The sequence below is a fragment of the Fulvivirga imtechensis AK7 genome (assembly GCF_000331535.1).
GTDB classification, from domain to species: Bacteria; Bacteroidota; Bacteroidia; order Cytophagales; family Cyclobacteriaceae; genus Fulvivirga; species Fulvivirga imtechensis.
In genome coordinates this window covers 57,672-115,342 of record NZ_AMZN01000004.1, presented here as the reverse complement: position 1 = coordinate 115,342, position 57,671 = coordinate 57,672, and the positions used below count along the sequence as shown (strand labels likewise).

Below are 57,671 nucleotides of genomic sequence, written 5' to 3'. Positions count from 1 at the left end.
TGAATGTCAAAATTGAAACCATAGACATGCAGGGAACACAAATGGGACTACTTCCAAGTGAAGATCAAACTATTTCCGGCGTCATTACAAAGGGGGAAGGCTATGAACCCTCTGCCAATGGCGTGATGATATACCTGAATGGAGGTGATAACCTTCAACACATGCTGGATAAAGTTGAAAAAAGCGGAGGCAGCGTTATAGTTCCTAAAACACTCATAGACGAAGAAACCGGATATTTTGCCCTTTTTCTTGATACCGAGGGCAATAGAATAGGTCTGCATTCCCGGAACTGAACCAATGCAAAGAGGGGGCACAAAAGCTCTACCTTCTCTATTTCACTTATCTTAACGTGAATTCGATATAAAATCCTTAAAAAAGAGCAGTCATCCTGCCTGTCCCGAACTTGCCTCGGGGAGGCAACCAACAACTTCAATTGATTTTGTGGATAATGACAAGTTAACTGAACGGCCTTGAGAAAATGGCGTTAAGAATTTCAATGCCACACGTACATGTTATAAATCACACTGTTTGAGCCCCGTTTTTTCACGGGGTGAGTTTGTGATTTGTCATCGCAGGCATTGAAATTTAGCCATTTACTCATAGTCTTGACTTTTTTTGTTAATTTTTGTGTCAAGACAAAAAAGTAAGACATATGAAGGTCATGGGCAAATCTTTACATAGCAGGTCAAAAATTGAAATATCGGATGGAAATATTCTATACACATTACACTTCAGTACTTTGCTTTGTTAACCGATTCTTTTCAGCAACAAGCCCAAGGGCTTCGAATAGTCTCCTTACTACTAACCAATTTGGTAACCTTACTTACTCTCGGCCACTGCTGCCTTCCTTCGCCACTCCGCAGCAAGTTTTTTATCCTTCTTAACTCCCACACCCTTATCATAACATGATGCCAATTCCTTCATGGCCTTTATATGGCCCGCCTCCGCAGCTTTATGATACCATTCAAATTGCTTCTTATCATCTCTTGAGATTCCTTTGTACTGATAACTAAAATAACCATGCATATAGCCAATCTGATACATAGCCCCACTATAGCCCTGTTCAGCGGACTTTAGGTACCACTCCAACGCAGCCTGACCATCAGCCCTCCCTCCATTCACTCCATATCTGTTATGAGAATATAGATAGCCTATATTGTACATAGCATATTTGTTTCCCTTTTCTGCAGCTTTCAGATACCATTCCATTGCCTTTTCCTGATCAACCATAGTTCCGAGTCCATGATTGTAGATAATTCCCAGATTGTTCATGGAATTATGATATCCAGCGTCAGCCGCTTTCAGAAACCATTCCCTGGCTTTTTGATAATCTTTATTTACACCGTATTCACCGTTATAATAAACTCTTCCTATATTCTCAAAACAATATGCATCCCCCTTTTCCGCCCCTTTCATGTACCATTCCAAGGCCTTTCTATTATCAATATTTGAGCCATTCTTAAACCTGTAATAATAGGTATCACCCACACCTACAATCGCATTTAGGTAGCCCTTTTCTGCCGCTTTTATAAAATATTCACGTGCCTGGAACACATCTTTTTCTACAGCACGACCATGATAGTACATTGTTCCCAGGTTATAAATGCCCTGCGCCAAATCCTTTTCAGCAGCCTTTTTGAACTGCTGCAGGGCCTCTGCATCATTCTGTTCCACTCCATATCCCCACCGGTACATTATCCCGATAACATTGAATGCCGGACCATATCCCTGCCTGGCAGCTATTTCCAAGTGGCTCATGGCTTCACTATATTTTTTCTCATCGAAAAGCTGCTTCCCAACGATATAATGCTGATTATCCTCATATTGAATAAGATCCTCAGATACCCGGAACACCTCTCTGTATTTATCGATCAGGTTTGTATTACCGTCATAGTTTTCCAAGTAAAATGCGCAGTCTCTTTTTAGTGGTTCCAAACGAGATCTGTCCTTATCAACCAACTTGTATTGCGCCATAATGCGCAGGTAGAGGATCCTGGGGTTTACAGTACCCAAAATCTCCTCTACCTCCTTCAATTTAGCAATTGTAGTATAGAAGTCATTGCTTATATATGCCTCCTCCGCTTGTTCATATTTCAAGATGGCCATGGTACTTTGGCCATTAACAACGTATACTTGCATCAAAAAGAAAAAGAAAATAACAACTCGCTTCATCTAAATATTTAATTAGTATTTGCACGAAAATTCAAAGTGATGTTAAGAAAACAAATAAATTCCAAAAGCAGATCCTGTAAAGTTGTCGGTATGTGCATTTTTAGAACGGATACTAACGCAGACATAGGTGTTTTCTTTGAGGCACTGATTAATTATTGATCCCAGAAACTCCCATTTTGTTGCTGACTGGTTTCTGACTTCTGTTTTTTACCGGTTTCCCAAAAATCATTGGTGACTGAAGTACTCGCTTTACCATTATACTCAAGTAAATTGATCTTCATATTACATTTACCTGAAAGACTTGTTAACGAAGTATGCATTTCATCTGCCATTTCCTTGGCTGTATAAAATCCCATTAACGTAACCTTGTCTAATGAAAGCTTTTGTAGTTCATCCACCAAAGTGTTCTTAAAGGGCCATGTTCCATCAGAATATTGATCTACGGGAAAAACATTAGTAATAGAAATTACAGGAGCATCTTTCTCAAGAGTAGATCCATCAATGAAGTAGGCAAAGCAATACACCCGGTCTTTCACCTGATGAGAGGACAGTGGTAGCCCTCCATCCGGAAATTGTGCTAACATTCCCTGTCGCATATTCAGCATCATTGTTTTTTTCCTGGCCTCTATCTGCTTCAACATTTGCTCTCGCTGCTCCCTAAGAGCTGCTTCAGCTTCTATTCTTTCCTTTTCGGATTTGTTATTATTGATCATTGTTCCCACTCCTTTTATGAATTCCCCGGTAGCCTGCCCAGTGGCATCACTACCATAAAAGGTGGTAGCAACATTCGCACTCAAAGCTTCATTACGAGCGCGGTTAAGATTTTCCACCTCCTGTGCTATAGCATAATATTTAGCGTTAAATTCCGCTTCCAGTTCCTCCACCGACTCATAATTGCCGCTCAGGCGGGAAAGGTTATCCAGGTTTTGCTTTGACGCTCCTACGGCCTGGGCTGCATAGAAACTTTGTGCATACAAACCCGATATCTGTTCTACTTGAAGTTTGTCTCTCTGCCTCTCCGCCAGAAAGTCGTCCGATCTTTTCTGCAAATCCTGTATCACCTGATTCGCCCGTTTTTCATCTTCAATTTGTTGCGCATTTGCTATGCGCTGTTGCTTCTGATATTCCGCAGTTGCATATTCGTCATAGCTGATTTGTTTATACGTTCCTGAAGCATCCTTTCTGTAGTAATTCCCGTATTCATCTCTTCCAAATTCAGGTTGTTTCCCGGTACCTGTCAGGTTTGTGTAGGTAGCCTCTTCGCTCATTAAATTATTTCCTGAAGATTTAACTTGATTTGATGTAGTCTGTTTTTCCGCCAGTGCTTCTTTTTCCTTCCTTTCCTGCTCAACTTTTTCCATTACTGCTATTTGCTCTGCTTCGTTTCGCTCCTTACAATGCTCCCTGGCATAGTTGAGAAATGCGTTGGGAAGGTATTGCTTGAATCTCGTTACCTGAATATTTCTTAACCCGATTCTTTTCAATATCTCAAGGTCCTTTTCTTTGCCACCGGTAATCCCGGTGACGGCATTTCCATGCGCTTTATTGTTAACCCGGACCACAGCATTTCCTGATTTACCCTCTTTTAGCCTGGAGCTGAATTGATAGGTTACCTGGCCCAGGAAATTACCGTCCAGATACATATCCGCAGTTACTGTAGCCCAAAACGAAGCATCCGGGTCGAAACCTGTCCAGCTTCCAATATACCCCCTGTTATCTGACTCACTATAGATCAGATAATTTCCCTTAGGACCACCTGCTTTCATAAAGTCCATCTTCAAATGGGTATTTATTTCATAGTGATTTTCATACATATCCAAAAATGAGTATCCTCCGGCCATTAAATAATATTGCCCCGTCAAATTCTCATGTCCATACGTGTAATAATCGCAGGAGCCATTGACCTGAATCTTTTCGCTTCTTATCAATGTAGATGGCACTATGAAATTGCTAAGGTAAACCCCATCGTTCTGAGCTAAACCTGGGGCTGCCAGTGAAGCGAAAAAGACAAACAGATTATAGATTTTAGAAGAATACATCTAACCCTAAATTGAATTCCTAAAGAAGCTAAAGAGCTATAACTTCCATATTATTAGTAATGGAAATTAGTTGTCCATCATACTAATTTAAACAAACCGATCATATATAAAAACTACCCGGAAAAAAATTATTATATGTTCTTGATTTCAATGATAAAATCCTGACTAGTGGCTCTAAGAAAATGTCAATGTCTGCGTTACGCTTGTGCTCTTCTCGATAACTGTAACAACTGTACGGGACTACCGCTTTTTAGGACTTCGCAAGCCTTGACCTTGACGTTTTCTTACAGACACTAACTATAACTTACCTGAGAGTCAATTTATGTGGTTTTCTCAATTTCGAACTTCACTCAACCTCATCACCCCAAATGTCCCCTTAAAATGATGCTTCTGAGCTTGAGCATACACCCTATCTATATCCCACATGCTCATCCAACGGTATCTGGCTTTTTACAAAATTACCGCTACCCCTGGCTATCTCCTGGTCCCTTTCATTGTAAAGTACCGCCTCGGCTACAAATGATTTCCGGGCATTATGTACCACCTCTCCCACTGCCTTTAATTCTCCGTAGACCACCGGCCTCAACAAATAAATATTAAATGAAGATGTGAGTACAAACGCATCGTCCACCAGTGAATTGACAGCAAAAAAAGCAGCATCATCAAGCATTTTGAAGTAAACAGAGCCGTGCATGGCATTTGCAGCATGAAAAAATTTGGTGTTGCATTTCATCATTACCTCAGCCCGGCCTTGCGAGATCTTAACTTGAGGCTTGAAAAATTTATTGATGGGCGCTTCGTGGATATACATCCGCTCCAGTTTCTGAAAATGTTCTTCCTGTGTCATAAGGCTTTATGCTGGTAACGGCATGAAGTTAAAAGTTATGATGAACTCTATGCAATTTTCCTTTCTCTTTTATCAATATTAATTATAAATTTGGGCACGCTTTAACGGGAACCTCTGAAATAAAAATACTATGGAAAAATATATTGCGGACGGTGCAGACTTGTTTATCACCATCGTAGCATGCCTGGTTGGATTTGGTGCTGCAATAGGTTTACTTGACTTTATGAAGACTAAAAAACAAGATCCTAAGGAACATTAATTTTCCGGGGGGCTGCATATCATAAAAAATAAAAGAGGCATGAAATGATCATGCCTCTTTTATTTTTTATGATATCTCACCCGATTACGAGATCTCTACCAATTCTATATCGAATACAAGATCTTTCCCGGCCAAAGGATGATTTGCATCGATCTCTATAGTTTCAGTTTCTACTTTCGTAACCACAACAGGAATTGACTGTCCGTTAGGCTGCTGCATAGCCAGTTGCTGGCCGACAGCAGGATTCAGATCTGCCGGAAGCTGGGCTTTGGGCACCTCAACCACCATCTCGTCATTTCTCTGACCATAAGCCTCTGCAGCCGGAATGTTAGCGGTTTTTGTGTCGCCCACTTTCATTCCTGTTACTGCTTTATCAAATCCGGCAATCATCATACCGGCACCTAATTCAAATTCAAGAGGTTCTCTATTTTCAGATGAATCAAAAACTGACCCATCGGTAAGTTTACCCGTATAATGTACTTTTACTCTGTCGCCTTTTTTTGCTTCAGACATAACTTGATGTTTAATAAATAATGTAATTAAATCCTCGACTTTCAAGGAAATACAAAGGTACGGAAACCAACCTCCAATAAAAAATTTTGACCATAACTGTACCTTTTCACAATTCGTGCATTATGATGGTAATTCATTTCCGATACAATGTTTGTGTGGCCCGCCATTAGGCGGTGAACGTTGTAAAAGGCGGGAATATCCGGCCGCTGAGCCGAAGACAGCGGCCCGGATATTTTTATTAGTTGCTTAATGGTCGTAAATTAATAACATGGTGCCTCACCCGATAACAACAATATACTACCCACGACTGTGGTGGATGCTGTCCAACCTGGTGAACAGCATCCTTAAAATTTCCACACCACCAACCTATCACAAAACCAAGGATGAAATTGTGGCTGAATACGAGATCATTAAGCGCAGCCAGAAAAACCCGGAACATTTTGCCCCACTCTACCGAAAATATTACGATAGTATATTTCTGTTTATTTATAAGCGTGTAGACCACCAGGAGGTCACGGCAGATATTACATCCAGAGTATTTTTGAAATGCCTTAAACACATCGGCAAGTATAAATATCAGGGTGTCCCCTTCTCTGCCTGGCTTTATAAAATTGCTGTCAATGAAATTAATTTATTCTTCCGTCAGCAGACTAAATTTGAAAGGGTGGTGAGTCTCGACAGCCATCATTTACAGCATCTTTTCGAAGAGATTGATTACAGCGAATTGCAGATTGATACAGAAGTGCTTGTTTCAGTACTTCTTGAGCAACTGGATGCCACTGAGATCCAGTTTATTGAATTGAGATTCTTTGAAAACAGGTCTTTTAAAGAAATTGGTTACCTGCTTGGCACAACAGAGGTAAATGCCAAGATCAAAACTTACAGGATATTGAAGAAGCTTAAAGAACTTTCGAAGCAGATCAAATATAACGACTAGTCATGACCAGGATTAAAGTAAAGATCAATGCACCTATGCCGGGGGCCGAAACTATCGACAAATACAGAGACTTTGACCGGTTTATGGACAACTACCGGAAATATTACTCTACAGAAGGTATCAGAGATATGCTGTATAAAGACCGGAAAAAACTGGTGTTTATAGTAATTATTATTCTCTTTTTAATGTTGCTCTTATTCGTAGACGATATTTCAAAAAAAGAGGAAGACAAGAATGAAACCCCTGTGGAACAGTTGGATTAAATGGTGCTTTACAGTTCTATTTATGTGTTTGTTCCATATTGTTAAAGCGCAAATTTCTACATCCGGCATCTATAAAATAAAAAATGGAGACTCTACCCTGGCCCCGACATTTATAAAAGCGCTTTGCAAAGCCGCCAGAGAAAAAACCGGAGCAGACAACCCCGGCACTCCTTCCACCCTTGAAAGCCTGGTCATAATGGCGGCCGGCACCGGCTATTTGGACGAGGACCAACCCGAAAAAAGCATGCGATGGCATAGCAAATTTGGCTCCCAGTGTCAATGTGAGGCTACCGAAGAGTTTCCTGCCGGTGATTTTCTGAGGCAGGTAGTACATAGCAACTATCGCGACTTCGCCAACCTGGTAGGACCCAACAACAGGTTATCGCTCGACCTGTCTCTGAAAGGTCCCAATGATGACCTCACCATCTTTGATTATATCAACCAGATACGCATCGATATAGAAGCCAGCCATGACAACAGACGCTTTGAATTTCAGCAGGACGAGGCCTGGAGAAATATCATGTTCTTTTATTTTTTATTTTCAGAATATCGGGTTAATTAGCGGCCTCGGGAAACTAATCATTTAACGTCATTGCGAACGGAGTGAAGCAATCCCCTAAAAAAGCTGTTACACAAATGGGGATTTTCCTAAGAATTATCAGGATGCGCTGACGGGAAGTGTTCCCTTAAGAATAGTCACTATTTATAACTCCTTAACATGACCCTGATTTACGCCTTAGAGATCATAGGTACATTCGTATTTGCCATCAGCGGCCTCCGGCTGGCAGCTAAAAAGCATATGGATCTTTTTGGCGCTACCGTCATTGCTTTTGTAACAGCCGTGGGTGGCGGCACCACGCGTGATGTTTTGCTGGGCGCCTATCCGGTTGCCTGGGTGCAGGATACCGTTTATCCCGTTGTTATTCTCCTGGCGGTTCCCTTTACTTTTATCTTCCGAAAATACATCGTTAACCTGAAAAGAACCTTTTTCATCTTCGATACCATCGGTATTGCCCTATTCACGATCAGTGGCATGCAAAAAGCACTTTCTTTAGGCATCCACCCTGGTTTAGCTATTGTAATGGGCATGGTATCCGCTGTGGTAGGCGGAGTCATCCGGGATATTTTATGCAATGAGATCCCACTGATCTTCAGAAAGGAGATCTATGCTACCGCCTGCCTGGCCGGTGCTTTCGCATTTTTCCTGCTGGACTACTATACCACACTCAGCGAAAATATCATCTACCTGATCACCACCGCGATCATTATTATTATCCGTGTGGTATCCATTAAGTATGATCTTTCAATGCCTAAAATGAAAGGGTGAGAGCGGGGAGCTGAGAGCTGAGAGCGGAGCGCTAAGCGTCTAGTGTGACTACAGGGTTACCATTCCCGTTGCCATAGCTGTTAGCGAACAGGAAAATAAGCCCGAAGAGAGCTCGATCATTGTAGCCGGTGGCTCCTGCGTTAAAGCTACGGAGGCGACAAGCGCAACGCTAAGCGCAACGCTCTACGCCCCCAAATGCAGTTTCATGCCTTCATGAGAGGCTACAAAACCTAAAGCTTTGTAAAACTCCAGGGCATCGGGTCTCTTTTTATCAGTGGTAAGCTGTACCAGGTGAGCCCCTTTTTCTTTAGCTCGATCTATAGCATACTCAAAGATCTTGTGGCCGTAGCCTTTGCCTCGATGGCTCGACTTTACCCTTACAGCCTCTATTTGAGCCCGGATACCTCCCTGATAGGTCAGGTATTGGATAAATGAAAGCTGAAAAGTGCCTACGATCTCCCCATTTTCCTCGGCAACAGTTAGCTCCTGATGAGGGTCCTTACTGATGACCTCAAAAGCGCGGGTGTAACACTCCGGAAGTGGCTCTTCGAACCGTTCGCGTTGCGAACCAAGCTTATCATCAGAAAGCATTTTTATGATTTCAATAATGTCGTTTTCAGTGGCCACTCGAAAGGTCAGTTCCATAAGTAGTTTTTCCATTTTCTGATGCTCAATACCACACTCCATAAAACGCTCACCGGCAGGGCGGAAACCAAACTTAACGTATAGCGGAAGTGCGTTAAGCTGAGCATTCAGATATAACTTTTTATTTGTTGCACCAGGATGTCGTTGGATATGGTCAAGTACACTTTGTACCAGCAGGCTACCTATCCCCTTTCCCCGGTAAGCTTTTCTAACCGCAAATCTCTCCAGCTTAACCCCTTCATCGGTAGCTCTCCATCGTGCTACACCACAGGGTTCCTCGCCATCGAGCGCTATAAAATGATGTGACTCTTCTTCGAACTCATACTCTTCCTCCCGAGCCACACGCTGTTCATCGATGAAAACCTCCTCACGAATGGCATATGACTTCTTGAGTAGCTCATCATTATCAATGTATTGAACCTTGAGGCGCTTCTCCGTCTTTGTGTCTGGCATCTTCTCTTTTTTCATAGGTATCGTAGGCAGCTATGATGTCTTTCACTATTTTATGACGCACCACATCCTTACCGGTTAGCTCCACAAAGCCGATACCTTTCACATCTTTCAGAATTTTAATCGATTCTATCAAACCTGATTTTTGCTTTTTAGGCAAATCGATCTGTGAAGTATCACCGGTGATGATCACTTTAGAGTTAGGACCCATCCGCGTCAGGAACATTTTTATCTGCATAGGGGTAGTATTCTGCGCTTCGTCCAGCAAAATAAAAGCATTGTTGAGTGTACGTCCACGCATATATGCCAATGGAGCGATCTCTATTATATTGTTCTCCATATAGTACCTGAGCTTTTCAGAAGGTACCATATCGAAGAGCGAGTCATAGATCGGCCGTAGATAGGGATCAAGCTTCTCTTTAAGGTCACCTGGTAAGAAGCCAAGCGTCTCCCCTGCTTCCACAGCCGGCCTGGTTATGATTATCTTCTTAACATGCTTGTTCTTTAAGGCTTTTACCGCAAGGGCTACGGAAATATACGTTTTCCCCGTACCGGCAGGACCCAATGCAAAAACCAGGTCATTTTCCATTACAGAGTACACCAGTTTCTGCTGGTTGAGAGTTTTCGGCTTAATGATAAAACCCTTTGTACCATAGATCAGCACATCCTCCTCGTCAGGAAGTTTTTCTTCTGATTCCTTCGCCAGGTACGTTTGTACATTATCCTCGGTCACTTTTCCATATTTATGGTAGTGTTCTATCAGTGAATTTAAGATGTCATTGATCTTTAAAATTTCCGTGGTGCTGCCCTTGATCCGGATCTCATTTCCTCGGGACACAATCTTACTTTTTGGGAAAGCGGAAGCTACTTCAGTGATGTTTTTGTTTTCAACCCCCAGGAAGTCGATGAGGGAGATGTTTTCCAGCGTAATGACTTTCTCTACCAAATGCTAATTAATTTTAAATGGAATTTTTAATGGTCAAATTTTAGTTAATTTTGCCTATACAAAAATACACAATAACAATGGCCGTTCAAAACAGGATGTTCATGTATTAGTAGATATAGAACTATTACTAACGTCTAATGTTATAAAAAAAATTCAAGAACCGGCACAAAATCTCGCATTGCTTATATGGCTATAATCACCTTTTTATCTGACTTTGGAGAAAGTGATCATTACGTGGCAGCCGTTAAAGCAAAAATTCTTTCCATAAACCCCGGCATTCAGATCGTAGACCTCAGCCACCAGGTCACCTCCTGTGATATTGCCCATGCCGCATACGTGCTAAAAGCTATCTTTCGTGATTTTCCGGAGCGCACGGTACATTTGATAGCCGTTAACTCTGCCGGCCAGCCGGATGATAAGTATATTGCCATCGAACTGGAAGGCCATTACTTTATAGGTACGGATAATGGCCTTTTTGGGTTGATCAGTGATCAGGAAGCAAGTTTTAAAGTGGACATCAATAGTATTAATCCTATTTCCACCACTTTTCCTGAAAAGCAGATCTTTGCCCCGGCGGCTGCGAAGCTGGCCAGTGGCGCGGCATTACAGGATCTGGGCACAGCACTAGATGACTATAAGCGCATGCTGGGCCGGCACCTAAAGGCTAATAAAAAACAGATCGTGGGGAACGTGATTCGGGTGGACAGCTATGGAAACCTGATCACCAACATCGATAAAACAACCTTTGATATCCTCAGCAAAAATAAAGGCTATACCATCATCTTTGGCAGGGAAAACAGCCGGAGAGTGTACAGTAATGTTAACCAGGTGGATGCCGGAGATATTTTTATAATATTTAACGACCAGGGGCTGATGGAAATTGGCATTAACCAGGGGTTGGCTTCCGAGCTGCTCGGACTGGACTATGACAGCCCTGTAACTATTAATTTTGACGAATAATGCTCATCAGAATCGTACGCATGACCTTCAAAAAGGAGGAAACAGATAATTTCTTGAAAGTTTTTAACTATAGCAAGCAACAGATCCGGGCCTTCCCCGGGTGCCGGCACCTGGAGCTACATCAGGATTACAATAAAGATCACATTTACGTCACCTACAGCATCTGGGATAACGAAGACGCTTTGAACGCCTACCGCCAATCCGAACTCTTTGAAAGTGTGTGGGCAAAAACCAAAGCGCTGTTTGCAGACAAACCTGTCGCTTTTTCACATAAGCAAGTGTTGACTGTTAATGGTTAATTGTGTTTGGTGTTCCAGTGACCAGTTTCCAGTTTCCAGTGACCAGTTTCCAGTTTCCAGTGACCAGTTTCCAGTTTCCAGTTTCCAGTTTCCAGTTTCCAGTTTCCAGTTTCCAGTTTGTCAAGATGCAATCAGAAACCAGATGCCAGATGCCAAAAACCAGATGCCAGAAATTAAAGCGTACCAAATATTGTGAATTTTGAAATCTTTAAACATCTTTGCATCCCGTTTAACGAACGGTCTGGCGATGAGCCACTTTCTTGCTCTGCAGGTAGGTTGGTAAAATCTCTTGATTAAAAAGCCCAGGTGGCGGAATTGGTAGACGCGTTGGTCTCAAACACCAATGGTAGCAATACCGTGCCGGTTCGACTCCGGCCCTGGGTACTAGTATAGCGAGTACACAGCAAAAGGTCAGCATCAACTGGCCTTTTTTTGTTGGAGCAAAGCGGAAACAAAAGCAGGAGGAGAAGTTTATCCCGCGAAGCGGAGTTACTCAGTTATGAAGGAGTTCTTTTATTTTCTCTTTGCTTTAAATCGGCAAATACGGCTGATTAGCTTTTAGCAAATTCAATCAAGGGCACTATATTTCCATTGTCAGCTTCTCTTAACGCTTGAATATAGCTTTTCCTCACTTCGTTCGCTTTTACCATATTTGATTCATGCCATGTGAAAACTTCCTTCCCAAAAACAGATTCAATAATTATGTCGGCCATCACTCTTGAATGTCTTCCGTTTCCATTTGGAAAGCAGTGAATCGCTACAATTCTGTGTTTAAATCTAATTGCAATTTCCTCGGGCGAGTATGTTTTGTTTTCTAACCAATATTTGGTATCATCAATAAGATTTTTTACTTCTACCGCTATTTGAGTCCAGTCTATTCCTATATTTTTATTTGTCTTTCTAAATTCACCTGCCCATTTCCAAACATCACCGTACATCTTTTTATGTAAACCTTTTATGAATTTTTCAGTCAATATTTTTTCCGGTTTCAAATTTGCATGAATGGTCCACTCAATTGCTTTTTCAATATTTAATTGCTCGAATTCATCCAGTTCCTTCTGTGTTGTTATTGATTTAATCTTTAGACCTTCTTTTTCATCCTCATCTAACGGTGTTTGCCCGTTTTGATATTTAAGATCTAATCCCATAATGACTTTCTCATTTCTCTTTTTATTTCATCAGCCAGGTCAGATATTGATTTATTTATTTTTTCATCACTGATTCCTTGATCCTCTAACTTCATGTTTTGATTGGTCCTTTGTACAATTTTTCGGGCCAGATCTTCTGCCTTTACGTTGATAAGATTATTAATTGTGCCATTTTTTGGAACAAACCCGTATACAAATTTTAATTCCATAGCCTCACCTACTTCTTTTAAGGATTTAATTGATATCGTGCCTTTAGCCTCACTTTCTTCAATCCTTTTTACCCCTTGTCTGGTAATATTAAGTTTGGCGCCCAGTTGGGCCATGGTCATATTAAGAGCAGTACGAACAGTATTTATCCATCCTTTGTTTGGTACCCGTACTATTGTAGTACGTTGAAATGGTTCTAATTTTTGATCTAGCTGCTCTATTAAAAGCATCTTCTTATTTCTCATAATTGATTTCTGTAAATCTATGTATTTACAAATATAGCAAATAGTAAACTTTTATGTTTACAAAAAATATAAAAAGTAAATCTATATGTTTACTTAAAATCGTTCCATCAGGGTCAGCGAGAGAGGATTCTGGACTCTTTGAAGATTTTAGGCACTTTCTGATCAATCTTTGTTATGTTTATTCTTATAAACTAACCGATGGAGCGCAAATTCAAACAATGTTTATGGGCAAACTTTGCAGCAGCAATTGACATGCTTAGCAACGCAATCAATATGTGTACTGATGAGCTGTGGCAAAAAGAGAAAAAATTCTTCTACATGACATACCACACCACCATATTTCTTGACTACTATCTTAGCAATCCGGTAAAAACCTTTGCTCCAGCATTACCATATACCCTCGTTGATGAAAGCCAGATGCCTGCTGAAGCTGTAGACGATGTAATCCCTGACAGGCTTTACAGCAAAGAAGAAGTGCTTTCCTACCTGGCTTCTATCAGAAAAAAGTGTAAAGACCTTATTTTGAACTCATCAAGCGACAAATTACTGGAGAGATGGATAGACAACAGCGAAACAGATCTACATGGACTTTGTCCATCAATTGTGAAGAACTATACGTTGCTGGAGATCATTCTTTACAACCTCAGACACGTACAACACCATGGAGCACAATTGAACTTGATCTTGAAAGAAAAAATCGGCATAGCTCCAGGTTGGGTGTCACATGCGGACTAACATCAGCTTAGATACCTCAAAATAGAAGAGACTATTTCAAAGGAGGATTCAACCTAAACCCATCTCACCCTCCATATCAGATCAATTGAGAAATGCCTCTGAAAAGCCTCTTCCAAATTATAAATGCTAAACTTACTAGTTATGATTTGTGCCATCAGTACGGAGTAAGTTTGGAAAAGGCTGCCTCCCCTCCAGTAAAAACCCTCACCAGTATTTTTATTCTTATCCCTCTTTTCATATAAATATTCCAATACATATAATAAAAGTAAATTTATTTGGGTTACTTTAATCATCCTTACCGAATAATATTTTTTAAGAAAATTTTAAAATCCACCTGTTGCATAATTATTTTTGTATTTTTTGTTTACCATTTTTGAATTGGCACACTATTAAGTTTAATACAATATACATTTTATGAAATCTTTCTACATTGGAACGCTATTCCTTACCATTTTCAGTTATTCTGCATTCTGTCAGGTTTATGAATGGGATCAACTGGCTGATTTTACGGGAAATGCCCGGCACGGAGCAGTAAGTTTTGTAATTGAAAATGAGGCATATGTTGGTACCGGCAAATCACAGGACGGCACATATTATCAGGACTTTTACAAATACAATGCTACCTCAGACCAATGGACTCCAATAGCTGATTTTCCTGGTGCAGCCCGCTACGAAGCCGTAGCCTTTAGTATCAATGGCAAAGGTTACGTAGGAACTGGAAGTAATGGCTCCGGATCTTTAGTAGATTTTTATGAATATGATCCCTCTACAAATAACTGGTCCCCCGTTGCTGATTTCATTGGCACAGCCCGATTTTCTGCAACCGCTTTTGCTATCAATGGCAAAGGGTACGTTGGCACTGGAAATGATGGCACTGGAGGCACTGTGGATTTTTTCGAATATGACCCTGTCACTGATAACTGGGCAAGCATTACCGGATTGGAAAATGGAAATACAAGAACTAATGCAGTCGCTTTTACTATCAATGGAAAAGGTTATTTGACTTCCGGATCTTATTTTGATGGCTCCTCCACTACCGTATATTCGGATATAATAGAGTACGATCCTGTTGCGGATAACTGGACTGAAAAGATATTTGCAGATATCAAATTAAGCAACAAGCAGGGTGCAGCATGCTTTGTAGTGGACAATAAAGCATATCTGGTGGCAGGCAGTGGCAATGCCACCACAACAGTATACGACCCGTCCGACAATACCTTATCAACATCAACAGACTTCGGCCCTTCTACTACAGAGGACAACCGCAATAGTCTTGTTGCTTTTGCTTTGAACGATCAGGGATATGCAGCGCTGGGATATTATAATGAAGACTTCTTTACCTCCATTGACAGAAATGACTTATGGACAATGAAAGAAGTAGTTCCTCCGGCAGCGCCCAGCAATATCTATTTTTCAAACACTACGGAGACCACAACTACGATATATTGGACAGATAATGCAAGCGATGAAGAAAGCTATGAAGTTTATATTTCAACGGGCGACAATCTAAATTATACATTGGAAGCTTCCGTAGCTGCTAATACCACATCTTATGGTCTGACAGGACTGACGGCAGGCACCATATACTACGTAAAAATAGCTGCCGTAAAACAGGGACTGAGTGCCTCAGCAGAAAGTTACTTCACTACAGATCAGCCAGATCTGGCAGCACCATCGAACCTTACAGTAGTTCCCGACAGCTATTATAAACAGTTTAACCTTTCATGGAATGACAACTCGGGCAACGAAGATGGCTTTATAATAGAAAGATCGATTGGGGATAACTCCAATTTTATAGCTTTGGATACTGTAATATGGTCAACGACTTTTTCAGACGACAATCTTCCCAAAACAGATACTCTGGTTACATATAGAATCACAGCTTATGTTGGTAACACAACCATGTCATCAGAAGAGGTAGCCATACAAACAACGGCTCTTATGCCACAGGCGGTAGATATCATTATTGACGACATCAGATATTATTACGGTTCTGCTACTATCCGCTTTTTTCCTACTCGCAATAGAGCAGATGGCTTTGTCATACAGACAGCAACGAATGCTGAATTTATTACTATTGACACAACCTTTAATAGCTGGATTTCAATATCACTCGAAGAAATGCAACCTCTGAATTTTCGTCTGATCTATTTTAATGAATACGGTGTTGATACCACCAGCATAGTTAATGTGAGCCCGGTCTTATTTCCTCCCTATGAATTAAAGGTTGATTATGTGTCCAATGAAATAATAGGATTAAAATTTCAGCCGATAAGCACCAACTATGAAGGCACTATCATAGAACGAAAAACGGGAGCAGGAAGCTTCACGGTTATAGACACCCTGGGCGCGCTAGACAATTATTATAATTATTACTATTACTACGATTCTTCGGTGGTTCAAAACGAAACATATACATATAGGGTAAGAAATTTTTTAAAGGATATAACCTCCATCTATAAAAATTCAGATGTAGTGGAAACGAGACTATTCGGATCATGGAAAAAGTATAACAAGAAGGGCTTTGATGAAACACTAGACTCCCTTTCAAGTCTCAGCCTCGCTAAAAAAATTCATCTCAACGGAAAAATCTATCTGCTTTCCCCTCAAACTCTAAGCTTCCTGAGTTTAGATATGAGCAATGGAACTGTTGAAACTCTGCCAGATTTTCCAGGGCTGCAAACGATGAGGTTCGGATCATCGTTTATCCATAATAATTCCATCTATATATTTAATGGTTTAGACGCCAATTATTCTTATTACAAAACTCTATTCCAATTTAATACAGAAACGAATGAATGGACTCAAAAAGCATCTGTCCCCGATGGGTTGAATCTCGATGGAAGTTTATATGCTGTTACTGATTTGGGCGAAGGCAAAGTTTATCTAAGTGGAGCAGATGAAAATTACAATTTCGCTTACGCTATATACGATATTGTATCAGACGACTGGCTGCTAACAACAACTGACGAAGAACGGGCATTTGCACATTTTGGCTTTGTCAATGAGGATTCGGTGACATTTATTAATAATGATAATAAAAATTTTGTATCCGTGAATAAGACAAGTGCCCTTGTAAAACACGGTGATTTTTCTCAAAATTATTTTTCCGATATGACGAAAGAGTTGCTTTGCCAATACAATGGCCAAAACCTGGCCTTCATCAGCAATAAAGTGTATAGCTACGATGATCTGGGTAACTTCAACTATCAATTTGAAGGACTTCTACCGGAGGTGCCCCAAAATAGTCATGCCATCGCCTTCACAAAAGGAGACACCTTATTCTATGGACTTGGACAGAAATATAGTGTTTCTGTAACATCACTGTATTATCATGATGTTAATACACCTGTACACCCGACAGCTATTCACGCAGACTCCATAACTGGTACCACTGCTCTGCTGAAATGGTACAACGATGATCCTAAAACTGAAGGTTTTATTGTTCAGCAATATGTCGGTGATGAATACGTAACCATTGACAGTACTACTCATAAACAACTGAAACTTGAGAGCCTGGAGCAAAACACCTATTACAAGTTTAGAATATATGCATATAATGGCGAACATCTTTCTTCTCCGGGAGAGGGTGGTTTTACCACCGAAAGAACCGTTCCATACCCTGTGAAAAATGTAACCGACACTGTATTATCAGCGACCAGTATCCGACTCTCCTGGCAAATTGACGAGCGAATCCCGGTTGACAAGCAGGAAATCAGATATTGGATTGACGGTGAGATAATATTCCCTCTTTCAAACAGTGACACAACAGTTGTAATAACCGGCCTACCGGAACATATGCGACCATATTTCAGTATCTATACCTCAAACGAGTATGGGGAAGCGTTTTATAATCATCAGGCATCTTTAACCTACTTGCATGCCCCTGTTTTGAAGTTTGTGGTTAAAGAAGATAGTGGCTATACGCTGTTATGGACTGACCGTTCGAAAGCTGAAACAAACTACATAGTTCAACGAAAAGCTGAAGATGAAGAAAACTTCGTAACACTGGATTCTCTTGAAGCTGATGTCACAAGATACACCGACATCAATATTGCATCCGGTGTTAACTACATTTATAGGCTCTATGCCACCTCTTTGATCACCAATGATAAGAATGAACTGGAAACCTTAAATACTTCACTTTATTCCAACGAGCTCTCATCCGAAAACGCAGTATTAGCCACAGATAATGTTACCAAGGCAGCGAAAACAAATGTTTGGCCTAACCCATTCAGCTCAGCTTTTACGATAACAGTAACTGGTGCTTTAAGAAATACCAGGGCCACGCTTCACAATCTGCGAGGCGAACGTGTAGGTATACTATCCAGGCAAGAAAGAGATAATCATACTGATACTTTTATATTTTCAGGTCCGGACCTTCCTGCGGGTATATATTTTTACCGGGTTATGACTGAGCATGGAGAAGTAAGGGGTAAAGTGCTAAAAACGGAATAAATAAACGAAGGCTGCACTATGAAAATGCAGCCCTCATTTTTCCGGCCCCATCCGGATATAAAAAAAGGCCGTCTCAACTGACTTTTGAGATGGCCTCTTTATAATTAGGACACTGAAAATTAATCGATCAACTCAACATTAACCGCATTCATTCCTTTTTTTCCTCTTTCAACGTCAAATTTTACCCTGTCGTTTTCACGAATCTCATCTATCAGGCCACTTTCATGCACGAAAATATCTTCACTTGAATCTGAGGGCTTAATAAAGCCAAATCCTTTGGTATTATTAAAAAACTTTACTGTTCCTTCTCTCATTACTTTATTGTTGTACTGTTATTATATTAATCGATCAACTCAACGTTAACCGCATTCATTCCTTTTTTTCCTCTTTCAACGTCAAATTTTACTCTGTCGTTTTCACGGATCTCATCGATCAGACCACTCTCGTGTACGAAAATGTCTTCACTTGAATCTGAGGGCTTAATAAATCCAAATCCTTTGGTATTATTAAAAAACTTTACTGTTCCTTCTTTCATTACTTTATTGTTGTATTATACTATAATATTGTTAGTCGATTAACTCAACATTAACCGCATTCATTCCTTTTCTTCCTCTTTCAACGTCAAATTTTACGTTGTCGTTTTCCCGGATCTCATCGATCAGGCCACTTTCGTGTACAAAAATGTCTTCACTTGAATCTGAGGGTTTAATAAATCCAAATCCTTTGGTGTTATTAAAAAATTTTACTGTTCCTTCTTGCATTATGTTATTTATTGTAATTGTAATTGTATTCGTTATTAATAAGACGCATTCAAGCATCTGTCATTTTACAGTTTGTTTTATAGGTGCCAATTCCATTCTCCCAAGCTGATAAAGCATCTTTATATGATCCCATATCGCAGCCACAAAAGTCTTTTTGATATGGTAAGGGATGCCATATTCCCTTGCTGTTTCTGCAACGATATGAGACAACTTTCTGTAATGCACATGACATATATTGGGCAAAAGGTGGTGTTCTACCTGGTAATTTAATCCCCCTATTAACCATGAAAACAGGCGGCTGCGAGGCGAAAAATTACTTGTTGTAGCCAGTTGATGTATCGCCCAATCATTGGCAATGAGCCCATCTTCATCGGGAAGTGGGAAATCTGCGCTTGGCATCACATGTGCAGTTTGAAAAACAACACTAATTGCCAGACCTGTAATAAAATGCATGGCAATAAATGCCAGTATCACCATCCAGGGTGCCTGGGGCGCCATAATTAATGGTAAAACGAGTGCGTACGAGTAGTACAGCAACTTCCAGCCCGTCAACTTCATTATCTCCTTTGAATATTCTTCCTTTTTTACGAACCCCATTTTTTTATAACGGTTGATCCGCACAAAATCCTTGGTAGTTATCCATGATATTGTGGACAACCCATAGAAAAACCAGATGTAGAGATACTGAAACCTGTGCAGCCAGTATTTTTTTGCATGAGGTGAAAATCGCAGAAAAAAAGGAGCGTTAATATCATCATCAGCTTCATCAATATTCGTGTATGTATGATGAAGCACATTATGCTGAATTTTCCAGACGGTGGCATTTGCCCCAATAAGATTCATGGTATAGCCCATATATTTATTCACCTTCCTGTTTTTGGAGTAGGAGCCATGAATAGCATCATGCATCACTCCCATGCCTATTCCCGCCATACCTAATCCGCTTAGGATATATGAAGAGAACAACAACCATGGGCTCGTAACGACCCCCAGGTTCACAATGATCAATGGAACAAAGAACAGCGAAAGCATAAATATTGTTTTAACAACCATGTTGCCGTTCCCATACTTACTGAGATTATTAGTCTTGAAGTAATCGTTGACCCTGTTCTTTAATGTCTTTGAAAAATCAGAGCCGGTACTGCTTAAAAATTTTGGATTCTTGATATTGGTATTATTGTGTTTGAAAATTACTAGCTTTTACAAGCCCTTGGTGATTACGAGGATGGGAATTAGAACTTCTTATCAACTAATCTTTAACTTTTTCAGTGTTATTTAAAGTGCCTGATATTATTGTGGTACTGTTATGTAGGGGAAATGAGAATTCTTTGAGAGGTCTTATGTCCTTACATTAGGAACTACACTATGCAAACATAGCACTTATTCTTTAAGTTCAAAGATATTTTTTTTATTGTACTGGAAATAATCGGATTCCGCAACCTAACTTCACACCCAAAAATAGAAATTTAAACATCTACTACTGCACTTACTCATTAAAAACAGAAAACAGCTTTGTCATTTAATCCATTTGAGTCAGACCTTCCAATAACATACATCATTCCCGAAGTACAAAAAAAACTGTATCAGGACAATACCCTGATTGTAAATGCCCCTCCTGGCGCAGGAAAAAGCACGATATTGCCGCTCTCTTTAATAGATGAGCCCTGGCTGAAAGGACAAAAGATACTGATGCTGGAACCCAGGAGACTGGCGGCAAGATCAATAGCTGTCCGCATGTCGGAGTTATTGGGTGACGAGGTGGGAAAAACAGTTGGATATCGCATCAGGTTTGAAAACCGCACCAGCAACGGCACACGTATTGAAGTCTTAACAGAAGGCATCCTCACGCGGATGATCCATACTGACAACTCTCTGGATGGAGTCGGTTTGGTTATTTTTGACGAATTTCACGAGCGAAGTATCCATGCGGATGTGGCGTTAGCATTATGCCGGGAAGCGCAGCAAATATTAAGGCCGGACCTGCGCATCATGGTCATGTCGGCAACACTTGACATGCCCCAGCTCACCGAGCTGTTGAAAGCACCTGTTGCCGAGAGTAAGGGCAGGCAGTATCCGGTAGAGATCGTCTATACCGGTGAGCAGGATCAGATGATGCTACCGGAAATGACAGCACGAACAGTATTACGGGCTGTTAGAGAAAACGAAGGTGACACACTTGTCTTCCTGCCTGGTGAAGGAGAGATCAAAAAGTGCGAAGAAGCGCTGCGCAGGGAGTTGCCACAATTTGCCATCCATCCTCTCTACGGAAAACTACCGCAAAACAAGCAGTATGCAGCCATTATGCCCAATAAAAATGGCCAAAGAAAGGTCGTATTGGCTACTTCAATAGCCGAGACCAGTTTGACTATTGAGGGAATAAAAATAGTAGTAGACACCGGCTACGGACGTACCTCCAGGTTCGATCCCAAATCCGGATTGTCCCGGCTGGAAACCATACAGATCTCCCAAGACTCTGCCGACCAACGGGCAGGAAGGGCCGGGCGGTTAAGTGCAGGGGTGTGCTACCGTATGTGGTCAAAGGCTACCCATGAGCGACTTGCAGGCCATCGCACCCCTGAGATAATGGAAGCAGATCTGGCTGACCTGGTGTTGGATCTGGCGCAGTGGGGTATTGTTGATGCACGACAACTTACCTGGCTTACACCGCCACCAAAAGCGGCTCTCTCACAAGCCTCTGACACATTACATCAACTGGATGCGCTGGAAAACGGCCGCATTACTCCTCACGGCAAAAAAATACACCAACTGCCATGCCACCCCCGGATCGCACACATGCTGATGATGGCTGAGGAAGATGACATGCTGGCGCTGGCCACGGATATAGCTGCTCTGTTGGAAGAACGAGACCCATTGCCTCGCGAATCGGGAATAGATCTGAACCTGAGAATTGAAGCATTGAGAAGGTATCGCCAACGCGGCAGCCAGGGAAAACCTTTCGCCAGGATTGAAAAAATAGCCTCCTCCTATCGAAAGATGTTCAATATCAAAGAAGATAACAGCCCTGTAGATCCTTATGCCACGGGAGTGCTGCTGGCACATGCTCATCCCGAACGGATAGCCTACGCCAGGCCGGGTAATAATGCACAGTTTCAGTTGGCCAACGGAAAATATGCCATGGCCGGCCACAAAGATGACCTGGCACATGAGCCCTGGCTGGCCATAGCTAATGTGGATGCCAGAGATGGTATGGGCAAAATATTTATGGCCTCACCCCTGAATCCAAAGGATCTGGCTCCATTGGTGAAAGAACAGGAAGTCATCACCTGGGATACTCGTAAGGGTGGGCTCATCGCCACCAAAGATCTACGAATTGGATGCATAGTACTCCAATCCAGGCCACTGCCCTCCCCTGATGAAAAGCACCTGATCAAAGCAATCTCTGAGGCTGTTAAAGATGAAGGAGAAAACCTGCTTTCTTTTGACGAGGCAGTTACCCAATGGCAAAACCGTGTATTGAGCCTGCGCAGGTGGAATCCGCAGGAGGGCTGGCCGGATGTGAGCACCTCCACCTTATTAATAACCAATGAAGAATGGCTTACACCTTACCTTGCCAATATCAAGAAACCGGAGGACCTCAAGAAGATTGATCTGGTAAATGTTCTCCATCATTCACTGGATTGGGAAAAGCAACAGGCTTTGACTGAACTGGCCCCGGAAAGGATCGAAGTCCCGAGTGGGTCTAGCATTAGATTGCAGTATATGGCAGACGGAGCTCCACCTGTTTTGGCAGTTCGACTACAGGAGGTATTCGGGCTGGCCGATACACCAAGGATCAATAATGGCAAGAATGCCGTGATCATACACTTACTCTCACCTGGCTTCAAGCCGGTGCAGATCACCTCTGACTTGCGCAGTTTTTGGAATAATGCCTATTTCGAAGTAAAAAAGGAGCTACAGAGAAGGTACCCCAAACACTCATGGCCTGACGACCCCTGGACCGCTGAGGCCCTGCGAGGAGTAAAGAAGAAATAGCGCTGTGGGCGGGTGACTTGACTAAGAACTGAGAAACTGTGAACTGAGAACCGAGAACTGAGAACTGAGAACTGAGAACTGAGAAACTGTGAACTGAGAACTGAAAACTGTGAACTGAAAACTGTGAACTGTGAACCGAGAACTGAGAACTGTGAACTGAGAACTAACCGAGAAACCTATCATTGCCAGACGCGTTTCATTTTAATATGATAGCTCTTAGTAAAGCCCCTACAATACCTCCCGAAGATGCTCCGGATAAAAAAACAGCTAAAATAAAGCTGAAAAAGCTACACAGAAGGCTGTTTGAATTGCAAAATAAGTTCTACGCAGATGGCCGGTATGCGCTATTGGTCATCCTTCAGGGAATGGATACCTCTGGCAAGGATGGAATTATCAGACATGTGATCCGGAGTATGAACCCTATGGGTATCAACATCAAGGCTTTTGGAGTACCCACTGAAAGCGAGCAAAAACATGATTTTTTATGGCGGATCTATTCACATTTGCCTGCGCAGGGCATTGTTGGTGTTTTTAACCGCTCTTATTATGAAGACATACTCGTACCTACCGTGAAAGGTACTCATTCACAGGAACTTCTTGAGCACCGCCTTGATATGATCAACAAGCTGGAAACACATTTGCAGGTAAGTAAAACTTTTGTACTCAAATTTTTCCTTCACATATCAAAAGAAGAGCAGGAGAAGCGCGTATCGGCACGAAAAAAGAAAAAACACAAAAAATGGAAGTATAACAAAAGTGATGAAAGCAGTCAGGAGGCATGGGATACAACACAAAAGGTTTATGAATCTTTGATCAACCGCTGCGAAGAGGCTCCATGGCATGTTGTTCCTTCCGATAAAAAGTGGTACCGCAATTATTATGTCGCCAAAGTATTAAAAAACTTTTTGAAAAAGCTCGATCTTAAATATCCCGGGCTTGATGAAGATTAGCTCCCTCGCTGTTCTGCCGTCAGCCGAAAGCAAAGGTTAAGCCTCAAACATGCACATGGAGATTTTCCCTGCTATACCAGAGTACTATCAGGGCAAGGCCTGCAGAAGCCAGGTCGAGCATAACAAACGCGATTTCATCATGGAGGAAATAAACATACCCCTGGAAACACATAGATAGCATTAAGATAAGTGTAGCAATGATGCGTACCCTTCCTATTAGCAATCCTACAGCTATCATTATATCCAGCCATCCGATATAGAATATAAACGTACAGGACCAGCCCCAAATAGCAAAGTCAATATTTTCACCTGCCAATCGCATAAAGCCGGAAAAAAGGAACTGCAGGCAAAGCAGTAAAATAAGCATCCATAAAAAAATGTATTGACCCTTCTTTGTCATATCCTATGCTCTTCAACATCTTATTTTACGCAGCCCCTGAACATCCGTTGACGATTTTATACGAATGGGTTTTAAAGCATGCTGAAGTGCAGGTTGCACTGACCATATCACCCGGTCCGGGGTATCGCGGGTCAAACGAAAAAGGGAATGGTGAGAAAATCGGAAGCACTGCAGTTAATAATCAAGCTACCCGCCCTACAGGGTGAAGCTTAAAGCTGGTGGCTGTTACTCGCCTTCTGTTTGCCAATTGCCAATATTAAATTTTAATCCTCAGGCTGCTTAATCCTGTATCACCCGGATCTAACAACATGAACAACCTACATTTGTATACTGAACTTGCCGCCAGCCCAAACCAGTTTATAAAGCTCCTGGCGATCCTCTGAGAAATCATCTACTACCATAATAGTAGTTCCATGCTCGGGAAGGATAAATAAAGGCCACACCTCCTGCCCTGATGCTTCTTCCAGCTTCTTACCTACACTTTCAAATTCCTCATCCGATGGCATTACATCAGAAGCATCCACCCATAATTCCCGCATGGTATCAAACTGCAGATAAGTATTTACAAAACACTGGCAGCCGGCACCACATTTAGTGATAGCAATGATATCCCGGTTCTTCTGCCTGTCCTTAAACATTACCACCGTGAATTCACCTTCATTGGTTTGCGCTTTTATATAACCGTTCTTAATGCTTTTATAGCTTATTGCATTCAGCCGGGCAGCTTCGGAATGTTCAAATGGTATTTCACATTCAAAAATATAATCAGGTAGCAGAAGGTAGTAATCCAAAATGCTTTTTCCCTGCTTTGCCGTGAGCGGATGCTGCCAATCATGATTAACAGGAGCATTTTCATGAACACCAGGGTACTGCGCAAGGAGTCCTCCCACCAGGACCGAACACAAGCTAGTCAGCAATATTTTTTTCATACGTATTGCAATAGATTGAAAATTGGTTGATAAATTAAAGCCCCATCAATATACAAAAAAATCACGCCCGGCAGCTAAAATTAAAGTCTCAAAAAGAGCTCTTCAACAAAAATATAACAAGCCATCAATAATACGAACCAGCCAAATCCTGCTTTTAATTTTGATGCAGGCACAAACCTTGATGTATATGATCCTATAAAGATACCAACAATAGCCACTCCGGTAAAAGAGAGTAGAAATGTCCAGTTTATTGGCTGCTCTCCTATGTCCCCTATAAATCCTATAAGAGACTTTGCCGCGATGATCAATAAAGAGGTCCCTACAGCAAGTTTAATAGGCAACTTAGCCAAGAGTACCAAAGCAGGTATGATCAAAAAGCCTCCCCCGGCCCCTACCAGACCGGTAAGCACACCAACAAAAGTCCCTTCAAGAAGTATCATCGGGTAATTAAAAACAGGCTTTTTGTCAGCCTCTACCTTCATAGCCTTTCTCCCTGACCATATCATTGATATCGAAGCCAAAAGCATGATAAAGGCAAAAAAGATCATAATCGCCAGGTCTTTGGTTAGCTGAAAGTTGTTGACAGTAAAAATCACCTCGGGAATAGCAGGAACCACAAATTTCCGGGTGATAAAAACGGAGATAAATGAAGGAACAGCAAATACCAGGGCTGTTTTATAGCTTAACAAGCCTTTTTTCATATAACTAAAGGAGCCCACCAGTGCCGCTGTACCTACTACAAATAAAGAGTAGGCTGTAGATAATACCGGATTTATTCCTACAAGATACACCAGTGCCGGTACGGTAAGTATTGAGCCCCCTCCACCAATAAGCCCTAATGTGAAACCAATAACCAGTGCGGATAAGTATCCTAACAATTCATTCATTATTTCGACTGTACAATAGCTGAATGCAGCGGTCTTGATACCGTGTGCAAAACTGCAATGTTTAACTTATTTTATTCAAACGTTTGCAAAAAAATAATATTAACAAAACTTTCCTTCCTTAAAAGCCTCATTATCTTTGCCGCATGACTTCAAAGTACTATTTTTTGTTGACAATTATTATAGGTAGCGCCTGCCACAACATACAGCGTTCGGAAGTGGAAAGCACGGCTCCCATAATAAATACCATTGCTTTTGGCTCATGCAGCCATCAGGATAATCCCGAGCAATTGTGGACTGAAATAACCAAAGCGCAGCCTGACCTGCTCATTTTGGGTGGTGACAATATTTACGGTGACACACATGACATGACACTGATGAAGGCCAGGTACGACAAACAAAAATCCAGGCCTGAATATCAAAACCTGCTCAACACAGTGCCCGTCATAGGCATTTGGGATGATCATGACTATGGTATGAATGATGGTGGCAAACATTTTAGCAAGAAAGATTCCAGCAAATGGCTGATGCTCGATTTTCTGGATGTACCTGCTGACAACCCTGTATGGAGGCGTGAAGGAGCCTATAATGCTTATTCTTACGGACCTAAAAACAAGAAAATAAAGGTAATTCTTCTTGATACCCGTTACTTCAGAGATACCCTCTCTGCCGACACGCTGACCTCAGCCCGGTATTTGCCCAATAAAGATGGTGATCTGCTTGGAGAGAAGCAGTGGCAATGGCTTGAATATGAATTAACGGATAGTGATGCTGATATGCATATTCTCGTTTCCGGGATACAGGTAATTGCTGCCCAACATGATTTTGAGAAATGGTCCAACTTTCCTCAGTCAAGGGAGCGGCTTTTTAAGCTACTTGTAAAAACTCACCCTGCCAATACCCTGATCCTTAGCGGTGACCGCCATATTGCAGAAATATCCAAAATAGATCTTGAAGGTTTGCCATATCCCCTGTACGACCTCACTTCCAGTGGCCTCACACACACCTGGAGCGAAGTATGGCCGGAAGAAAACAAATACCGGGTCGGAGAGATGGTCATTAAAAGAAATTACGGGCTTGTGCAAATAAATTGGCAGCAAAGCTCCCCCGGCATCGTGTTTCAGGTAAAAGGTCATAACGACAGCACATTTCTGGAGCACCACATATCCTTTGACAAGGCTCATGCTGAAGCAAATTAACCGCCTGTTCTGTTAGGTAAAGAAACACGAAATGTAGTACCCACGTTTCTTTTTGACTCTACCTCTATGGAGCCACCGAGTTTATTAATTGTCTCTTTGGTAATATAGAGGCCTAAACCAGAATTCATACTATTGTGCTCAGACGCAAAAAACATCTCAAAAATGCGCTTTTGGTCGTCATCACTAATACCAATCCCGTTATCCTCTACTTCGATTATGCAGTTATCGCCTTCACTGTCAGTTATCACGTTCACATACTGATCACTTTTTCTCTTATCACTATACTTAATCGCATTTGAGATCAGGTTATTCAGGATGATCTCTACACGAAGCGTATCATTATATAATTTTTCGGTTCTTATATCCGTACCAAAAGTGATCCGGTCCGCCCCTTCCATATATCGATGCTGCTGGATGGTAGACTCTACAATTTTCCGCAGATCAATTTCCTGGATCTTTAGCAAGCTCCTCTTATTCCTGGAAAAATCGATGATCTCTCTGATAAAATGATCCTGCCTGTTGAGAGTATCCATCATCAGGTTAAGGTATTGTTGTTTTTTCTCATCGTCCCCCTCTAATTTTGAGATTTCTATAAGTCCTTTCATTGAGGTGATAGGTGCGCGAAGATCATGGGAAGCACTGTACACGAACTTATCAAGCTCGTCATTAGTGCTGATAAGATCTCTGTTTTTTTCATCGAGGCTGGAGATCATAGACATGGTTAAGAAACTACCACTGCCCACGATCAATAGGATCATAAGAATATTAAAATAGAAGAGATAACCATTGAGCGTTCTTGACGCATCTCCAAAGATGGCTGAAAATTCATTTTCCTTCTCATTTATTGCTTTGGTATATTCATTTATCCGCTCAACAAGCGCTTGCTTTTGATCCTGACCCAGTTTTCTTCGATATACTTTCTCTCGAATCTCCAACGCATAGGCATACTTTTCCGCCACTAGCTGATCTGCCTCTTTCCAGGCCCTGATCGCCCTTTTCATAAATGGAACATGCTGGAAATTTTCAAAGAGCCATATCATATTATCCACATCATCAGCGTGGTTTCTTGCCGCTAGTAAATTTCGCCTGATAATATCGGCATCTCCTCCATCCGCCATACTCGTGCGGGCCGAACGGCCACCCTCAATCACGTTCAACTCCTTTCGAAATTCTTCCCAATGGCCAGGGTTTTCAGAGTAGGCATACATGATCAGGTACCGGGTAGCATTTTTTTGTGCCTTGGAGTAGTGAGACTCTCCATTAGTATAAGCACGCAATGCAGATAAGGTTTTAATTGTAAAGTAATTGATAAAAATCAGCAAAACCGAGGTTAGCACCATTACTATAAGCAATAGCAAAATATTACCTCTACGCAAGTATTCGTTTTTGATGATCAAATTCAATAGTTGGAATATAAAGCAGGCTTAGGTACTTCTAAAATATACTTTTAAAGTTCATAATAAAACTATATCTGATTTTTCTGCGTTTTACGCCTGTCATTAAAGTCCTTTCACATCGATTTTAAACGAGATTTGTCCCGGTCGCACAACTTTAAAGTGGTTTTTGTGTTTCTCCCCGGTTACTTTATTCTATTGTTCAAGATAAAAAATTTAGATAAAGCCCTATTTTTTTCAGTTCTTTGCAAAACCAAATACAAGACTTTTCCGTGTAGAATAATTCCGATGAGGAAAGAAAGAACAACAGCAATACGTTTACTGACCCTAATTGTAGCCTTACAGGTATTCAACATCAGTCTCAACCTGAATGATGCTGCAATAGGTAAGACGGGCTTTATCTATGTCAATGAGATAGAAACTGTTGTTGAATTCATAATGGAAACCTGCCTTGGAAAAAAAGACTTTATTCCGGAGACACAAATTCCGGTAGGGAGCCTTGGGTTTGAGGAAGAAGAAAAACATATCTCAGAACATACAATGAACTTTGAGAAGATGTACTTCATCCCTGATCTGCTCTATAAAAAGAACTGCACCGGGAGATCCATGGCTTTAAAAGATCACATTTCGGACGTCCTCACTCCGCCACCAGAGGCATAAGGTCTATTCTTTTTAACAACCCTGGTATGGGTTGCTTTTCTTTGAGCATCATGCTGATGCTCCTGTTTTCATTTTTTTTTTAGGTGTTACATGCACCCATAGATCAATGGGTTGCAATATTTTATTTGAATATATTTTATAATGAATAGAAAATTAATTTCTAATCTGAAGAGCGACATTCCATCAGGACTGGTTGTTTTTCTAGTAGCGCTTCCGCTATGTCTGGGTATAGCATTAGCCTCAGGGGCTCCATTGTTTTCAGGAATTATTACCGGTATTATTGGTGGTATTGTGGTAGGATACCTCAGCGGCTCATCAGTGAGTGTAAGCGGGCCGGCTGCAGGACTTACCGTAATAGTGTTGTCTGCCATTGATTCCCTGGGATCTTATCAGACATTCCTTCTGGCCGTTCTTTTTGCCGGTATAATACAACTTCTGCTCGGCTTTGTGAGAGCAGGTATTATAAGCCACTACTTTCCCTCATCCGTTATCAAAGGAATGCTCGCAGCCATCGGGTTAATTTTGATACTCAAACAAATACCTCATGCATTAGGTTGGGACTCTGATTTTGAAGGCGACTATTATTTCATGCAGCAGGATGGCGAAAATACTTTTAGTGAACTGATAAATGCTATTAATTTCTTCCAGCCTGGCGCCATCATCATTACTGTTGTTGCTCTGGGAATTATGCTACTTTGGGAGCGTCCCGCATTAAAGAAAAAAACTTTATTTAAAATTATTCCAGGCGGATTAGTGGCGGTAATAGCAGGTATATTATTGAACTTGTTTTACGAAAGTTTTTTACCACATATGTTCCTGTCTGAAACACATCTGGTAACTTTACCTGTAGCCTCCAGTGCAACTGAATTTATTGGTCAGTTCTCTTTGCCTGATTTTTCAGCCTTTATGAACCCACAGGTGTATGTAGTGGCAGTAACCATAGCCATAATAGCCAGCATTGAAACATTATTATGTATTGAAGCCACTGATAAGTTGGACCCATATAAAAGGATTACACCAACTAACCGTGAGTTACAGGCTCAGGGAGTTGGCAACGTTATCTGCGGCCTGATTGGTGGGCTTCCTATGACCTCAGTTATTGTCAGAAGTTCTGCGAACATTGACGCAGGGGCCAAGTCAAAAATGTCGGCTATTGTACATGGCATACTGTTGCTAACCACAGTTGTAATTTTGCCACATGTGCTCAATTTAATACCACTTGCCGCACTGGCAGCTATACTGCTAGTAGTAGGTTATAAACTTGCCAAAGTGTCACTTTTCAAAGAAATGTACCTATTAGGTAGCCGACAATTTATACCCTTTGTAGTTACTGTTGTCGCTATTTTATTTACAGACTTACTCACAGGTATTGGTATCGGTATGGCAGTTTCTATTTTCTATATATTGAGAAATAATTACAAATCGCCTTATCATTTTGAGAGTGAAACCAATGGAAGGGGTAAAAAAATAAAGATTAAATTAGCAGAGGAAGTGACATTTATCAATAAAGGCAGTGTACTCCTCACTTTGAGGAGTATCCCGGAAAATTCCGATGTGGTAATTGACGGCTCCGGATCAAAAAATATCGACTACGATGTGAAAGAGTTGCTATACAACTTCAGGGATACTGCAAAACATAAGAATATCAAACTTGAACTAAAGGAAATTCATTGAAATGGAAAAAATATATAACAAACTCATAGAAGGGAATGCAAAATGGGTAGAAGAAAAAATGAAGCTTAACCCGGATTATTTTGTAAACCTGGCCAAAGGGCAAAGCCCTGAGTTTTTATGGATCGGCTGCTCAGATAGCCGGGTGCCCGCTAATGAAATCACGGGAACTAAGTCGGGTGAGATATTTGTGCATCGCAATGTGGCCAATATGGTTGTGCATACCGATCTTAATTTTTTGAGCGTATTGCAGTATGCCGTACAAGTGTTAAAGGTAAAGCATATTATTGTTTGCGGTCACTATGGATGTGGCGGGGTGCTTACTGCCATGTCTGACACCAATGCCGGGCTGGTAAACAACTGGTTGCGAAATATCAAGGATGTATACGATAAGTATGCTGATGAACTGAATAAGATCGAAGATAAAACAGACAGGGCCAATAAGCTTGTAGAATACAATACCTTCGAACAGGCTGCTAACCTTGCAAAAACTTCTATTGTGCAGGAAGCCTGGGCTGAACGAGACCTGCATATACATGCATGGGTATATGGTATGGGCACTGGAAAGATAAAGGAGCTGGGAATCACATTTAAAGGCCCCGAAGATATCAAAAGTATCTATCATTATAATTTCCCGGTAAAAGTGTAGTATTTCAAAGTACCGGAGGCGTCCTGCTTTGACATTTCTTAGGCGGAAGAATACATTGTTGTCATTAAAGGGCATTTCGGGATTTAACAGGGATCCGGGATTTAACATTTCGGATCCCTTCTTTTTCCAATGCAGCCGCGAAGTCGGAAGGCTCAAGCCAGAGGCCAGAAGAGACATGCTAATCAGTTGTCGGTAACCTGGTTCACATACATTTTCAGGGCTCTATTCTTTTACTCTATTGCCGAAAACAACAATAATTCCTTCAGTTTCGTTAATATCTGAAACATTTATTATAGGTAAAGCTGTTACCTTAACAGGGAAAATCTAATTCATTTACATGAGCTTTTCTAGTAAGAAAATTAAGATCTGGGGATTATCCTCGCTGCTACTGGTTGTAGTTTTTGCTTTTACCAGCCCGGCTGACCGCTATTTCGAAATTGCCAAGAACCTGGATATTTTCGCCACCTTATTCAAAGAGGTCAATGCGCTCTATGTAGATGAAGTAAATCCGAATAAGGTGATCAAAACGGGTATTGATGCTATGCTCGCATCTCTCGACCCTTACACCAATTATATTCCCGAGGATGATATAGAAGATTTCAGAACGCAAAGCACGGGTCAGTATGGTGGCATAGGTGCTGTTACAAGCCGGGTGGACGGAAAAATAAGGGTAGTGATGCTAATGGAAGGCTACTCTGCAGAAAAAAACGGGCTCAAAATAGGCGATGAGGTAATAAAAATTGATAACATCGATGTCCGGGGAATGTCAAGAGAAGCGACAAGCGACCTGATGAAGGGCCAGGCAAATTCACCGGTGTCACTCACAGTGATACGCTATGGTAGTGCCAGTCCTATCACATTAAACTTTAAAAGAGAAAAGGTAAAAATAAGCAATGTTCCCTACTATGGCATGGTTACGAATAACATCGGCTACATTAAACTTTCGGATTTCACTATGCAGGCCGGAAAAGAGGTGAAGAATGCCGTAATCGCCTTGAAAGATAAGGGTGCTGAGAAAGTGATCCTTGACCTCAGAGGCAATCCGGGAGGTCTGCTGTTGGAAGCTGTAAATATTACTAATGTATTCCTTCCGAAGGGTTTGGATGTAGTATCTACTAAAGGAAAGCTGGCTGAAAATAATGCTACTTACAAAACCCTGAACAGTCCTGTGGATATAGGCATACCATTGGCAGTATTGGTCAACAGTGGAAGCGCCTCCGCTTCGGAAATAGTAGCGGGTACTGTGCAAGATTATGACAGAGGCGTGATCATAGGGGAAAAATCCTTTGGAAAAGGGCTGGTTCAGATCACCCGCCCACTTTCATATAATGCCCAATTAAAAGTGACAACCGCAAAATATTACACTCCCAGCGGCAGGTGCATACAGGCCCTGGACTACACTTTTAGAAGAGGAGACGGAAGCGTTGGTAAAATTCCGGATTCATTGAAGAGTGAGTTCAAAACCAGCAATGGCCGTAAAGTATTAGATGGCGGAGGTATAGACCCTGATGTTAATACTAAGCAGGAAGCCTTGTCACCAATAGCATATTCACTGCTCTCCAAGGGGCTCATATTTGACTATGCCACAAAGTATCACTATGAACACCCTTCCATTCCCGAAGCAAAAGTCTTCGGGCTGTCGAATGCCGAGTATGAAGAGTTTAAAAAGTGGCTGAAAGATAAAGATTATTCTTATGATACAGAGGTAGAAGCCACCCTGAAGAAATTAAAAGAAACCGCCAAGAAGGAAAAGTATTTCAAAGATATTGAAGCGCATATCAAAGGAGTGGAAGAGACACTGATCAGCAGCAAAGAAAATGATCTGAATGCATTTAAGGATCAGGTTTTAACACTGCTGGAAGACGAAATTGCTTCCAGGTATTATCTGGAAAGAGGTTCGATAGAGTCTACTTTTGATAGCGACAAAACCATACTGGAAGCTATTGAGGTCTTGAATAACAAAGACAGGTACAACCAGATACTTAGCGCTGCCCGATGATCAACAACCCATTTACCTTATAAGTATTGTCAATATTTTCACTATCTCATTTTAGCGCTTCATCTTTGCGGATGGTATGCTTCCAGACTTAAAAAGCGACTTATATGCTTATTTTAACGTGAGTTCGATATAAAATGCCTGGTCACCCTATCCCGAAAACGGCAAAAGCAGTTGACAAAAAAATCATGAGTATTGATGCTGGTGGCGCCTGCCATAGACCCCGACCCGGAGCCTTCCGAAGATTGGTTCAGGCTTCCTTTGAGCGCTTTTTAAGATGGCTTTTACCGCCTCCATGGCAGACAACCAATGTTGAGTTATATTTAAGGTACCTGTCATGGTTATCTATGGAAAGCAGGATGTGCATGTACCTAATGGAAATACGGGATTTGCAAAGGGAATGCTCGTTAGCACACGTGATATTGAAGCCATTAGTGTTTGTAAGAAATTCTAAGTGGCTTTAAGAAAACGTTCCCGCTAAAGAGCGCGATGAAGTCCCAAAAGCAGGGTCCGTACGGTTGTTACAGTTATCGGTAAGAGCATTTTTAGAACGAACGCAACGCAGACATTGGCATTTTCTACTAATTATAAAAGAAGAACTTGATCACTTCATCCTTTGGCAGCCCCCAACCTGATAAACTTGCGATAAAAAAACATATGCTGCAGTTACAAAGTGGTAGTAATGAGGCTAAACCCGATTCTGGTATCCTGTTTGTACAATAACACCCCATAACCTAAAATTTTACAATGACGACAGTGAAAGTAAAACAACTAATTAGTGCCTGTAAGACAACTCTAAGGGATTTTAAGAAAACCTTCCCGTCAGTTAGCGGGATGAAGTCCCAAAAAGCAGAGCATACTGAGGTACGTGAGCATTTTTGGGGCAAGCATAACGTAGACATTGGCGTTTTCTTAAAGCCACTAATTATATATCTTCTAATACTGAATACCCCCTTTATATCATGCTCAAACCGTTCAGACTTCGAAATCAGAAATGAAAAAATGCAGTCGCTAATAAAACTGGGCAGTGATTCCATCAGCGCACAGGCCCACTTTCCTGATGAAGATGTGAGAAAATACTTACACAATGAATTCAATGAGTTCTACGAAAGCAGGGATTACAACGTTGCCTGGCTGGACTTTCACCAACCCAGACACCAGGCGGATGAACTTTTGGAGGCATTGGATGCGGCACCTGAGCACGGGCTGAGCCAAAAAACATATAGCATAGCCGAAATCGAAGAACTACTGAATAACCTTTATGAGATTGATAGCAAAAAAGAACGAAGAAAAAAGTGGCGTAAGCTGATCAAAAGCAAAAAATACAAGGAAGAGCTACAGGAAGCAGATACATTGAGATTTAAGAAAATAGCGCAGTTGGATTTTCTGTTGACCGCCTCCTATCTCACCTATGCATCGCACCTGCTGGCTGGCCGTATAGACCCCAATGAGGAAAAGCATTGGTTCGCGAGCCGCAGAGAGAAAGATCTTTCTGTACACCTGGAAGAAGCTTTGAATAAGAATGAGATCAAAGCTTCGCTTGAGGCCCTCGCTCCTGCCCATGATCAGTACAAAGCACTACAAGAATATCTCGTACATCTGATAAATACAGAAAAAAAGGAAGTACCACAGGTAGAGCAAAACCTAAAACCCGGTGACAAAGGTGAAGGTGTAAAACACGCAAAGGTCAGATTGAGCTTTTGGAAAAATCTGGATCCTGATATGAAAGATTCGACTTCCTATAATGACCAAATGCAAAAAGCGATGAATGACTTTCAGGAAATGAACGGCCTCACCGCCACAGGCCTGATAGACAAAGTTACAAGAGAGCTTTTAAATCACCCCCGGTCTTATTGGATAGAAAAGATCGAGACCAATATGGAACGTTTGCGCTGGTTTCAGGGTGAAGGCTTTGGAGATCAATATATACTTATCAACATACCCGCCTATGAGCTAAAGGTGATTAATAAAGGTGACGTAGAAATGAAAATGAAGGTCATTATAGGCACAGAGTATAACCGCACACCGGTATTTAGCGATACCCTCGAGTATATAGATTTTAATCCCACGTGGACTGTACCGAAAAGTATTGCTGTAAAAGAAATGCTACCAGCCATGCGGGAAGCGCCAAACGAATACCTCAACAAAAGAAATCTTAAATTGTACGACAGTTGGCATGCCAATGCAAAGCCTCTGGACGAAAAGGAAATAAAAAAAATAGATTGGGATGAAGTGGATAGCACGAATTGGAAATACAGACTGGTAGAGGACCCCGGCCCTGCCAACGCACTTGGCAGGATCAAATTTATGATGCCCAACAATGAGGCTATCTATTTGCACGATACTCCCACCGGTCACCTTTTTGACCGGGCAGATCGTACTTTTAGCCATGGATGCATCAGACTCGAAAAACCCATAGACCTTGCATTGTACCTTCTTGATTGGGATAAAGAAAAGGTTTTGAAGCGCATAAAAGAAGAAAAAACCTCTACCGCTGTGTTAAGACACCAAATGCCGGTCCATATTGTCTATTTATCATGCTGGGTAGATGAAAATGGAAGGATCAATTTCAGAAAAGATGTTTACAGCTATGATCAGGAGCACCTAAAAAGGATCCTGCAAAAGGAAAAGAGCGTTATTTCTTAATCTGCCAGCACCTTCCTGGCTCCCATATACCGCGCTTTATAGTGCCGGTGGTCAAGGCTGTCTATCACAACACCACGGCCTGTTGAGCTATGAATGAACTGAATTTTCCCGTTTTCATTGGAAACTACCATTCCAACATGCCCCACCCTGTTTACACCGTTGGCCGGACTCTTAAAAATAAGAAGATCGCCTTTTTGTACGTCCTCGGTATTTTCAAATTCTCCATGTTTTGCCTGCAGTGCAGAAGAAGCAGGCAGTTGAATATTAAAATTGCTGTATACATAGCATGTAAAACCTGAGCAGTCGAATACACTCGGGCCCTTCCCCGCATATTTATAAGGCTTCCCTTGCAATGTCATGGCATAAGCCACGAGGCTATCCCGAAGTGTTGCACCTTGAGAACCTGACTCGCTAACAATAGTATCGTTTGGATAGTAATAAGCCTCTAGCAGGTCGCTATTATTATTGCGATTAGCCTGCATCGCACTGCTTACGATAAAAATCACAGCCAACACTACATAGAACAACTTATCTTTTAGTATTACTTTTAACAGGTTCATAGCCATCATATCGCAATTATTATGCTAAGAACGAAAAAAGCGGATGAAATAATTCCCATCCGCTTTTTTGAATACACTTGGTCTGCTTCTTATCTCAAAAACAGCATTTCACGATATTTCACCAAAGGCCAGTCCTCGTCATCAACCATTAGTTCCAGCTTGTCTACCGCGTAACGGATTTTGTCAAAGTATTTACCCTTCACGTCATCACAATAACCGATAGCCTTCTCTCTGGAGTCTGTAAGCTTATTAAGTCGTTTACGTTCCTCGGTCATATTGTATACCTCTCTCTTTAGTGTTTCGATATACCCGGAAATGGTTTCTATCGTCTTCACCACTTCCTTATTGTTGATGTTCAGTCCTTTCAGACCATTTGCGTTTTCAATCAGTTTATTCTGATAAGCAATGGCCGTTGGCACTATATGGTTAAGCGCAAGATCACCCATTACGCGGGACTCTATCTGTATTTTCATGATATAGCTCTCCCAACGGATCTCATTTCTTGCTTCTAGCTCCCGGTCCGTTAGTACCTGATGTTTTACAAATATCTCTCTGGATTTTTTCGAAAGGTATGCATCCAGGGCTCTTGGGGTGTCGCTGATGTTAGATAAGCCCCTTTTTTCAGCTTCATTTTTCCACCCGTCAGAATATCCGTCACCTTCGAAACGTATGGCTTTAGATTCCTTAATATATTTTCTAAGGATACTCACGATGGCCATTCGCTTCTCCGCTCCTTTTTTCATTTCCTTTTGCACTGCATCATAGAACTGCGTAAGCTGGTCAGCTACTATGAGGTTCAACACGGTCATGGAAGATGCAGAGTTTTCGCTGCCGCCTACTGCCCTGAACTCAAACTTATTTCCTGTGAAAGCAAATGGAGATGTTCTGTTACGGTCTGTGTTATCCTGTATAATAGAAGGTATTTTGTCAATACCCAGCTTCATATACATATTGTCGCCCTTCTCCACCTTGATGTTACCTTTTTTCTCTAATTCATCAAGTACAGCAGTAAGCTGAGAACCAATAAATACCGACATGATCGCAGGAGGCGCTTCATTTGCTCCCAGCCTGTGGTCGTTACCGGCAGAAGCCACACTACCGCGAAGTAGATCAGCATGTTCATACACAGCTTTAATAGTATTCACGAAAAATATCAGGAACAGCAGGTTTTCTCTTGCGCTGGTGCTGGGCTGAAAAAGATTTACACCTGTATCAGTTATCAATGACCAGTTGTTATGCTTGCCTGTTCCATTCAGCCCTGCAAATGGTTTTTCATGGAAAAGAACTTTCAGGCTGTGCCTTTCAGCAACTTTAGACATGATATCCATTAGCAACTGATTGTGATCGGAAGCCACGTTAATATCTTCAAAAAGAGGAGCCACTTCAAACTGAGAAGGAGCCACTTCATTGTGACGGGTACTTACAGGTATCCCAAGCTTCAGCGCCTCTATTTCAAATTCCTTCATAAAATCATAGATCCTTGGGGGAATAGAACCAAAATAATGGTCATCAAGCTGCTGACCTCTTGCTGGGTTATGACCAAACACGGTCCTGCCGGCCATCACAAGGTCGGGGCGGCTGGCGTAAAGGGCTTTGTCAATTACAAAATATTCCTGCTCACAACCAAGTGATGCTTTTACTCTTGTCACTTTTCTGTCAAACATCTGACACACCTGGGTAGCTGCCTTATCAACAGCTTCAACGGCTTTTAATAAAGGAGCCTTGTTATCAAGCGCCTCTCCATTGTATGACACAAATACGGTAGGAATGCAAAGTGTTACACCATAAATAAACATAGGAGATGATGGGTCCCATGCCGTGTAACCCCTGGCTTCGAAAGTGCTTCTGATACCACCACTAGGGAACGAAGATGCATCGGGCTCCTGCTGAACCAGAGCACTACCCTTAAATCTTTCCATTCCTGTCATGGCATCAAAAAAAGTATCGTGTTTCTCTGCAGTAGAGCCTGTCAATGGTTGAAACCAGTGGGTAAAGTGCGTAGCTCCTTTGCCAAGAGCCCATGTTTTGGCGGCTGAAGCAACGGCATCAGCGGTTTCAGCATCTACCTTTGATCCTTCATCAATAGCTTGTTTTATCTTTTTAAAGGCTTCAGGAGAGAGAATGGCTTGCATTTCTTTTAAACCAAAAACATCCTGACGAAAGAAATCTGAGATTTTACCTTGTACATCGACCCTGATTCTGGGTCTGTTATTTGCAAGTTCAAGGGCTTTAAATCGTAATTGTGCCATAGTGGTTGCTAATGTAAGTTTTAATTAGAGATGTAAAAGTAGTAAAAATTTACACACATGGGTCAAAATGACCCTATATTTTTCTATCTAAATATTGTATCAGCCAAAATCAAGGTGTTTTATTACCCATTTTCGATTAAAATCACACCAAATAGCGACAATTAGCAATAAAATTTAACCGCAATCGTTTGCAAAAATGACTTTTAAACAGAAAAGCCGTTCTGTGAATTCCCTCAATTCACAGAACGGCTCTATTCAGACCATTCATAATGATCTGGTTAAGTTTTCATCACTTCCTGTATAATAAATGTATCAGTGTATTGTTGAAACAGGATCACCTTTCCATCGTTCAATTGATAGTGATGTGCAAACTCAGCCCTAAAAGACTTTGAAGTAAGACTAAAGGTTCCTTCGTAGAACCCAATAGCAATAACAGCATCTCCCGCGTCCAGGTAGTCCGTTACTACTGCTTGCCAATCAGTCCACTCCCTGTCGAATTTTTGAAAGACCTTTTCAAAAACCTTATCTACACCAATATGCCTCCCCCCTCCGGGAAAGCCCCGCATCTGGGTCCACACGATGTTTTCTGACAACAGGCTTCTGATCCTGTCCATGTCCCCGCTGGCAAAATTCGCATACAGGTCTTTGATAACATCTACATTGGATTTCATTTCGCCTGTTCTGATAAAATGGCATCCAAAGCAGGGTAGTCAATGTATCCGGCTTCTCCGGGGGTATAGAAAGTGCCCGGGTCGGGTTCGCTTAGTGCTGCCTGAGTTTCCAAACGCTTTACAAAATCAGGATTAGCAATGAATGGACGTCCGAATGCCACCAGATCACCTCTTTCTTCCTGCAAATCAAGCTCGGCCCTTTCTCTATCATAGCCTCCGCTGAGAACATAGGTACCTTTGAACGCGTCTCTCAATCTTTGCTTGAGGGCACTGGAAACCTCCGGAGCCCCCATTGACGAATGGTCGACAATATGGATGTAAGTGATATCAAGGTCACTCAATTTTCCCGCTATGTAAACATAGGTTTCATCCACATCGGCAAATGCACCGGTATCATTAAAAACACCATAAGGTGATAAACGAACTCCAACTTTATCTGCACCAATGGCTTGCGATACTGCCTGAGTCACCTCAAGCAGGAACTTTGACCTGTTTTCGATCGACCCACCATACTCATCGTCACGATCATTGACGTTGGGATTGATAAACTGTTCGATAAGATACCCGTTGGCGCCATGGATCTCCACACCATCGAACCCTGCTTCTATCGCGTTTTTGGCTGCTTGTGCAAATTCATTAACGGCCTGCAGGATATCCTGCGTGGTCATTTTCCTTGCCGGAGTGTAAGACTTTGGACCTTCCTGATCGGTATACATTTCCCCTGAAAGTACTTTAGCGGAAGGACCTACCACTTCCGCTCCCTCCGGCAAATTGAGTTGATGCCCTACCCTGCCCGTATGCATAAGCTGAACAAATATCTTTCCGCCCTCTTTGTGTACCGCCCCAGTCACCAGCTTCCATCCTTTGATTTGTGCTTCATTGAAAATACCTGGTATTCTGGGATACCCGAGTCCGTTGGGTGATGGTGATGTACCCTCTGTAATGATCAGGCCAGCGCTGGCCCGCTGACTGTAGTAGGTAGCTACTATTTCGTCGGGCGTGTTGTCTTTTGCTCTTGAGCGTGTCATGGGCGCCATAACTATCCGGTTCTTCAACTGAAGCTTACCGAGTTGATAAGTTGAAAATAGTTTGTTATCTGACATAGATAAATGATGTTTAAACATTGATTTCTTTTTGAGCTTAACGAACACACTTGTTAAATGTTTCAGTGTTTAAACATTAATTTTTGGAATTCATAGAAAAGCAGGCACTAGCGGCATGAAAGCAACCCCTAAATAGTAGCTCTAAGAAAATGCCAATGTCTGTGTTATGCTCGTCCCAAAAATGCTCACGTACCCCAGTACGCTCCGCTTTTTGGCATTTTTCACAAGCCTTGACCTTAACGTACTTAGTTAAAAAAACAGATAAGTACATTTAGTAGCTTTACAGAATTGGCTATAATTTGACCTCAGGGTTATTTATCTACCCGCGTTCAAATTATTTATTTTGTCAACATAAAATTTACCCACTTTCTGTTTCACTATCTCTATTTGCTCTTGCCGATCTCCTTTTGAGAAACCACATTCAAGGTAATTAATTTCTTGCAAAGAGGGATTGAAGGTGACGCAGGAAGATCCTGCACAGATAGTAGTGGCAGCAGAAGGTAATTTGATCTTTTTGTATTCATTTGAGTTAATACGAATAATATCCTTTCCGTTCAGTTTTGCTAGAATTGGTATCTCAGGATTGCGTTCTTTCTTTTTCCTGCGATAGATTATTATATCCGCCTTTGGTTCGTCAAGTTTCGATAGCTCTGCTACCGATTCAGGGGATAACTCACTCAGTGAGGCATCATGATGAGCCGATATATATCGATTTATACTTTTAATGATACTATCTATGTTTTCTTTCAATGTCAATGACAGAGATTCAACCAGGTTGGTCGTGTAATTATCTCTCAGTTTCTCTAAGTTGGAAACCTGATGATTCAGAGGCTGTGAAGACATTTTACGTTCCACAGCATTCTCCAGCAAGACCTTGTCTCCCTCTTTCAACTGATAGCTTAACCGAGAATAAGCCTCCCCCGGCCCCGCATATTCACTCTGCGCATAACTGTATGCTATAAGAAAATAGACAAAAACACCGTGCGACAGGTAAGGACCTCTGGCATAGACACTATCAATATTGACTGTCAATGAAAACTTCGCCAGATTGCTCGTATCTGTCTCAAGGAATCCACTCCGCTTGTTAGCCATAACCAAGCTGTTTTTTAGGAAATCAGTTATGTCTTCTTCTATTTCCGACTTACCCAGAGTATAGTTAAAATCCGTTTTCCATTGATTGAAAATTAACAGCGGCAGCACAGAACTCTTCACCTTTGTAAGCTGGCTTTTTTTATTCAATTCGTAGTCAGCAGTTACATCCACCGACATAGTAAAGCTACTACGCTTTTTAGTGATTGGCGTTTCATGCAAATACGCCAGACTTGAGGACCTTCGTGTTAATCCATCCTGGATCATCTTTGTAGATGTGCATGACCAGATCAACAGCGAAATGAATATTAACAGGGTATTTCTAATAAGCATATTTCACAAATCTATATCGGGTATTGGCAATGAATTTAACAGTAGGATCATCAGCACAGTCCATGGCTCGCTGGTAAAGGTGTTGGTAGCTCACAGTATGATCTTTCAATTCATACAAGCAGTCCGCTTTTAAAATACCTACCTGGCAACCAAAGTCAGAATCTGGCAATGTATTTAGCTTCATATATGCCTCTTGATAATCTTTCTGAAGCAACAATGATATGGATTGCACAAATATTTTTTCCTCCGGGTCATCCATAGAGCTCAGTGCTTCATCCAGGAGCAACCATTTCCTTTTATTCAGCAACTTCACAAAAGTTGCTGCGCGAGTATCATTTAGAAACTTTTGATTAAGAATAATGAATTTCTTTTGACTTTGAGGATATTGAATTGTCTCCTCCGGATAATGATCAACAACTTCATATAAGCTGGAACTACAAGCCGCCAGAGATAGAAAGGTTAACACCATCAGTATTTGACAGACTTGTTCTCTGCCAAAAAAGAATTTTTTCACTTCGCTACGAATAAATAATTAAAAACGATGGCAATATAGTACTTCGCAAAATCGGCCGCAAATATTCATAACAATAACATGAAATAATTTAATTTATTTCTACTGACACCTGTCGCAGGATATTTTGCCATTTACCCCGGAGTGCGTAATATTGTTTACTACATCTCAACCAGCGCATAAGATTATTTTGTGATCCTCGTTGATCAGAGATGAAGAAAACCTAGATTAAATGAATAAACCCCTGGTCACTCTTTTATTGTTGTTAGTTGGATCCTTAAGCTTTGGTCAACAAAAGGCAGAGTCAGATTGGAAACAATTTATAAAAAGAGGCTCTCCGGGTGAGGCAGCAAACACAGATAGTCCATTCCTGCTGGTCACGGTTGATAGCAACACAAAAAATGAGCTTTATAGAAGTAAGACCATCCATATTGTTCGCAAGCTTGATGAAGAAAACTACATCATTTATCTAAGTGGATCTGCCGGTCAGACAAAAATAATGAACTCATTTAGCGCTGTCTACCTTACCAACGACTTATGGAAGTTATCTCCCGCGCTTGCGGCTGCAAAACAACCTTTGGAAGCAGATGATAAAAAGCTATATATATTAAAGGTGCTGGATATTGATGATTTTAAGAAGAAAATCTCCGCTCCAATAAAAGTGATCAATAGTCACCTTGCTACCAACACAATGGTTATTGAATCGTCTCATCAGGTTATAGCCGACAAGCTATTACCCTCTGATCAGGTGATCTACATAGACCTGTTTTCAGGCGTACCTCATGAAGAAAGCCTTGTGCTTGATATGAACCTCAACGTCAACAAGATCAATTTGCTGCAGCATGTTGCCCCTGAGTTGAACGGAGATGGATTAACAATGTCTGTCAAGGAACAAAGATTTGATGAAACTGACATAGACTTTAAAGGCCGTGTATTATCCTCTGACATTAGCGGTGAAACTACGTCTCGCCATGCTACGGAAATGGCGACTATCGCTGCTGGTGGTGGCAACACTTCACCCAACAGCCGGGGACCTGCATGGGGAGCCCTATTGTCCTCATCCAACTTTGAAGTATTATTTCCTGACAATGATAGCTACTTTAGCAGTTCTGACATTACCATCCAGAATCACTCTTACGGTACGATCATCGAAAATTTTTATGGTGCATTTGCTGAGGCTTATGATAAAAACACCAATGACAACCCCAAATTACTGCACGTCTTTTCAGTAGGAAATAACGGAAAGGGTACCGATACTATGGGCACCTATAAAGACGTAGAGGGCTTTGCTAACCTGACCGGCAACTTTAAAATGGCCAAAAATATACTTACAGTCGGAGCCATTGATACCCTCAACCGGCTTGATCCGTTTGTATCGAAAGGACCTGCTTATGATGGACGTGTAAAGCCAGAGGTAGTCGCTTATAGCACCGCAGGCTCCTCCTCCTCTGCGGCATTGGTTTCCGGCTTGTCGGTTATTCTCCAGGATGCATACCGGCAAAAGAATGGTGGCAAATTACCTGATGCCACACTTTTAAAGACAATATTGATCAATACCGCTGACGATGCCGGCCCCACTGGCATTGATTTTCTTTCCGGATATGGTAGTGTAAATGCATATAGAGCCCTCAAAACTATTAATTCCACACGACATGCAACCGGCACCATTGACCATGGAGAATCTCAAATAATTGACGTCACCGTACCGGCTAATGCGAGGCACTTAAAAATAACACTCGCATGGAATGACCCCGCTACTACTGTCAACGCATCGACTGCTCTGGTCAATGATCTTGATCTTAGCGCTCAGCATGAAAGTGGAGGGTCGGTATGGCTCCCCTGGGTGCTCAACAGCTATCCGCATAAAGACTCTCTGATACAATTACCACAACGGAAAGCAGACAGACTGAACAATATTGAACAAATAACTATCGATAACCCTGAGGCGGGCATTTACCAGGTGACCGTCAATGGTCATGCCATCCCTCTAAGCCCGCAAAAGTACTTTGTAGCATATCAGTGGGAGACCCAAAATGACTTTCTTTGGACCTTCCCTACAGGAAGCGACAACGTGCCTTTCAATGGTGAAAAAACTTCAATCTTCAGATGGGAAAGTGCCTTTGGTGATGCAACCGGAACGCTCGAATATAGTCTCGACAACGGCTCAACCTGGCAAGCCATTAACAATGACGTTGATCTTTCAAATGGATACCTGAGCTGGTCAGCACCGGATATACACACTACTGCTATCGCCAAAATGACTATTGGAGACAACGAGTTCCTGACTGATGTGTTCACTATCTCCCGCCCTTTAAGGCCCACTGTAGGGTTCAACTGCCAGGATTCGGTGATGCTGAACTGGAATAACCTGGAAAATACAGACTCCTATATTCTATATACTCTGGGTAATAAATACCTGGTACCAATGCTTGAAACGCAGGATACCGCTGTTATTCTCGATAAAAAGGAACATCCTGCCGTTCTTTACACTGTTGCTCCGCAATTTAACGGCGGCAAAAGCGGCCTGCGAAGTCTGACTTTCAATTATGCCTTTCAGGGTGTTGACTGTTATTTATCCACCTTTTATGCCATCGAAAACCTGGTAAACGAAGTAGTGGACCTGACTTTAGCTTTAGGCACTACATATGGCATTACAAAGGTTATTTTTGAACGGGAATTTGATGGTAATTACGTCATTATTCATACGATTGATGATCCTCAGGCTTCTACCATAGTTTATTCAGACAAAAGCCCTTTCCAGGGGTTGAACACGTATAGGGCCAGGATCTTGTTTGACAATGGCGCTGAAATTACAAGTGAACCGGTGGCAGTGTATTTTCTTACCGAACTACCCGTATTAACCTTTCCGAATCCTGTTGATCGCAGTGAGGATCTGAACGTCTTTACCAAAGATTTTTCCGGAGAGCCTGCTTTTTTCAAGCTCATGAACACCAATGGACAGATAGTACTTGAGTACGAACTTGTGTCAGAGCGCGAATCGATCTCAATTGCTCATTTAAAGGCCGGGTTGTATTTATTCTCTCTTACCAGTGAGGGTGTTAACCATTCGGGAAGGATTATGATCCGGTAAACTGACAGGAATCAGTGACAAGTTAGTCCTGAAGCCACCATTGCCAGTGGCCCTTAAGTGCTCTGAAACCCCTGAAAATAGCTAATAACAAATTCACTAAAAGATAAATAACCAGTATTAGAAATGTGTTCTGCGGATTGAAATAACCGGTAGCCAGGTGGATGATCAGAAAAAGAGGCGTAAATAAGCCGGGGCTTCTTTCAGCGCCATCTATCAACTGTCCTATAAGCAAATTGCCAATGTACAATCCTCCGTACAACAGTATCACAATGCTGGCTAAAGCTACATCAAATACCAAAACGCTGGTTGCTAAAACCACTAACAGCAGAAAAATAAACAGCCAAAAGCCATAGGTCGCATGACTTATTCGTTGAAAAGTACGTACAAAACTCAGCAGTCCACCCAAAATGGCTATCATGAATACACTTTCTATTATTGAATATCCCTTTGCAACATTAAGGTGAAGGAATTCATAAACCTGCGGGAAATAAGAAAACAGTATGGCGGTCATCAATAATATTTTCAGTTCGAATAGCCCCAGCTCATCAATGATGCGAATATTATTTTTATACTGCTCATAAAATTTAGCCATTGAAACCAACAAAGTCGAACTGACTGCCACTATCAGTATCCATAAGTGAGCAAACCCAAACCAGTGAAAGGCAATAAAAATGATAGCTCCGGCATTAAATACCTCAAAAAAATGATCGATCAACTCACCTAACGGTGAGTCTGTACCAGTATTTCTCGCTCTGATCCCGTCCATCTTGTCTGCAATAAGGTGAAGTAGTATCAAGGAGGGAATGAGCAGCGAACCGGCTTTAGCACTTCCACCCGAATAAGACAGATAAAGCGCCAGGTAAACGGAGAAATGTGATAATATACTTATAAAGTTAGCAGGCACCCCCTCTGGGATCGCCTTCATTAAAGGCCGGACAAGCCCCTTGATAAAAGCTGGTGTAATCAGCGATTGATTCCTGCATCTATAATTATATCCATCCATATACCACAAATAAAACAAAAAACCACTCATCGGAATTATTTTAGTCACTTTTTGATTAATCCTGTGTAGAATTAAATTAGTCTTATCTTTGCAAGCTTTAGATTGCTGATGGATATGCATTCTAAGCTTTATTCGCGCTTAACGAGTTGCTAAACCCCTTAATAAATGAAAGAACGAATTAATATCTTCGTACGATACTGTTTGTTCTGGTTAACTTTTTTTGTTTCGGCCAGACTGATCTTTTTGGTTTATCATGCAGACAAAACATTAGAGTTAGCAGTTACCGACACCCTTCTATCCATAGTTCACGGGTTTAGGCTTGATCTTTCTGTGATGGGGTATTTTCTTCTCATCCCTGGTTTACTGATCGTTTCGACTGTTTACTTTCGTGCTGCTGTGCTAAAAAATCTACTTTGGGTTTATACTGTTATTCTCCTGATCATCAGCTTGCTCCTCGTTATTGTTGACCTCGAAATATACAGCCACTGGGGCTTTAGGCTGGATGCAACACCATTACTTTATATTGGAGAAGGCACACCAATAGCTATAGAAACCAGCGCTGTGGTACGACTTCTAATGTTATGGGCCATTTTTCTGGCTGCTTTTGTAATGCTTTTTAAAAAGCTGGTTATCGACAAAGTGAACGGTTTGGAAATGACGGACTGGCGTACATCCGCTGTTATGTTAGTGCTCACAGCATTAATGATCGCTCCCATACGGGGCACAGTCGGTGTGGCTCCTATTAATACAGGTGTGGTATATTTCCATCCTACAAATATCTATGCCAATCATGCTGCTATTAATGCCATTTGGAATACCGGCTATGCCCTAAGGAAGGCCGGGAGGCTCAAATATCCGGGCAATTTTCTGGAAAAGTCGAAAACCGAGAAATATTTTAATGAATTGTATGCCTCGGATGGACCTACTGAAAAAGTCCTGAACACCGACCAGCCCAATGTGATCATTATCATTTTGGAAAGTTATACTTACCAGTTTCTGGAGCCTCTGGGAGGTATTCCCGGTGTGGCTCCGAACCTCAGCAAGCTAGCAGAAGAAGGCATGCTTTTTACCAACATGTATGCCTCGGGAGACCGCACTGACAAGGGCATAGTGTCTATTTTAAGTGGCTATCCCGCACAACCCCTGTCTTCAATTATCAAGTATCCGAAAAAGACACAAAGCCTGCCTTTCCTGAACAGAGAATTCAGGGAAATGGGGTATTATACATCTTTTACCTATGGAGGCAACATTGATTTTGCTAATTTCAGGTCTTACCTCAGCAATGCCCAATTTGACAACATCACGCATAGTGAACATTTCCCTGCCAACCTGAACAACTCAAAATGGGGGGTACATGATGAGTATGTGTTTGAAAGATTTTTACAAGAATCAAATGAAGCTAAAACGCCATTTTTCAAAGTGATGCTTAGTCTTAGCAGCCACGAGCCTTTTGATGTGCCGATGGAGACTGTGATAGAAGGTGACGATGATAAATCCATGTTTTTGAATTCGGCACATTATACAGACAGAGCCCTTGGCAAGTTTTTCGACCAGGCTAAAGCCAGTGCATGGTGGAAAAATACTTTAGTAGTAATTACTGCTGACCATGGACATGCTTTACCTGATAATAAAGGGGTTACTAATCCGAACAGGTTCAAGATACCTATGATATGGACTGGTGGAGCACTGGCAAAGGCAGATACGGTGATCAATTCATTTACCAGTCAAACCGATATTGCCAACACCATATTGGGTCAATTGGGTAAGAACAACAATAAATTTAAGTTTAGCCAGAACGTGTTAAAGACTGACAAAGAAGGTTTTGCAGTGTATATCTATAACAATGGGTTTGGCTTCACAGCCCCTGGAAAGCATATAGTTTATGATAATATAGGCCAGCGGTACCTGACAAAGAAAGGAATAACAGGGGAGGCAGACCTGGATAAAAGCAAAGCCTACATGCAGACATTATACCATGATTTTAACAACAGATGATGGCTGAAAGAAAGAAAAGATCAGCGCTGTTCATTGTTAATCCACACTCCGGTACGAAGGGTAAGGATCATATTCCGGCCTTATTGAATAAGTACCTGGACCCCACAATATTTGAATGGGATGTGATTTTCACACAATATGCAGGGGAAGCCAGAGAATTGAGCAATGCAGGAAAAGAAAAATATGATCTGATAGTGGCTACCGGAGGTGACGGAACTATTAATGAAATTGCACGCCCCCTACTCCATTCAAAAGCTGTTTTAGGGATCATACCCTGTGGGTCGGGCAATGGCCTGGCCCGGCACTTAGGCATCCCCCTCAATCAGAAAAAAGCTATTCAGCTACTCAACGAACAGCATATGATGGTGATCGACACCATAAAACTGGATAGTGATATTTTTCTCAATGTTGCCGGGGTGGGTTTTGATGCACACATCGCCCAGTCCTTTGCCTCTTCAAAGAAGCGGGGCTTTATATCATATGCCATGATTGCCCTTCGCGAGATCAGGCAGTTTCGATGCACTGATTATCAACTGACCATTGATGGTGAACAAAAAATTGAAAATGCCTCGTTCCTCGTTTCCATAGCGAACTCCTCTCAATTTGGCAATAATGCTCATATAGCTCCCACCGCCCGTATTGCTGATGGCCTTATGGACATTTGCATATTGAGAGACTTTCCTTTTTGGTATTACCCGATACTGATATACAGGTTATTTACCGGCCGGTTGAAAAACTCCAAATACTACCAGTGCTGGCAGGGAAAGGAAGCTTTGATAAAAATTTCAAATGATTCGGATGAAAAATTTATCCATCTGGACGGAGATCCCTATCCTGTGAAAAATATCATCAATTTTTCTATTGATCCCCTCTCTCTCCAGGTGGCATGCAAGCCTGCTTCGGACAGATGAGGATCAACCCGAAGCACATAATATTTCAATATTTTTAGCGTTGTAGCAACCTATGTCTGTCTAAGGATGTCTTTTAAAAAAAAAAGAAAAACAGAACCTTAATTCTATTCCTTCGTAAAAAACAAAAAAATTAAACTTATGATTAACTTTTCACTGAAGCGAACCAGTTGGAATTTGAGAAAAGCAGTCACTAAGTCCGTAGATGCCTCTTATCTCAAGCACTTCAATCAGGCAGTGATCAATTGGGAGTTGAACCTGCAGGAGGAACGTATGAAAAGATCATACAATATATAAATAAAAACCCGACTAATTTAGCCGGGTCTCTTTATCAATTCGATTTTCTCACGGATCCTCCGCTGCTACTATCGGTCTGCGACCGCTCAGGGCTGCCGCGGTACCTGATGCTGCCACCACTACTGGCATGCGCATCAATTTCCTTATTGACTGTAACTTTTGCACTGCCTGCGCTACTGGCCCGCACTCTTACGTTGTCTGCCGCAAGGTCAAACGCATCTACCCCTCCGGCGCTGCTGGCGCTTATCTCCAGGTATTTAGTACGTCCCTTGAGTTCAAGATCTCCCGAGCTGGATACGGATACATTTATTTCATTCATCTCAGCGGTAACCTCCACGTCCGCTGCACTTGAAACATTTATTTCCAGCCGATCACCCTTTATTGTGCCTTCGGTAAAAACACCCGAAGCAGAGCTGGCCGAAATATGGTCGAGTTTCACAAATGTCACATATACTTTTACACTATGGCTACTATGCCTGCCATGGTCGAGATGGATCTTTAGTCGCCCTCCACTAACTTCAGTGAGCACATCTCTTAAAGATATTCCCTTTGCCTCCACCCTTACACTTTCCCTGGTGCCCGGCTTCAGGTATACATCAATTGCTTGCCCTGTACGTATCTCATGAAATGCCCCAACATTCCTCTCTTCTACCTCCTGGGCCCTAACACCGTTAAAAACAAGGGCAAAAAACAAAGTGGCTATTACAAATTTTACACTTTTCATATTTTCTCATTTTTAAACTCACCCTAAAGACATTTGCAGTACAAAAGGGTTGCATGAGTATGCAAAACAGTTCAACTTTTACAAAGTTTTTAAAAGAAAACGCAGCTAAGATAGCCAATCGCAACATAAAAACTGCTAACAAAAACCGAACAATGGTTGTATAAATACCGTATTTTATTCAAAAGACTGAATCCGGCTCGGGGATGTGAATAATGAAATAAGGGAACCCCGTAAAATGTGTTTAATAGCGCCTCTTTTTTATGTCCGGTATAATATTTAATTATTTTTTTGACTATATTGGATGAACGTAAATAATAACTTAGCATTAAATCATAAATTATAAACTACTAAATACTACTAATCTATTCTCAAGATGATTAAGGAACAATTAAATGTACTTATACAGTTGGCTGCTAGTGATAATAAGGTTGCAGAAAAGGAAGCCAAACTTATACATATGATAGGACAATCTAACGGTATATCTAAAGATGAGATTGATGATATGCTTAAGAATCCCGGAAGACCTATCGGAGATTTGGGAACATTGACAGACGATCAAAAATTTGAACACTTATATCACGTTGTGCAACTGATGAAAGTAGATGGCCAGGTATTTAAAAGTGAGATAGTTTTTTGTGAGGATGTAGCTTCTCGCCTTGGATATAAAAAAGGTGTGATCGGTGAATTATCATCCAAGATCTTCAGTGACCCGTCTATTACTTCAGATAGAGAAAGGCTTAAGCAAAGGGCTCAAAAATACCTCAGGTAATATAACGAACCGGGTTAATCCCGGTTTTTTTGTGCATAATGATCAATCAACTCCCCGTTAAAATTCCTGTAAACTCCCATCGCCTCCGCTGTAAGGCATGAATGCACAGGCAATACCCCCAAAACATCTCCTATTTTTGTCTGCTCAAACTCTTCTGCAGAGAGGTGTACAATACCATGCTCCTGGGAAAGGCTCTTCACAAAACATCCCTCCAGTGGTTCACTCCAACCATTAGATCCCAACCTCACTACCATACCGAAGATCTTCTTCTGCCCGTCCTCTATGCTGTCTTTTGAAAAATGTACCGCACCCCCATATATACAAACATCATTGCTGCCAGCATTTTTGGATACAACAGGACAAGCCATAGCTACAGCAATTTGGTCATCAGCGCAAGATCCTATTATTGTTTGCATTACATCGTAGAAAACAAAATTACCAGGACTAATAGCATCTATCTCGTCAAAGCGCTCTCCCACACTGCAACCCGGAGTATCACCCATACAGAACTCCACATTCAAATCATTGCTCTCTGCCCACTGTCGCACCTCCTGCATACACTGTACGGTACGACTGAACACCTTTCTTATATCATCTTTCGAACGCGCATCATATGAATGACCGGCATGCGTATAAAAACCCTTTAGGTTGATATTATCAGCAGCGGTGACAGTAGCCACCATTGAGGAGATACGCTTAAGATCACTGTGTGGAATACCGGTTCGGCCACCTCCGGAATCTATTTCAATAAACAAATGAACTTTATACGTCAGCATACTATCCAACTCAACGATAACATCACGATCATCGGCTAAAAGATTGACAGTTGCATGGCTGGCCAAAGCATTGATAACATCTATTTGTAGTAAGTTGACAGGAAACGCCACCGTGATTTCCTTCCATCCTGCTTCGGCAAAATATGTTGCCATGCCTAAAGAAGAAACCGTAATAGCCTCCACACCCTCCTGTCTGAACCATTCTCCCACCTTTTTGGACTGGTGGGTTTTAAAATGCGGTCTGAAAATGAGGTCATTCCTACGGGCCTTTTCACACATACGAGCGATGTTGCTCCGGCACTTCCGCTCATCAATCAGCAAGGTTGGTTGCGTAATATTCATCAATGAATCTTTACTATTGCTCCGTTGGCTCCACGGGAATGGTTAACCGTACTTTCTCCCAGGCAAAATGTATCGCATTTTCACTCACGACATATTTCAGCCGCTCCTCACTCTCTTCCACCCATTCCGGTGACACTTCCACGCGTACTATGTCATGGTCAGGTGTATAGTTATATGCACCCCATGCACCATGTTTCTCCCTGTTCCAGTCGGTGTTAATAACTGCTACCCAATTTTCGTTTTCCTTAGGAATAATATAAAACCCATATTTACCGGCAGGGACTGTTTTATCCCCGATTGTCACGTCCTGGCTGAATTCTATGGAAGTGGTTTCATTTGCACCTGCGCGCCAAACCGCTCCATAACTCTCGAGGCCGCCCCATATTTTCCTACCCTTCACCCCTGGTGATCCATAATCTATCACTACATTGACATCACCAATTTGGCCAGCCGCCTGCTTTCTCGGGCTGGCTATTACCGGCTTTTCTTCAACCTCAGTTGCCACTTTAGCTGTATCAGATGCCGTATCAGACTCGTCAGCGGTTTTTTGGTTACAGGATACTGTGAAAACAGATGCTGTAGCCAAAAGTAGAATCAGAACTTTGTTTACTATTTGCATGACAATATATTTGTTTAAGCTTGTTTTTCAATATGATAAATATTTTAATAAGCTACAAGCCGTTATAGACAACCTTCCCCCCGACAATAGTCATTTTAACCTTGGTTTGCAAAAGCTTATCTTCGGGTACAGTCATTATATCCTGAGAAAAGATCGTAAAATCAGCAAGTTTATCCGGCTCGATTGAGCCTTTAATGTCCTCTTCAAAGGCCCCATACGCAGCATCCAGAGTATAAGATCTTAGAGCCTGCTCGCGCGTCATTTTTTGCTCCGGCTCATACCCGTCTTCGGGTGTCCCCTCAAGTGTTTTACGGCTTACGCTCGCATAAAAGCTGGCAATGGGGTTGATAGGCTCCACAGGCACGTCTGTGCCATTAACAATTCTGGCTCCCGACTGCAGCAACTTCTGCCAGACATAAGCGCCTTCCTTAATTCGCTTTTCACCTAAGCGATCGATGGCCCACGGCCTGTCTGACGACATATGAATGGCCTGCATCGCTGGCACTACACCTAGTGAAGCAAACCTTGGAATATCATCAGGGTGCAGGTGCTGAGCATGCTCAATCCTGAACCTGTGATCCTTTGCTGCTTCAGGGTTTTTGTTAAAAGCCTTTTCATACCGATCCAAAATCTCCTGGTTGGCGCGGTCACCGATAGCATGCGAGCAGACCTGAAAGCCACTTTTCAAGGCCTTTTGAGAAGTTGCCAAAACAAATTCCATGGGCAAGGTTTCATGACCGAAATGACCCGGCCTGTCGGTATATGCTTCCAGAAGCCAGGCTCCTCTGGAACCTAATGCCCCGTCACAGTTTAACTTTATGGAACGTATGGTCAGCAGGTGGTCTGTTGTATCAATTTCCGGCCCTCTGTCATACCATTCCTCCAACAGGTCAGGATCGAAGCCCGTAAGCATGGCATATATTCGCACACCCAATTCACCCTTTTCCTTAGCGTTGTGGTATAGCTCAATGGTCTCCCTGCCTATGCCTGCATCATGAAAGCTGGTGATACCGCTTGCGTGACAGGCTTTAACCGCCAACGCCAGCGCCTGCCTATCTTTTTCGGGTGTACTTTCCGGTATATGCCGGGCAATCAGCTCCATGGCACGTTCATTAAATATCCCCGTAGGGTTACCCAGTTCATCTCTGATGATCTCTCCGCCCTCCATATTCAGTTCGTGTATATTCTCCTTCGACAGCGGCATTACTCCTGCAATCTCCATTGCCCTGGCATTGGCAAAGCCCGCATGGCCACTGGCATGACGCAGGAACACAGGGTTGTCCGGTGAAACTTCGCTCAGCAGTTGATGTGTCTGAAAGCCATGGACCATAGGCTCAGGAGCAGGGGTCCATTTACTTTGATGCCAGCCTCTCCCTGTTATCCATTGGCCGGGTTCCGCTTTTGCCACGGCAGCTTCTACACGCTCCACCAACTCCTTATAGCTGGTAACATCCAAAAGATTAAGATTTAGCTCGCTATAACCCAGCCCCATGAAGTGCCCATGCCCCTCAATCAGCCCGGGGGTCATAGTAAGCCCCTTCAAATCAATTATCTCGGTAGAACCGGCTACGTAATCCTGAGCCCCGGCACTACTTCCCACAAAGATGATCCTGTTACCTTTTACCGCCACCGCTTCTGCCTCTGGTTGAGCTTCATCCATAGTGTAAATCGTACCTCCTTGTATGATCATGTCTGCTTTTTCCACTTCTCTTTCTCCGCTACAGGCGCAGAAAAAAAGAAGACCGAGCAGATAAAGCCCGAATAATTTCTGACTTAACTTCATATAATACTTTATCTTTAAGTTCTGTTTTGATGGTCCTGAAGTTACCATTCAATTTCTAAATAAACTAAATACTAACTTCTGATATGACATGTAAACTATTTAAACGGTCGATAATTAGCATATGCGTTTGTTTTTTTCTTATAGTTCCTTTTGCCAATGCCCAGGAGGTTGGTTTGTCGTTTTCTTACTTCCTTCCTAAGAATGGCTATTTTTCGACACCTATCAGTCCATTCTCAATCCGGGGATTAGGTGTTGACCTGAACCGTTATGTTGCCCTGCAAACCGGAGCCTCTCTTTATCGTATGTCCGGCTTAAATGTAAAAGATATTGAAGATTTTAAAACTGAGGATCCAATCCTGGGACCTAATTTCACCATTTTGGTACCCGTGGAACTGGTTTTGCAGTTTGTCGGCCGGGGGCAGGAATTCAGAATTAAAGGCGGTGGATTTGGGTTTTATGGATTTGATAATAAGCTCAATTATGGAAACCTGGATAAAGCGATACGAAAGTATGAAGGCTGGGATGTTGCCAATTCAGCATTTGATTTTGATCATGGACTCGGCCTTGGTTATTTTTTCGGAGCAGAGTACATTATTTTTGTTACCCGGCAATGGGGCTTGTCTTTAGAGGCCAATTATTTCGTTGGAGATGCCGGTCTGGGACTAAAAGGCAGCTATACCGGAGGCATGATGACCGGCCCCCTGGAAACAAAACAAAAAGATTATGCTGATTCCAAAGTCGATTTCACAGGATTGGAGATCTCGATTGGGATTATTATTACTCAATAATATAGTTAACGTGAGTTCGGCATTTTATATCGAACTCACGTTAGTTAATGTGGCCAGAGTTAGAGCCTTCCATTGCTCATTATAGCCTTACCACCGGTAATAACAGCAATATCTTCAACTGCACCTACTATTTTATCATTAAGATTTAGATCCTTACCTATCTGCTTCCTGAGATAAAAGGAAAGGAAAGCTGAGGCTATGGCTGCCGCTGCACCTGCAACAACTCCATGCCAGGCCTTTTCTTTGTTATAGACAAATGCTGCGGCTCCGATCAATCCGCCTGAAGCAGCCCTACCCAGAAGTGAGACAGGGTGTATCCGGTTGGGCGCCTGTGGTGTCTTGTCTCCTACTACCTCTCCTGCCGCCAGCAACTTTACCCCTCTTGAAAATATCGTTGACCGCAGGAAACTCAATTTAGAATGCAGCAGACCATTTTCAGGACGACCAGCAAGGTAGTGACTAAGTATAGCCGGGGCAACCATTGATCGCATACCTGCAATAGCTCCCATACCCACTGCTACTTTCATTGCCTGTTTTCTACTGATATTCATAATCCGTTTATGTTTTCATAATAGAAACAAGCACAGGATTTAGGTGTTTTATTCCGGCGGCTATTTAAAATGTTTTTTTGAAAAAAATTGCGGTGTAAAAAGTCAATCTAATATCGGTGTAGCAGAAACACCCTACTCATTTACAGCCAGAGATTCTCCCATTCCTATGATCTCGATCTCTGTTCTTCTGTTGATCTCACGGCCATCCTTTTCATCATCATTTGAAACAAGAGGCCTTTCTTCTCCAAATCCCTTCGCAAATAAACGTCCGCCAGGTATCCCTCTGGCAACCAAGTAATCAACTACAGCCTGTGCTCTTTTTTTTGAGAGGATCTTATTATAGACTGCATTGCCCACATTATCCGTATGCCCGTTGATCTGCACCTGAAGCGAACCATTATCAAGCAGCAACTCTTTAATCCTGTCTAATTCTGCCAACGACTCTGTTCTCAGGTCTGCTTTGCCTGTATCGAAGAAGATGTTTTTGAGAATTACTTTTGAGCCAACTTTAGCTTTTTGCAGTAGTACGTGCGTATCCACCTCCTGGTAGTCATGGAAAGCGGGGAGATTAAAGTTTATGGAGTTAAACAAATACCCAATTTTACTGGTAGAAACTCCATAATTTCCACCATGGGGAATCACCAACTCAAATTCGCCTGTTTCCGGATCTGAATCCACCTCCGCCACCAGGATATTTGTTTCGTTGTTCATTAATTTTAGTTTGGCAAACAAAGGCTTTGCTGTTGTTGCATCTATCACTTTGCCTCTCAAAACGGTTACCACTCCCAGATCTTTCTGGAGCTGCATAAAACCCTCATCATAGTATTTTGTTGTTGCCTCCTCCGTGTTATCATCTAGCATAGGCTCAGGGTCTCCGGCATCTGCAATTAATTCTTTTGGAGATACCGGTAATTCTGCAATTATTTC

Annotated in this window: 53 protein-coding genes and 1 tRNA gene (2 of these 54 cut by a window edge); 25 read left to right on the top strand and 29 right to left on the bottom strand. The window is 41.9% G+C overall.

Translation table 11 applies throughout. The features are described 5' to 3' along the window. Nucleotides 1-293: the 3' portion of a VOC family protein gene (locus C900_RS01845; RefSeq protein ID WP_040495237.1), read on the top strand. 193 nt of this gene lie to the left of the window's left edge; only the last 293 of its 486 coding nucleotides appear in the window; its start codon lies off the left edge, out of view; its stop codon occupies nt 291-293. Nucleotides 294-819: 526 nt separating this feature from the next. Here C900_RS01845 and C900_RS01840 read toward each other — a convergent pair. The 3 genes from C900_RS01840 to C900_RS01830 all read right to left on the bottom strand — a co-directional run bounded on the left by C900_RS01840 (nt 820) and on the right by C900_RS01830 (nt 5,058). Continuing rightward, nucleotides 820-2,172, bottom strand: coding sequence for a tetratricopeptide repeat protein (locus tag C900_RS01840; protein WP_009577846.1), 1,353 nt, complete (start codon nt 2,170-2,172; stop codon nt 820-822). 152 nt (nt 2,173-2,324) lie between these two features. Then, nucleotides 2,325-4,211 carry a hypothetical protein gene (locus tag C900_RS01835; protein ID WP_040495235.1) on the bottom strand — a complete coding sequence of 629 codons (1,887 nt, stop codon included), beginning with the start codon at nt 4,209-4,211 and terminating at the stop codon, nt 2,325-2,327. Nucleotides 4,212-4,620: 409 nt separating this feature from the next. Continuing rightward, nucleotides 4,621-5,058, bottom strand: a complete 438-nt coding sequence (locus C900_RS01830) for a PaaI family thioesterase (protein ID WP_009577844.1) — start codon at nt 5,056-5,058, stop codon at nt 4,621-4,623. A 130-nt stretch (nt 5,059-5,188) separates the two neighbouring features. Here C900_RS01830 and C900_RS30790 point away from each other — a divergent pair, with 130 nt between their 5' ends. Continuing rightward, complete coding sequence (locus C900_RS30790) at nt 5,189-5,317, top strand: hypothetical protein (protein WP_009577843.1); 129 nt, start codon at nt 5,189-5,191, stop codon at nt 5,315-5,317. Between the two features lie 84 nt (nt 5,318-5,401). Here the strand turns inward: C900_RS30790 and C900_RS01825 are convergent, their stop codons facing one another. Then, entirely contained in the window at nt 5,402-5,830 is a 429-nt protein-coding gene (locus tag C900_RS01825; RefSeq protein ID WP_009577842.1) for an FKBP-type peptidyl-prolyl cis-trans isomerase, read from the bottom strand. A gap of 268 nt (nt 5,831-6,098) precedes the next feature. On the opposite strand from C900_RS01825, the gene C900_RS01820 reads away from it, so the two are divergent. From C900_RS01820 to C900_RS01805, 4 genes are all read left to right on the top strand, one after another. Beyond that, nucleotides 6,099-6,767, top strand: a complete 669-nt coding sequence (locus C900_RS01820; protein WP_009577841.1) for an RNA polymerase sigma factor — start codon at nt 6,099-6,101, stop codon at nt 6,765-6,767. 2 nt (nt 6,768-6,769) lie between these two features. Further along, on the top strand, nt 6,770-7,030 hold the full coding sequence (locus C900_RS01815; RefSeq protein WP_009577840.1) for a hypothetical protein: 261 nt from the start codon (nt 6,770-6,772) through the stop codon (nt 7,028-7,030). A gap of 22 nt (nt 7,031-7,052) precedes the next feature. Beyond that, nucleotides 7,053-7,592 (top strand): hypothetical protein, encoded by a 540-nt coding sequence (locus tag C900_RS01810; RefSeq protein ID WP_009577839.1) that lies wholly within the window; start codon nt 7,053-7,055, stop codon nt 7,590-7,592. Nucleotides 7,593-7,748: 156 nt separating this feature from the next. Next, nucleotides 7,749-8,357, top strand: a complete 609-nt coding sequence (locus C900_RS01805) for a trimeric intracellular cation channel family protein (RefSeq protein WP_009577838.1) — start codon at nt 7,749-7,751, stop codon at nt 8,355-8,357. A 183-nt stretch (nt 8,358-8,540) separates the two neighbouring features. On the opposite strand, the gene C900_RS30945 is transcribed toward C900_RS01805, so the two are convergent. Then, entirely contained in the window at nt 8,541-9,455 is a 915-nt protein-coding gene (locus C900_RS30945) for a GNAT family N-acetyltransferase (protein ID WP_009577837.1), read from the bottom strand. Next, complete coding sequence (locus tag C900_RS01795) at nt 9,409-10,398, bottom strand: PhoH family protein (protein ID WP_009577836.1); 990 nt, start codon at nt 10,396-10,398, stop codon at nt 9,409-9,411. Before C900_RS01795 ends, C900_RS30945 begins: the two co-directional genes overlap by 47 nt. Before the next feature lie 186 nt (nt 10,399-10,584). Between C900_RS01795 and C900_RS01790 the strand changes: the two genes are divergently transcribed. From C900_RS01790 to C900_RS01775, 3 genes are all read left to right on the top strand, one after another. Continuing rightward, the gene (locus tag C900_RS01790; RefSeq protein WP_009577835.1) at nt 10,585-11,358 is read left to right on the top strand and encodes an SAM hydrolase/SAM-dependent halogenase family protein; all 774 of its coding nucleotides are present in this window, start codon (nt 10,585-10,587) and stop codon (nt 11,356-11,358) included. Then, nucleotides 11,358-11,657, top strand: coding sequence for a putative quinol monooxygenase (locus C900_RS01785; RefSeq protein WP_040495233.1), 300 nt, complete (start codon nt 11,358-11,360; stop codon nt 11,655-11,657). The genes C900_RS01790 and C900_RS01785 overlap by 1 nt, the downstream gene beginning before the upstream one ends. 300 nt (nt 11,658-11,957) lie before the next feature. Further along, nucleotides 11,958-12,041: transfer RNA gene (locus tag C900_RS01775), tRNA-Leu, on the top strand. A gap of 167 nt (nt 12,042-12,208) precedes the next feature. Here the strand turns inward: C900_RS01775 and C900_RS01770 are convergent. Together C900_RS01770 and C900_RS01765 are read right to left on the bottom strand one after the other, a co-directional pair. Continuing rightward, entirely contained in the window at nt 12,209-12,805 is a 597-nt protein-coding gene (locus C900_RS01770) for a mobile mystery protein B (RefSeq protein ID WP_009577832.1), read from the bottom strand. Then, a complete protein-coding gene (locus tag C900_RS01765) occupies nt 12,796-13,257 on the bottom strand; it encodes a mobile mystery protein A (protein ID WP_009577831.1) in 462 nt (153 codons plus the stop codon). Before C900_RS01765 ends, C900_RS01770 begins: the two co-directional genes overlap by 10 nt. Nucleotides 13,258-13,509: 252 nt before the next feature. Between C900_RS01765 and C900_RS01760 the strand changes: the two genes are divergently transcribed. Together C900_RS01760 and C900_RS27985 are read left to right on the top strand one after the other, a co-directional pair. Beyond that, a complete protein-coding gene (locus C900_RS01760) occupies nt 13,510-13,992 on the top strand; it encodes a DinB family protein (protein WP_051052752.1) in 483 nt (160 codons plus the stop codon). A gap of 414 nt (nt 13,993-14,406) precedes the next feature. Beyond that, the gene (locus tag C900_RS27985) at nt 14,407-18,450 is read left to right on the top strand and encodes a Kelch repeat-containing protein (RefSeq protein ID WP_009577828.1); all 4,044 of its coding nucleotides are present in this window, start codon (nt 14,407-14,409) and stop codon (nt 18,448-18,450) included. A gap of 119 nt (nt 18,451-18,569) precedes the next feature. On the opposite strand, the gene C900_RS01745 is transcribed toward C900_RS27985, so the two are convergent. From C900_RS01745 to C900_RS01730, 4 genes are read right to left on the bottom strand one after another with little or no spacing between them, the layout of a single operon-like run. Next, complete coding sequence (locus C900_RS01745) at nt 18,570-18,764, bottom strand: cold-shock protein (RefSeq protein WP_009577827.1); 195 nt, start codon at nt 18,762-18,764, stop codon at nt 18,570-18,572. A 26-nt stretch (nt 18,765-18,790) separates the two neighbouring features. Next, nucleotides 18,791-18,985 carry a cold-shock protein gene (locus tag C900_RS01740; protein WP_009577826.1) on the bottom strand — a complete coding sequence of 65 codons (195 nt, stop codon included), beginning with the start codon at nt 18,983-18,985 and terminating at the stop codon, nt 18,791-18,793. A 31-nt stretch (nt 18,986-19,016) separates the two neighbouring features. Then, a complete protein-coding gene (locus tag C900_RS01735; RefSeq protein WP_009577825.1) occupies nt 19,017-19,211 on the bottom strand; it encodes a cold-shock protein in 195 nt (64 codons plus the stop codon). A gap of 60 nt (nt 19,212-19,271) precedes the next feature. After that, on the bottom strand, nt 19,272-20,243 hold the full coding sequence (locus tag C900_RS01730) for a fatty acid desaturase family protein (protein WP_009577824.1): 972 nt from the start codon (nt 20,241-20,243) through the stop codon (nt 19,272-19,274). A gap of 480 nt (nt 20,244-20,723) precedes the next feature. Between C900_RS01730 and hrpB the strand changes: the two genes are divergently transcribed. Continuing rightward, nucleotides 20,724-23,204, top strand: coding sequence for an ATP-dependent helicase HrpB (hrpB, locus tag C900_RS01725; RefSeq protein WP_009577823.1), 2,481 nt, complete (start codon nt 20,724-20,726; stop codon nt 23,202-23,204). Nucleotides 23,205-23,410: 206 nt separating this feature from the next. Then, nucleotides 23,411-24,154, top strand: coding sequence for a PPK2 family polyphosphate kinase (locus C900_RS01720; protein ID WP_009577822.1), 744 nt, complete (start codon nt 23,411-23,413; stop codon nt 24,152-24,154). A gap of 43 nt (nt 24,155-24,197) precedes the next feature. Here the strand turns inward: C900_RS01720 and C900_RS01715 are convergent, their stop codons facing one another. The 3 genes from C900_RS01715 to C900_RS01700 form a co-directional block, all read right to left on the bottom strand. Further along, on the bottom strand, nt 24,198-24,554 hold the full coding sequence (locus C900_RS01715) for a hypothetical protein (protein WP_040495227.1): 357 nt from the start codon (nt 24,552-24,554) through the stop codon (nt 24,198-24,200). A 317-nt stretch (nt 24,555-24,871) separates the two neighbouring features. Beyond that, nucleotides 24,872-25,483, bottom strand: a complete 612-nt coding sequence (locus C900_RS01705) for a hypothetical protein (RefSeq protein WP_009577816.1) — start codon at nt 25,481-25,483, stop codon at nt 24,872-24,874. Between the two features lie 80 nt (nt 25,484-25,563). Next, nucleotides 25,564-26,370: a sulfite exporter TauE/SafE family protein gene (locus C900_RS01700; protein ID WP_009577815.1), complete on the bottom strand. Its 807-nt coding sequence runs from the start codon at nt 26,368-26,370 to the stop codon at nt 25,564-25,566. 164 nt (nt 26,371-26,534) lie between these two features. On the opposite strand from C900_RS01700, the gene C900_RS01695 reads away from it, so the two are divergent. After that, nucleotides 26,535-27,566, top strand: a complete 1,032-nt coding sequence (locus tag C900_RS01695) for an alkaline phosphatase D family protein (RefSeq protein ID WP_245558386.1) — start codon at nt 26,535-26,537, stop codon at nt 27,564-27,566. Here the strand turns inward: C900_RS01695 and C900_RS01690 are convergent. Further along, the gene (locus C900_RS01690; RefSeq protein ID WP_040495254.1) at nt 27,563-28,963 is read right to left on the bottom strand and encodes a sensor histidine kinase; all 1,401 of its coding nucleotides are present in this window, start codon (nt 28,961-28,963) and stop codon (nt 27,563-27,565) included. The two genes, C900_RS01695 and C900_RS01690, sit on opposite strands and share 4 nt — an antisense overlap. Nucleotides 28,964-29,158: 195 nt before the next feature. Between C900_RS01690 and C900_RS01685 the strand changes: the two genes are divergently transcribed. The 5 genes from C900_RS01685 to C900_RS01665 all read left to right on the top strand — a co-directional run bounded on the left by C900_RS01685 (nt 29,159) and on the right by C900_RS01665 (nt 36,582). Beyond that, on the top strand, nt 29,159-29,620 hold the full coding sequence (locus C900_RS01685; protein WP_157493847.1) for a hypothetical protein: 462 nt from the start codon (nt 29,159-29,161) through the stop codon (nt 29,618-29,620). Nucleotides 29,621-29,761: 141 nt separating this feature from the next. Then, a complete protein-coding gene (locus C900_RS01680; protein WP_009577811.1) occupies nt 29,762-31,294 on the top strand; it encodes a SulP family inorganic anion transporter in 1,533 nt (510 codons plus the stop codon). Between the two features lies 1 nt (nt 31,295). Continuing rightward, nucleotides 31,296-31,940 (top strand): carbonic anhydrase, encoded by a 645-nt coding sequence (locus C900_RS01675; protein WP_009577810.1) that lies wholly within the window; start codon nt 31,296-31,298, stop codon nt 31,938-31,940. Between the two features lie 337 nt (nt 31,941-32,277). Next, a complete protein-coding gene (locus tag C900_RS01670; RefSeq protein WP_009577809.1) occupies nt 32,278-33,939 on the top strand; it encodes a S41 family peptidase in 1,662 nt (553 codons plus the stop codon). A gap of 999 nt (nt 33,940-34,938) precedes the next feature. Further along, nucleotides 34,939-36,582, top strand: a complete 1,644-nt coding sequence (locus tag C900_RS01665) for a L,D-transpeptidase family protein (protein WP_185113948.1) — start codon at nt 34,939-34,941, stop codon at nt 36,580-36,582. On the opposite strand, the gene C900_RS01660 is transcribed toward C900_RS01665, so the two are convergent. From C900_RS01660 to C900_RS01630, 6 genes are all read right to left on the bottom strand, one after another. Further along, on the bottom strand, nt 36,579-37,142 hold the full coding sequence (locus tag C900_RS01660; RefSeq protein ID WP_157493846.1) for a C40 family peptidase: 564 nt from the start codon (nt 37,140-37,142) through the stop codon (nt 36,579-36,581). The two genes, C900_RS01665 and C900_RS01660, sit on opposite strands and share 4 nt — an antisense overlap. A gap of 89 nt (nt 37,143-37,231) precedes the next feature. Continuing rightward, complete coding sequence (locus C900_RS01655; protein ID WP_009577803.1) at nt 37,232-39,391, bottom strand: glutamine synthetase III family protein; 2,160 nt, start codon at nt 39,389-39,391, stop codon at nt 37,232-37,234. A 278-nt stretch (nt 39,392-39,669) separates the two neighbouring features. Continuing rightward, nucleotides 39,670-40,062, bottom strand: coding sequence for a nuclear transport factor 2 family protein (locus C900_RS01650; protein ID WP_009577802.1), 393 nt, complete (start codon nt 40,060-40,062; stop codon nt 39,670-39,672). After that, nucleotides 40,059-41,165 (bottom strand): alkene reductase, encoded by a 1,107-nt coding sequence (locus C900_RS01645; protein WP_040495223.1) that lies wholly within the window; start codon nt 41,163-41,165, stop codon nt 40,059-40,061. Before C900_RS01645 ends, C900_RS01650 begins: the two co-directional genes overlap by 4 nt. Before the next feature lie 315 nt (nt 41,166-41,480). After that, a complete protein-coding gene (locus C900_RS01635; protein ID WP_009577800.1) occupies nt 41,481-42,587 on the bottom strand; it encodes a hypothetical protein in 1,107 nt (368 codons plus the stop codon). Beyond that, nucleotides 42,577-43,101, bottom strand: a complete 525-nt coding sequence (locus C900_RS01630; RefSeq protein ID WP_157493845.1) for a hypothetical protein — start codon at nt 43,099-43,101, stop codon at nt 42,577-42,579. The genes C900_RS01635 and C900_RS01630 overlap by 11 nt, the downstream gene beginning before the upstream one ends. Before the next feature lie 229 nt (nt 43,102-43,330). Between C900_RS01630 and C900_RS01625 the strand changes: the two genes are divergently transcribed. After that, on the top strand, nt 43,331-46,189 hold the full coding sequence (locus C900_RS01625) for a S8 family serine peptidase (RefSeq protein ID WP_009577798.1): 2,859 nt from the start codon (nt 43,331-43,333) through the stop codon (nt 46,187-46,189). A 22-nt stretch (nt 46,190-46,211) separates the two neighbouring features. On the opposite strand, the gene C900_RS27980 is transcribed toward C900_RS01625, so the two are convergent. Continuing rightward, on the bottom strand, nt 46,212-47,114 hold the full coding sequence (locus C900_RS27980) for a CDP-alcohol phosphatidyltransferase family protein (protein ID WP_157493844.1): 903 nt from the start codon (nt 47,112-47,114) through the stop codon (nt 46,212-46,214). 243 nt (nt 47,115-47,357) lie between these two features. Between C900_RS27980 and C900_RS01615 the strand changes: the two genes are divergently transcribed. From C900_RS01615 to C900_RS29675, 3 genes are all read left to right on the top strand, one after another. Continuing rightward, the gene (locus tag C900_RS01615; protein ID WP_040495210.1) at nt 47,358-49,187 is read left to right on the top strand and encodes an LTA synthase family protein; all 1,830 of its coding nucleotides are present in this window, start codon (nt 47,358-47,360) and stop codon (nt 49,185-49,187) included. Then, nucleotides 49,184-50,098, top strand: coding sequence for a diacylglycerol/lipid kinase family protein (locus tag C900_RS01610; RefSeq protein ID WP_083867408.1), 915 nt, complete (start codon nt 49,184-49,186; stop codon nt 50,096-50,098). The genes C900_RS01615 and C900_RS01610 overlap by 4 nt, the downstream gene beginning before the upstream one ends. A gap of 138 nt (nt 50,099-50,236) precedes the next feature. Further along, the gene (locus C900_RS29675) at nt 50,237-50,392 is read left to right on the top strand and encodes a hypothetical protein (protein WP_009577794.1); all 156 of its coding nucleotides are present in this window, start codon (nt 50,237-50,239) and stop codon (nt 50,390-50,392) included. A gap of 34 nt (nt 50,393-50,426) precedes the next feature. Here the strand turns inward: C900_RS29675 and C900_RS01605 are convergent, their stop codons facing one another. Continuing rightward, complete coding sequence (locus C900_RS01605; RefSeq protein ID WP_009577793.1) at nt 50,427-51,116, bottom strand: head GIN domain-containing protein; 690 nt, start codon at nt 51,114-51,116, stop codon at nt 50,427-50,429. A gap of 373 nt (nt 51,117-51,489) precedes the next feature. On the opposite strand from C900_RS01605, the gene C900_RS01600 reads away from it, so the two are divergent. Further along, nucleotides 51,490-51,885, top strand: coding sequence for a TerB family tellurite resistance protein (locus C900_RS01600; protein WP_009577792.1), 396 nt, complete (start codon nt 51,490-51,492; stop codon nt 51,883-51,885). A gap of 14 nt (nt 51,886-51,899) precedes the next feature. Here C900_RS01600 and C900_RS01595 read toward each other — a convergent pair whose 3' ends face one another. The 3 genes from C900_RS01595 to C900_RS01585 are packed head-to-tail and all read right to left on the bottom strand — an operon-like array spanning nt 51,900 to nt 55,405. Continuing rightward, the gene (locus C900_RS01595) at nt 51,900-53,003 is read right to left on the bottom strand and encodes an alanine racemase (RefSeq protein WP_040495207.1); all 1,104 of its coding nucleotides are present in this window, start codon (nt 53,001-53,003) and stop codon (nt 51,900-51,902) included. Between the two features lie 13 nt (nt 53,004-53,016). Further along, nucleotides 53,017-53,622 (bottom strand): DUF2911 domain-containing protein, encoded by a 606-nt coding sequence (locus C900_RS01590; protein ID WP_009577790.1) that lies wholly within the window; start codon nt 53,620-53,622, stop codon nt 53,017-53,019. A 52-nt stretch (nt 53,623-53,674) separates the two neighbouring features. Next, entirely contained in the window at nt 53,675-55,405 is a 1,731-nt protein-coding gene (locus tag C900_RS01585) for an amidohydrolase (RefSeq protein WP_040495206.1), read from the bottom strand. A gap of 83 nt (nt 55,406-55,488) precedes the next feature. Between C900_RS01585 and C900_RS01580 the strand changes: the two genes are divergently transcribed. Beyond that, entirely contained in the window at nt 55,489-56,193 is a 705-nt protein-coding gene (locus C900_RS01580) for a hypothetical protein (RefSeq protein ID WP_040495205.1), read from the top strand. Nucleotides 56,194-56,252: 59 nt separating this feature from the next. Here C900_RS01580 and C900_RS01575 read toward each other — a convergent pair whose 3' ends face one another. Together C900_RS01575 and C900_RS01570 are read right to left on the bottom strand one after the other, a co-directional pair. Then, a complete protein-coding gene (locus C900_RS01575; protein WP_009577787.1) occupies nt 56,253-56,744 on the bottom strand; it encodes a DUF4126 family protein in 492 nt (163 codons plus the stop codon). Between the two features lie 132 nt (nt 56,745-56,876). Then, nucleotides 56,877-57,671, bottom strand: the 3' end of a protein-coding gene (locus tag C900_RS01570) for an OmpA family protein (protein WP_040495204.1). It continues 1,287 nt past the right edge of the window; the window shows 795 of its 2,082 coding nt (coding positions 1,288-2,082); its start codon lies beyond the right edge, outside the window; its stop codon occupies nt 56,877-56,879.

What these genes read in the sequence shown, in the direction of transcription:
- C900_RS01840 (WP_009577846.1), bottom strand. Translation starts at nt 2,172, where the DNA reads ATGAAGCGAGTTGTTATTTTCTTTTTCTTTTTGATGCAAGTATACGTT.
- C900_RS01835 (WP_040495235.1), bottom strand. Translation starts at nt 4,211, where the DNA reads ATGTATTCTTCTAAAATCTATAATCTGTTTGTCTTTTTCGCTTCACTG.
- C900_RS01830 (WP_009577844.1), bottom strand. Translation starts at nt 5,058, where the DNA reads ATGACACAGGAAGAACATTTTCAGAAACTGGAGCGGATGTATATCCAC.
- C900_RS30790 (WP_009577843.1), top strand. Translation starts at nt 5,189, where the DNA reads ATGGAAAAATATATTGCGGACGGTGCAGACTTGTTTATCACCATCGTA.
- C900_RS01825 (WP_009577842.1), bottom strand. Translation starts at nt 5,830, where the DNA reads ATGTCTGAAGCAAAAAAAGGCGACAGAGTAAAAGTACATTATACGGGT.
- C900_RS01820 (WP_009577841.1), top strand. Translation starts at nt 6,099, where the DNA reads ATGGTGCCTCACCCGATAACAACAATATACTACCCACGACTGTGGTGG.
- C900_RS01815 (WP_009577840.1), top strand. Translation starts at nt 6,770, where the DNA reads ATGACCAGGATTAAAGTAAAGATCAATGCACCTATGCCGGGGGCCGAA.
- C900_RS01810 (WP_009577839.1), top strand. Translation starts at nt 7,053, where the DNA reads ATGTGTTTGTTCCATATTGTTAAAGCGCAAATTTCTACATCCGGCATC.
- C900_RS01805 (WP_009577838.1), top strand. Translation starts at nt 7,749, where the DNA reads ATGACCCTGATTTACGCCTTAGAGATCATAGGTACATTCGTATTTGCC.
- C900_RS30945 (WP_009577837.1), bottom strand. Translation starts at nt 9,455, where the DNA reads ATGCCAGACACAAAGACGGAGAAGCGCCTCAAGGTTCAATACATTGAT.
- C900_RS01790 (WP_009577835.1), top strand. Translation starts at nt 10,585, where the DNA reads ATGGCTATAATCACCTTTTTATCTGACTTTGGAGAAAGTGATCATTAC.
- C900_RS01785 (WP_040495233.1), top strand. Translation starts at nt 11,358, where the DNA reads ATGCTCATCAGAATCGTACGCATGACCTTCAAAAAGGAGGAAACAGAT.
- C900_RS01770 (WP_009577832.1), bottom strand. Translation starts at nt 12,805, where the DNA reads ATGGGATTAGATCTTAAATATCAAAACGGGCAAACACCGTTAGATGAG.
- C900_RS01765 (WP_009577831.1), bottom strand. Translation starts at nt 13,257, where the DNA reads ATGAGAAATAAGAAGATGCTTTTAATAGAGCAGCTAGATCAAAAATTA.
- C900_RS01760 (WP_051052752.1), top strand. Translation starts at nt 13,510, where the DNA reads ATGCTTAGCAACGCAATCAATATGTGTACTGATGAGCTGTGGCAAAAA.
- C900_RS27985 (WP_009577828.1), top strand. Translation starts at nt 14,407, where the DNA reads ATGAAATCTTTCTACATTGGAACGCTATTCCTTACCATTTTCAGTTAT.
- C900_RS01745 (WP_009577827.1), bottom strand. Translation starts at nt 18,764, where the DNA reads ATGAGAGAAGGAACAGTAAAGTTTTTTAATAATACCAAAGGATTTGGC.
- C900_RS01740 (WP_009577826.1), bottom strand. Translation starts at nt 18,985, where the DNA reads ATGAAAGAAGGAACAGTAAAGTTTTTTAATAATACCAAAGGATTTGGA.
- C900_RS01735 (WP_009577825.1), bottom strand. Translation starts at nt 19,211, where the DNA reads ATGCAAGAAGGAACAGTAAAATTTTTTAATAACACCAAAGGATTTGGA.
- C900_RS01730 (WP_009577824.1), bottom strand. Translation starts at nt 20,243, where the DNA reads ATGCTTTCGCTGTTCTTTGTTCCATTGATCATTGTGAACCTGGGGGTC.
- C900_RS01720 (WP_009577822.1), top strand. Translation starts at nt 23,411, where the DNA reads ATGATAGCTCTTAGTAAAGCCCCTACAATACCTCCCGAAGATGCTCCG.
- C900_RS01715 (WP_040495227.1), bottom strand. Translation starts at nt 24,554, where the DNA reads ATGACAAAGAAGGGTCAATACATTTTTTTATGGATGCTTATTTTACTG.
- C900_RS01705 (WP_009577816.1), bottom strand. Translation starts at nt 25,483, where the DNA reads ATGAAAAAAATATTGCTGACTAGCTTGTGTTCGGTCCTGGTGGGAGGA.
- C900_RS01700 (WP_009577815.1), bottom strand. Translation starts at nt 26,370, where the DNA reads ATGAATGAATTGTTAGGATACTTATCCGCACTGGTTATTGGTTTCACA.
- C900_RS01680 (WP_009577811.1), top strand. Translation starts at nt 29,762, where the DNA reads ATGAATAGAAAATTAATTTCTAATCTGAAGAGCGACATTCCATCAGGA.
- C900_RS01675 (WP_009577810.1), top strand. Translation starts at nt 31,296, where the DNA reads ATGGAAAAAATATATAACAAACTCATAGAAGGGAATGCAAAATGGGTA.
- C900_RS01670 (WP_009577809.1), top strand. Translation starts at nt 32,278, where the DNA reads ATGAGCTTTTCTAGTAAGAAAATTAAGATCTGGGGATTATCCTCGCTG.
- C900_RS01665 (WP_185113948.1), top strand. Translation starts at nt 34,939, where the DNA reads ATGCAGTCGCTAATAAAACTGGGCAGTGATTCCATCAGCGCACAGGCC.
- C900_RS01660 (WP_157493846.1), bottom strand. Translation starts at nt 37,142, where the DNA reads ATGAACCTGTTAAAAGTAATACTAAAAGATAAGTTGTTCTATGTAGTG.
- C900_RS01655 (WP_009577803.1), bottom strand. Translation starts at nt 39,391, where the DNA reads ATGGCACAATTACGATTTAAAGCCCTTGAACTTGCAAATAACAGACCC.
- C900_RS01650 (WP_009577802.1), bottom strand. Translation starts at nt 40,062, where the DNA reads ATGAAATCCAATGTAGATGTTATCAAAGACCTGTATGCGAATTTTGCC.
- C900_RS01645 (WP_040495223.1), bottom strand. Translation starts at nt 41,165, where the DNA reads ATGTCAGATAACAAACTATTTTCAACTTATCAACTCGGTAAGCTTCAG.
- C900_RS01635 (WP_009577800.1), bottom strand. Translation starts at nt 42,587, where the DNA reads ATGCTTATTAGAAATACCCTGTTAATATTCATTTCGCTGTTGATCTGG.
- C900_RS01625 (WP_009577798.1), top strand. Translation starts at nt 43,331, where the DNA reads ATGAATAAACCCCTGGTCACTCTTTTATTGTTGTTAGTTGGATCCTTA.
- C900_RS27980 (WP_157493844.1), bottom strand. Translation starts at nt 47,114, where the DNA reads ATGAAGGCGATCCCAGAGGGGGTGCCTGCTAACTTTATAAGTATATTA.
- C900_RS01615 (WP_040495210.1), top strand. Translation starts at nt 47,358, where the DNA reads ATGAAAGAACGAATTAATATCTTCGTACGATACTGTTTGTTCTGGTTA.
- C900_RS01610 (WP_083867408.1), top strand. Translation starts at nt 49,184, where the DNA reads ATGATGGCTGAAAGAAAGAAAAGATCAGCGCTGTTCATTGTTAATCCA.
- C900_RS29675 (WP_009577794.1), top strand. Translation starts at nt 50,237, where the DNA reads ATGATTAACTTTTCACTGAAGCGAACCAGTTGGAATTTGAGAAAAGCA.
- C900_RS01605 (WP_009577793.1), bottom strand. Translation starts at nt 51,116, where the DNA reads ATGAAAAGTGTAAAATTTGTAATAGCCACTTTGTTTTTTGCCCTTGTT.
- C900_RS01600 (WP_009577792.1), top strand. Translation starts at nt 51,490, where the DNA reads ATGATTAAGGAACAATTAAATGTACTTATACAGTTGGCTGCTAGTGAT.
- C900_RS01595 (WP_040495207.1), bottom strand. Translation starts at nt 53,003, where the DNA reads ATGAATATTACGCAACCAACCTTGCTGATTGATGAGCGGAAGTGCCGG.
- C900_RS01590 (WP_009577790.1), bottom strand. Translation starts at nt 53,622, where the DNA reads ATGCAAATAGTAAACAAAGTTCTGATTCTACTTTTGGCTACAGCATCT.
- C900_RS01585 (WP_040495206.1), bottom strand. Translation starts at nt 55,405, where the DNA reads ATGAAGTTAAGTCAGAAATTATTCGGGCTTTATCTGCTCGGTCTTCTT.
- C900_RS01580 (WP_040495205.1), top strand. Translation starts at nt 55,489, where the DNA reads ATGACATGTAAACTATTTAAACGGTCGATAATTAGCATATGCGTTTGT.
- C900_RS01575 (WP_009577787.1), bottom strand. Translation starts at nt 56,744, where the DNA reads ATGAATATCAGTAGAAAACAGGCAATGAAAGTAGCAGTGGGTATGGGA.